Source organism: Spirosoma knui, assembly GCF_054780635.1.
In genome coordinates, this window is the sequence record NZ_BAAGVY010000014.1 from 115,344 (window position 1) to 173,014 (window position 57,671).

The 57,671-nt window shown below is 51.5% G+C and carries 34 protein-coding genes (2 of these 34 cut by a window edge); 10 read left to right on the plus strand and 24 right to left on the minus strand.

The window, feature by feature from the left end; genetic code table 11:
* The 3 genes from ACYVIY_RS24355 to ACYVIY_RS24365 form a co-directional block, all read right to left on the minus strand.
* Positions 1–75, minus strand: partial view of a hypothetical protein gene (locus tag ACYVIY_RS24355; protein WP_460979108.1) — the 5' end (the start) only. Its footprint begins 297 nt before the window's first position; 75 of the gene's 372 nt are visible here — the first part of the coding sequence; its start codon is at positions 73–75; its stop codon lies off the left edge, out of view.
* A gap of 243 nt (positions 76–318) precedes the next feature.
* On the minus strand, positions 319–660 hold the full coding sequence (locus tag ACYVIY_RS24360) for a hypothetical protein (protein WP_460979109.1): 342 nt from the start codon (positions 658–660) through the stop codon (positions 319–321).
* Positions 661–693: 33 nt separating this feature from the next.
* Positions 694–1,029, minus strand: a complete 336-nt coding sequence (locus tag ACYVIY_RS24365; protein WP_460979110.1) for a hypothetical protein — start codon at positions 1,027–1,029, stop codon at positions 694–696.
* A 102-nt stretch (positions 1,030–1,131) separates the two neighbouring features.
* Here ACYVIY_RS24365 and arfB point away from each other — a divergent pair, with 102 nt between their 5' ends.
* Together arfB and ACYVIY_RS24375 are read left to right on the plus strand one after the other, a co-directional pair.
* Positions 1,132–1,533: an alternative ribosome rescue aminoacyl-tRNA hydrolase ArfB gene (gene arfB / locus ACYVIY_RS24370; RefSeq protein ID WP_460979112.1), complete on the plus strand. Its 402-nt coding sequence runs from the start codon at positions 1,132–1,134 to the stop codon at positions 1,531–1,533.
* Between the two features lie 29 nt (positions 1,534–1,562).
* Positions 1,563–1,967, plus strand: coding sequence for a hypothetical protein (locus ACYVIY_RS24375; RefSeq protein ID WP_460979113.1), 405 nt, complete (start codon positions 1,563–1,565; stop codon positions 1,965–1,967).
* 177 nt (positions 1,968–2,144) lie between these two features.
* Here the strand turns inward: ACYVIY_RS24375 and ACYVIY_RS24380 are convergent, their stop codons facing one another.
* From ACYVIY_RS24380 to ACYVIY_RS24390, 3 genes are all read right to left on the minus strand, one after another.
* Positions 2,145–2,834 carry a 3-keto-disaccharide hydrolase gene (locus ACYVIY_RS24380; protein WP_460979114.1) on the minus strand — a complete coding sequence of 230 codons (690 nt, stop codon included), beginning with the start codon at positions 2,832–2,834 and terminating at the stop codon, positions 2,145–2,147.
* A gap of 114 nt (positions 2,835–2,948) precedes the next feature.
* Entirely contained in the window at positions 2,949–4,022 is a 1,074-nt protein-coding gene (locus ACYVIY_RS24385) for a hypothetical protein (RefSeq protein WP_460979115.1), read from the minus strand.
* Between the two features lie 82 nt (positions 4,023–4,104).
* The gene (locus tag ACYVIY_RS24390) at positions 4,105–7,215 is read right to left on the minus strand and encodes an FAD-binding and (Fe-S)-binding domain-containing protein (protein WP_460979116.1); all 3,111 of its coding nucleotides are present in this window, start codon (positions 7,213–7,215) and stop codon (positions 4,105–4,107) included.
* Positions 7,216–7,310: 95 nt separating this feature from the next.
* Here ACYVIY_RS24390 and ACYVIY_RS24395 point away from each other — a divergent pair, with 95 nt between their 5' ends.
* Positions 7,311–7,868: a biopolymer transporter ExbD gene (locus ACYVIY_RS24395; protein WP_460979117.1), complete on the plus strand. Its 558-nt coding sequence runs from the start codon at positions 7,311–7,313 to the stop codon at positions 7,866–7,868.
* 79 nt (positions 7,869–7,947) lie between these two features.
* Here the strand turns inward: ACYVIY_RS24395 and ACYVIY_RS24400 are convergent, their stop codons facing one another.
* The 3 genes from ACYVIY_RS24400 to ACYVIY_RS24410 all read right to left on the minus strand — a co-directional run bounded on the left by ACYVIY_RS24400 (position 7,948) and on the right by ACYVIY_RS24410 (position 12,119).
* Entirely contained in the window at positions 7,948–9,009 is a 1,062-nt protein-coding gene (locus ACYVIY_RS24400) for a DUF4097 family beta strand repeat-containing protein (protein WP_460979118.1), read from the minus strand.
* A 245-nt stretch (positions 9,010–9,254) separates the two neighbouring features.
* Positions 9,255–11,015 (minus strand): S41 family peptidase, encoded by a 1,761-nt coding sequence (locus ACYVIY_RS24405; RefSeq protein ID WP_460979119.1) that lies wholly within the window; start codon positions 11,013–11,015, stop codon positions 9,255–9,257.
* Positions 11,016–11,060: 45 nt separating this feature from the next.
* Complete coding sequence (locus tag ACYVIY_RS24410; RefSeq protein WP_460979120.1) at positions 11,061–12,119, minus strand: OmpA family protein; 1,059 nt, start codon at positions 12,117–12,119, stop codon at positions 11,061–11,063.
* Between the two features lie 443 nt (positions 12,120–12,562).
* Here ACYVIY_RS24410 and ACYVIY_RS24415 point away from each other — a divergent pair, with 443 nt between their 5' ends.
* On the plus strand, positions 12,563–13,633 hold the full coding sequence (locus ACYVIY_RS24415) for an acyltransferase family protein (protein WP_460979122.1): 1,071 nt from the start codon (positions 12,563–12,565) through the stop codon (positions 13,631–13,633).
* A 38-nt stretch (positions 13,634–13,671) separates the two neighbouring features.
* Here ACYVIY_RS24415 and ACYVIY_RS24420 read toward each other — a convergent pair whose 3' ends face one another.
* From ACYVIY_RS24420 to ACYVIY_RS24430, 3 genes are all read right to left on the minus strand, one after another.
* A complete protein-coding gene (locus ACYVIY_RS24420; protein WP_460979124.1) occupies positions 13,672–14,907 on the minus strand; it encodes a sensor histidine kinase in 1,236 nt (411 codons plus the stop codon).
* 221 nt (positions 14,908–15,128) lie between these two features.
* Positions 15,129–15,734 (minus strand): hypothetical protein, encoded by a 606-nt coding sequence (locus ACYVIY_RS24425; RefSeq protein ID WP_460979125.1) that lies wholly within the window; start codon positions 15,732–15,734, stop codon positions 15,129–15,131.
* A 185-nt stretch (positions 15,735–15,919) separates the two neighbouring features.
* Positions 15,920–19,855 (minus strand): lamin tail domain-containing protein, encoded by a 3,936-nt coding sequence (locus tag ACYVIY_RS24430; RefSeq protein WP_460979126.1) that lies wholly within the window; start codon positions 19,853–19,855, stop codon positions 15,920–15,922.
* A 454-nt stretch (positions 19,856–20,309) separates the two neighbouring features.
* Between ACYVIY_RS24430 and ACYVIY_RS24435 the strand changes: the two genes are divergently transcribed.
* Both ACYVIY_RS24435 and ACYVIY_RS24440 read left to right on the plus strand, forming a co-directional pair.
* Positions 20,310–22,463, plus strand: a complete 2,154-nt coding sequence (locus ACYVIY_RS24435) for a tetratricopeptide repeat-containing sensor histidine kinase (RefSeq protein ID WP_460979127.1) — start codon at positions 20,310–20,312, stop codon at positions 22,461–22,463.
* Positions 22,426–23,070, plus strand: a complete 645-nt coding sequence (locus ACYVIY_RS24440; protein ID WP_460979128.1) for a response regulator — start codon at positions 22,426–22,428, stop codon at positions 23,068–23,070. Before ACYVIY_RS24435 ends, ACYVIY_RS24440 begins: the two co-directional genes overlap by 38 nt.
* Positions 23,071–23,198: 128 nt before the next feature.
* Here ACYVIY_RS24440 and ACYVIY_RS24445 read toward each other — a convergent pair whose 3' ends face one another.
* Positions 23,199–23,783 carry a hypothetical protein gene (locus tag ACYVIY_RS24445; RefSeq protein WP_460979129.1) on the minus strand — a complete coding sequence of 195 codons (585 nt, stop codon included), beginning with the start codon at positions 23,781–23,783 and terminating at the stop codon, positions 23,199–23,201.
* 450 nt (positions 23,784–24,233) lie between these two features.
* Positions 24,234–28,574, minus strand: coding sequence for an NHL domain-containing protein (locus ACYVIY_RS24450; protein ID WP_460979130.1), 4,341 nt, complete (start codon positions 28,572–28,574; stop codon positions 24,234–24,236).
* 704 nt (positions 28,575–29,278) lie between these two features.
* Here ACYVIY_RS24450 and ACYVIY_RS24455 point away from each other — a divergent pair.
* Positions 29,279–33,355 (plus strand): hybrid sensor histidine kinase/response regulator transcription factor, encoded by a 4,077-nt coding sequence (locus tag ACYVIY_RS24455; RefSeq protein ID WP_460979131.1) that lies wholly within the window; start codon positions 29,279–29,281, stop codon positions 33,353–33,355.
* Positions 33,356–33,586: 231 nt separating this feature from the next.
* Here the strand turns inward: ACYVIY_RS24455 and ACYVIY_RS24460 are convergent, their stop codons facing one another.
* From ACYVIY_RS24460 to ACYVIY_RS24475, 4 genes are all read right to left on the minus strand, one after another.
* On the minus strand, positions 33,587–36,028 hold the full coding sequence (locus ACYVIY_RS24460) for an ABC transporter permease (RefSeq protein ID WP_460979132.1): 2,442 nt from the start codon (positions 36,026–36,028) through the stop codon (positions 33,587–33,589).
* Positions 36,029–36,058: 30 nt separating this feature from the next.
* Positions 36,059–38,506 carry an ABC transporter permease gene (locus ACYVIY_RS24465; protein WP_460979133.1) on the minus strand — a complete coding sequence of 816 codons (2,448 nt, stop codon included), beginning with the start codon at positions 38,504–38,506 and terminating at the stop codon, positions 36,059–36,061.
* Between the two features lie 115 nt (positions 38,507–38,621).
* Complete coding sequence (locus ACYVIY_RS24470; RefSeq protein ID WP_460979134.1) at positions 38,622–41,012, minus strand: ABC transporter permease; 2,391 nt, start codon at positions 41,010–41,012, stop codon at positions 38,622–38,624.
* Between the two features lie 128 nt (positions 41,013–41,140).
* Positions 41,141–43,555 carry an ABC transporter permease gene (locus ACYVIY_RS24475; RefSeq protein ID WP_460979135.1) on the minus strand — a complete coding sequence of 805 codons (2,415 nt, stop codon included), beginning with the start codon at positions 43,553–43,555 and terminating at the stop codon, positions 41,141–41,143.
* Between the two features lie 299 nt (positions 43,556–43,854).
* On the opposite strand from ACYVIY_RS24475, the gene ACYVIY_RS24480 reads away from it, so the two are divergent.
* A complete protein-coding gene (locus ACYVIY_RS24480) occupies positions 43,855–44,331 on the plus strand; it encodes a Uma2 family endonuclease (protein WP_460979136.1) in 477 nt (158 codons plus the stop codon).
* On the opposite strand, the gene ACYVIY_RS24485 is transcribed toward ACYVIY_RS24480, so the two are convergent.
* The 6 genes from ACYVIY_RS24485 to ACYVIY_RS24510 all read right to left on the minus strand — a co-directional run bounded on the left by ACYVIY_RS24485 (position 44,332) and on the right by ACYVIY_RS24510 (position 54,483).
* Positions 44,332–45,078, minus strand: a complete 747-nt coding sequence (locus tag ACYVIY_RS24485; protein WP_460979138.1) for a GIN domain-containing protein — start codon at positions 45,076–45,078, stop codon at positions 44,332–44,334. It lies immediately after the preceding gene.
* A gap of 35 nt (positions 45,079–45,113) precedes the next feature.
* The gene (locus ACYVIY_RS24490; protein ID WP_460979140.1) at positions 45,114–47,480 is read right to left on the minus strand and encodes an ABC transporter permease; all 2,367 of its coding nucleotides are present in this window, start codon (positions 47,478–47,480) and stop codon (positions 45,114–45,116) included.
* A gap of 93 nt (positions 47,481–47,573) precedes the next feature.
* Positions 47,574–49,952: an ABC transporter permease gene (locus tag ACYVIY_RS24495; RefSeq protein ID WP_460979141.1), complete on the minus strand. Its 2,379-nt coding sequence runs from the start codon at positions 49,950–49,952 to the stop codon at positions 47,574–47,576.
* 173 nt (positions 49,953–50,125) lie between these two features.
* Positions 50,126–50,590, minus strand: coding sequence for a nuclear transport factor 2 family protein (locus ACYVIY_RS24500; protein WP_460979142.1), 465 nt, complete (start codon positions 50,588–50,590; stop codon positions 50,126–50,128).
* A 31-nt stretch (positions 50,591–50,621) separates the two neighbouring features.
* Positions 50,622–52,034 carry a DUF4932 domain-containing protein gene (locus ACYVIY_RS24505; RefSeq protein WP_460979143.1) on the minus strand — a complete coding sequence of 471 codons (1,413 nt, stop codon included), beginning with the start codon at positions 52,032–52,034 and terminating at the stop codon, positions 50,622–50,624.
* A gap of 79 nt (positions 52,035–52,113) precedes the next feature.
* Entirely contained in the window at positions 52,114–54,483 is a 2,370-nt protein-coding gene (locus ACYVIY_RS24510; protein ID WP_460979144.1) for an ABC transporter permease, read from the minus strand.
* Positions 54,484–54,781: 298 nt separating this feature from the next.
* On the opposite strand from ACYVIY_RS24510, the gene ACYVIY_RS24515 reads away from it, so the two are divergent.
* Entirely contained in the window at positions 54,782–56,005 is a 1,224-nt protein-coding gene (locus ACYVIY_RS24515; RefSeq protein WP_460979145.1) for an ABC transporter permease, read from the plus strand.
* Positions 56,006–56,433: 428 nt separating this feature from the next.
* On the plus strand, positions 56,434–57,671 hold the 5' portion of the coding sequence (locus tag ACYVIY_RS24520) for a PhoPQ-activated protein PqaA family protein (RefSeq protein ID WP_460979150.1). It continues 88 nt past the right edge of the window; only the first 1,238 of its 1,326 coding nucleotides appear in the window; it begins with the start codon at positions 56,434–56,436; the stop codon falls past the right edge of the window.

Sequence of the window (57,671 nt, forward strand, 5' to 3'; positions counted from 1 at the left end):
ATCGTCGATAGCACCGTCGAATGTATTTACGGTCTGCTCAATTAATGAGGTTTGATTTGGGTCTTGTGAAATCATAATTTTATGGGAATTGACGTTGAGTACCATCAAGAAACCTTGTTCAGTTCTTGCTTGAATTCTATTAGAGTCGGTTGTCTTCGTCTGCATTAGAGAACCGCTGACGAGTCAGAAAATGATTGGGGCCAGTTCCATAAAACCAGCCCCAATCTTAACCCCGGCTGTTCGATAATGTTTGTGGGTATATAATGATTTTAGTAAACTATTGCCTTTAACCGATACCCACATAAAAGGAAGCAAAAATTACTTTGCCATGCCCTGAGCGAAATCTTTCAGCGCCGTCGACAAGTTCTGCAATTGGACTTTATACTCACCTTCGGCGGCATTGTTGGCCAGGTCAATGGTTGATCCCGACAGGTCGCGCATGACGCGCTCAACCTCTCGTATGTCGTTGTTATTTAAGGCGTCGCGCAGCTTCTCGAGGGGCTCGGCCACCCATTGTGTGCTGACGTTGGTGCGAACAATTGTAATCCAGTCTTCAATTAAGTTTACGCCCTGATCCGGCGTTGTTGAAGGAGCGCCACCCCCCAACGTAGCCAGGGTGTCGCCAATCATCGTTGTGATTTTCTGATCGTGATGTGCCATAATTTTGGTTTGTTTACGGGTTAATCCGATGCCTTACACACGTGCCAGATCCTGGGCAAATGACCGCAGTGAGTCGGCGAGTTGTTTTAGCGAATTGGCATACGTACTATCGGCGCTACGTGACAGATGCTCGGTTTGCTGAGCGACTTGGTTCAGCAAATTCCGGACGTTGTCTGCATTGGGTTCTAGGTTGTGCAGCTCGTCGTAAAGTGCCTGTAAACTCTGGGCGGCTGTCTCTGCACCTTCCGTATGCTTTAATACCGAGATCCAGTCTTTAATCAGATCAGCGCCTGTAGCCGGTTGCAGGTCGCGTTGTTGCAAAGTTTGCAGCGTACCTTCCAGCATCGTGGTTGGATGAGCATGTGCCATAACGTTGAATCAGTTAGTTTTGACGAAAAGAACTCTACGTACTGGCTATTGTTCGCGTACGAGGAGTGATTTAATATAAAATCTATTGACTGACTAGGTTATATGGATGCAACCCGCTTACTACCCGATGTTCACTACCAGTTTGCTCGTAGCGGGGGCGCAGGTGGGCAGAATGTGAATAAAGTGGCTACAAAGGCAGAACTGCGCTTCAATGTTCGGCAGTCAGCCTTGTTGACCGACGAGGAGCGTGCCGTGCTGGAAGACAAACTAGCGGCCAAACTCACTACCGACGGGGAGCTTGTGCTGACTCACCAGACTGAGCGAACCCAGTTGGCCAACAAAGAGAAGGTCACGAAGAAGTTTTTTCGGCTCATTGAAAAAGCATTTGAAAAGCCGAAGCCCCGCAAAGCCACCAAACCCTCAAAAGCTGCCGTTGCCGAACGTATCGCTGAGAAGAAGCGAAAAGGCGAGGTAAAGGAAAACCGCCGGAAGATTGACTATTGATACGTAAAAGAGAAAATAGAGTAGAACAGATGCCTGCGCGATTTCCGATTTTAGTCATCAGCGATGATCCCGACCTAGTACCAACTTTACAGGAGGCCGCAAAACAAGGCTTTCCGGAGGCTGAATTTACCAAGGCGGTTAAGGTTGAGGGAATCGACCGGAACGTAAATTACCTACAAACGTTCAGCCTGATTCTGCTTGATAGTGATGTGCGGCACAGTAAATCTGAATTGGCGTTCTTATCCTTTCTACGCCTACAGGGGGAGTTGTATCGTTTACCAGTCCTGATCGTAACGGTAGGTCAGCTTCCCTGCGACCTAGTGGCGGCTTATTCGGCGGAGGCAACCTCCTTTACCGCCCGGCCGTTCAGCGTGGCAGATTGGCAGACATATCTAGGCCTTGTACAACAGAATTATTGGCCGGGAGATCAATAGCGTCAGCTTTACCAAGATGCTACATTGTGGTTGAACCGGATTTGGTTCGCTATACTCCCTCACGGCAACGGCCGCCTGTTCCTAGCCGTGAGGGTATACCAACAAGGAAACCCGGCTCTTACTGGATCAGTAAGAGCGGGTTTCTGCTTATCAGGCTATTCTTTTATCAGGCTATTCTTACAGCTCCCGAATCTGCACGTTCCGGTACCAGACGCGCTCTTTAGGGCTGTGGTTTTGCAGGGCAATCTTGCCTTTTGCGTGCGGAGTGGCATACGGCCAGCTCGCGAATTTGCTTTTGGCAACTAACGCCTTCCAATCGTCGGAGCCGTATTCGTACTCGACTAATTTTTTACCGTTGAGGTAATGCTCAACGTGATTGTTGTTGACCATAATCCGGCCTTTGTTCCACTCACCAACCGGTTTTGCTACGTTCATGTCAGACGGCGGGATCATGTCGTAGTTGGCTCCGGTTAACTGGCTGTCTTTTAATTTATAAGGCTTTCCTTCACCGTCTACGTAGCCTTTATCATCGATAACCTGATACTCGGGCCCCGACATATAGGTTGACTTAATGTCCGGATTATCAATCACTTTGTAGACAACACCACTGTTACTACCCTTTGGAATCTTAAACTCGAACTCCAGCTCGAAGCTCTCGTATTCTTTGTCCGTAACCAGGTCACCGCCCGTACCGTCAGGCGTCATGGCACCATCTTCAACGTACCAGCCGACCACGCCAGACTTGTGGTAACTATGCCAGCCTTTAATCGTCTTACCGTCGAACAGCGAGGTCCATTTTGATTTCTTGGGAGGGGTGGCTAGCACCAGGGTGCTTAGCAGCAGACAGGGGAGCAGGAATTTTTTCATGGGATTGAATTTTTGGCTAAAGTAGCAAACACAAGGCGGTGACGGGCCGCGCTTTGGTTAACTGGTTACAGTTACAAAGCGCGGCCCGTCACCGCCTTACTCATTGTACTCCGCTCAACTGGCCATGTCACGGGCCGCTTGCGGATCGTTGTATTTCCGGTCAAGACCCTCCGTCGACTTCTGGTCGGAGCGGTCGGTATCCGAGATCATATCCTGTGCAGCAATGCTGCTTTCGTCCGCTAGTTCGCGCGGCAGCGACTGGGCTTCGCGACCTTCTTCGGGCCGCTCTCCTTTTTGATACGCGTCCGTATCTTTTGCGTTTGCGTCGTACGGACGGGCAGCGTTACCCGTGTCGGGATCGACTTCCATGCCTTCCTCTGGCCCTGCCGACATCCCCTCATACTGATTCCCCGGCACAGCCTCGCCCGGCTCGACATTGTCGTACGACATAAGACCAGGAGCGCCCGATGTATACGTAACATAGTTGTTACTACGCCCACCTGACCAGCTCACCGAATTGCCGTTAATTTCATGAGAACGATCCGGTTGATCAGGCTCCTGAATTTCCGGTTCCTTGGGTTGTGGAGTACCCGGCAGATCAGGAATCTCTGGCCCTGGTATGGGGTTATATGGCGGTGTTTCAGGAATGCCTGGCACGGGCTGTAACGGATCGGGGGTGCCTGGCGTTGGCGGAACCATGTCGTGAACCGGCAGGGTTGAATGAAGCATATAGCTGCCATTTGACACCTGCCACATCCCGAAGTGACTAGTTGGCGTAGCGTTGTTATCCTGCTGCGTCGTGTTCGTAGTTGGCGTGTCTTCCGACGGTAGCCCCGTATTTACATCAGAACCCGCATCGGGGTTACCCGTGATGTCACCCACCGCTATTGGGTCGTCGGGCATTACGTTCGGGTCGAACATAGTACCTGCCCGTAAGGCTGCGTCCGAATTTTCGTATTTCTTTTTATCGTCACCCTGTAGCGCACGCTCTTCATCGCTGCCCAGCCGAATGCGGGGCATATCTTCAGAAACGTCGCTGTCTGTATTACCGGTTGACACGAGCTTGCCATCCACCAGCTTCACCATGTTGGTTTCGGCCTGATCGGCACTGAACATAGTTTCCGCGTGTTCGCTGGAAACGGTGTCGGCTTGTCTGGCGCCATCGGAAAGGTTTGCGTTATTTTCCATAATCGTTGTGAATGTTTTTAGTCTATGGAAAACCACCGGGGGCGCAAAAGGTTTACCGGTCTCAAGTCGTACCGATATATTCTCAGTGCGGCTTGAGGGCGTCAAATAAAATCTCGGCGGGGTGCTGTGCTTTACGTCCCGTGCCATCTTTTATCTGGTGTCGGCACGAGGTTCCGGCTGCGGATATAATGACATCCTCCGTGGTCTGGCGTACGGCAGGAAAGAGTACTAACTCTCCAATCTGCATCGACAGATCATAGTGTTCCGCTTCGTAGCCGAACGACCCGGCCATGCCGCAGCAACCCGACGGAATAAGCTGTGCCGAATAATTTTTAGGTAGCGATAAGACTTTCTTCACCGGAACCATTGACGAAAGAGCCTTTTGGTGGCAGTGCCCATGGATCTTCACCTGACGAGCTTCCGTGGTGAATACGTCACGATTGATACGTCCGGCTTCGGCTTCCTGAGCGAGCCATTCCTCGAAGAGGAACGTATTCTGGGCGATACGTTGGGCATCGGCTTTCAACTCCACTGGCACTAAATCCGGATACTCGTCACGGAACGTCAGGATGGCCGAAGGTTCAAGACCAATCAACGGCGTTACGTCGGTAACGAGGTCTTTTAATAACGTTACGTTGCGAATGGCGATTTTTTGCGCATCATCGACCAAGCCCTTCGACAGGTACGTACGGCCGCTTTCAACGTGTTCGGGAATGCGTACGCTATACCCTAAACGTTCGAGCAATTGAATGGCTTTCTGCCCGACTTCTACGTCGTTGTAATTGGTGAACTCATCGCAAAAAAAGAGGAGCGAGGAGCGAGGAGTGAGAAGCGAGGAGAGGGGGCGAGAGTTATGCCTTACCCCACGCTCTCTACCCTTCGCCCAGCGCCTTAGCGTAGTACCAGCCAGTTCGGGCATGGTCCGCTCGGGATGGAAACCGACCGTGCGGTTGGCTAACCGACGTAGCGCCGGGGTATCGTAGATGGCGTTGTAGGCCCAAGGGGCCAGACTCGCCAGCGACATCAGGCGGGTGAAATTACCCACCAGCTTAGCTCGCATGGGAACACCTTTGTCACGGTACTGCTGCTGAATGAACTCGGCTTTCATACGCGTCATGTCCACGCTCGACGGACACTCGGCTTTACAGGCTTTGCAGGAAAGACACAGATCCAGTACGTCTTTAACCGCTTCGTATTCGTGGTCAGATGGGGTTGTACTGAGACTTCCCTGATTGGTGTAAAAATGCCGGAGCATGTTTGCCCGGGCGCGGGTAGTATCCCGCTCACGCCGGGTAGCCATATAGCTGGGACACATGGTTCCGCCCGAAATTGCCGTTTTGCGGCAGTCACCCGATCCCGAACATTTCTCGGCCAGCTCTAACAAACCACCGTCTTTCGAGAAGTCAAATACGGTTTTGGGTTGCGGTATAACTACGTCGGGCTCCGAACGCAGGAACTCGTTCATAGCCGGGGTGTTCACGACTTTGCCGGGGTTAAACGTGTTTTGCGGGTCCCAAAGCGCCTTTACGTCTTTGCAAAGCTGGTAATTTTCGGGGCCGAGCATAAACGCAATACACTCACCGCGTAGCCGACCGTCGCCATGCTCTCCGGATAGTGAACCCCCGTATGTTTTAACCAGTGCCGCCGTATCCATCAGCAAAGCCCGAAACTTGGCGCGTCCTTCCGATGATTTCAGGTTGATAAGCGGCAGGGCGTGAATTTCTCCGGCTCCGGCATGGGCGGAGTATTCCAGCTTCAAGCCGTGCTTCTCCCAGGCCATACGGTCAAGTTCATCGATGTAGTCGGGGAGGTCATGAACGTCCACGGCCGTATCTTCTACCACATTGGCCGGTTTATCGTCGCCGGGAATGTTGTACATAATACTCAACCCGGCCTTACGTAGCGCCCACGGCTTTTTCGTGTCTTCGTCGTACAAGGTTGGATAGGCGTAACCCAGTTCTTTCGCTTGTAACTCAGCTACAAAATTGGCGGCTTTCCGGGCAACGCCCTCTGGAGTGTCATCGAAGAACTCAATCATCAGAATCGCCTTCGGATCACCCTCGACAAACGTCCGGTTCTTCGCCTGTTCAATATTGGTTTTGGTCAGTTGCAGGATGTAGTCATCAACCAACTCAGACGCGGAACAACTATGCGCCAGTGCCACCAGATTCGCTTCGAGCGATTGCCGAATGGTCATGAAGTGAGCGCAAACCAGTGCCGTTTCCTTCGGCGGTAAGGGCAGCAAGTTCAGTTTAGCTTCGGTGATGAAGCAGAGCGTACCTTCCGAACCGGCAATCAGGCGAGCGAAGTTGAAACTTTCTTTACCCCCCCTAGCCCCCCCTACGAGGGGGGGAGTTTTTTCGAGAGGCTCTCCCGCACGGGATAGTTCACCTTCAAAGTTCCCTCCCTCGTAGGGGGGGGTAGGAGGAGTATGAGCAGTAAAAAAGTCTACCAACGCATCGAGCGCATAACCCGTGTTACGTCGGCTAACAGTAGGCTTGGGGTAGCCCTCGCGAATGTTCTGCTGAATAGTTGGATTGGTCAGCCAGTCGCGGAACTGAACGTAGAGCCGCTGTTCAAGCGGACTAACAACGTTTTCACCCCGGCACTTGGCATCGAACTGTTCCTGGTCGAGTGGCCCGAAGGTTACTTCTGCACCATCGCTCAGTATAGCTTTTACTTCAAGTAAGTGATCGCGGGTAGTGCCCCAAACGATGGAATGTAAGCCGCATGAATTATTACCGATCATGCCGCCAATCATGGCTCGGCTTGCGGTTGATGTTTCAGGACCGAACAGCAGACCCTGAGGTTTCAGATAAGCATTCAGGTCGTCGCGAATAACCCCCGGTTGAACGCGTACCCAACGTTGATCCGTGTTAACGTCAAGGATTTGCCCGAAATATTTCGAGATGTCGACGACGATACCGCTGCCGACAACCTGCCCCGCCAGCGAGGTGCCCGCGGCCCGGGGAATCAGCCCTAACTCATGCTGTTGCGCAAAACGCAGAAGCCGCTTAATGTCGGCTACAGATTTGGGTAAAGCCACTGCCACCGGCATTTCCTGATACACCGACGCATCGGTTGCGTAGAGCATACGCTGGGCGGTGTGCTCAGGCGATTCATCAAAATACAGGTCTCCCTCAAATGAAGGAAGTAAGCTGGCGAAAGGGGCTTTTTGCGGTAAGCGAAACATAACAATAGGGCATCAAACGTATTGTAAAGATACGAAACCTGGGTCGGTTTGTGGAAACCTTGTGGCAATCGCATCAATCAGCAAAACGGATAGCCATGAAAACATACCGCCGACGTCGGCCCATACCCCGTGTAGACATGACACCCTTCGTGTCTGTTGCTTTACTGCTGATCACATTCTTTGTGTGGTTGAAAATGCTGCAACGACCTAATGCGTTAGGCATTACAGATATAGGTAGGCCAGGGAAACATGACATTAATCGATACCCGAAGCATGTATGCATGATTTACCTTCAGGATGAGGGCCAAATCAGTTTCTTACAGTATCGCCATGGAAGTGAGCTAGCGGAGATTGTGGCAACCAGCTACGGTACATCTGGATTTCGTCGGCTACTAAATGAAACGCTCAAACAGGCTGGCTCTAAAGAAGAATTAGCCATTGTCGTAAAGCCAACCGATAAGGCCAACCTTCGTAACATTGTAAATGTGCTCAATGAGTTGAAAATTGCCGGTAACCTCTCGTATGTGTTCAATTATCCACTATTAGCCAATGAGAAGCGTATGTTAACAGACTATAATCGGTTCAGACAAACCAATAGCAAGACACCTATGTATGTCTCAGCTCAACTGACTGATCGGCTAATCGTTTATTGAAAACAATAAGAGCATAAACGAAGAGGCCCGCCAAGCAGTTGGGCGGGCCTCCGATTGATAAGTTAGCGTAAAACCCTCGTTACCGATTCAGGTAAACGGTACCGCTGCTGGCCGAGATGTTAACGGCAACACCTCCACCATTGACTTTACCGCGAACCCGGTCGCGCTCGTGGGAGCCGCTGAAGTTCGAGAGTGTCCCTACTTCAACCCGGTTTCCACTCAGATTCAGGTCTGCGCCTTTGTCGAGCGGCATGTTGGCGTGGATGCTGCCTGCGCTGGTATTCAGCCGGACGTAGTCACCCAGTTTCTTGATGGAGATATCAATACTGCCCGCGCTGGTGCTGGCGTCGATGCTGCCCGATACGTTCGCTAAACGTACCGATCCGCCCGACGTACCGGTTTTCAGTGAACCGTCGATGTCGCTGCCGCGCACGCTGCCACCGCTGGTTTGAGCATCGACATCACCTTTCAGGTCATTTAGCTCGATGCTGCCGCCGGAGGTATGCAGGCGCATTTTGCCTGACGACTCTTTCGCGTGGATTGAACCGCCCGAGGTTTGCAAATCCATATCCTGACGGCAACGGTCGAGGTGAATCGATCCTCCCGAAGTCTGGCCGTTGATGTCGCCTTCCACTTCGCTCAGGTGCAGGCTGCCACCGCTGGTGCGAAATCGCTGTTTCCCATTCAGACTCGCCAGCCGGATGCTACCGCCGGAAGTGCGTAAGTCGGTCGCTACGTTGCGTGGTGTGTAGAATTTGAAGCCGATGCTTAACGACCGCTTCCAGTCGTTGTCATTGCCCCGGCGCTTGGCGGTGGCCACAATCGTGCTGCCTTCCTGGCTTATTGTAATATCATAATCTTTAAGCCGTTCTTCGATTTCGTCTTTGCTCAGGTTGTTACGTCCATTCCAGTTGTTTGGTCGGACATACATCTCGACGCGTGCTTCCCGGCCAGCGCTGCCTTCCACGCTCAGGCTTCCGCCCGAGGTTTCGGCCCGAACGGCGCTGATATTTCCCGAAAATGTTTTCGTCTGGTAAGGCGTATCGTTGTCGTCGGCGATTGTCGACACTGGAGCGGTGAACGAGGTTAGGGCAAGCGTGCCCGCGCTCAAAAGGGTCAGAAGGAACTGTTGGCGTTTCATAGTTTTGCTCATTTGGTCTAAAGATGTAGTTCGTGTCCGGAAGGTTGCATGGGCTGCCAAGTTAGCGCTTACGTTCTGTTAGATTCAATGACAAATGGCGTACCGTTTTATAGACATCTTTGATTATAAGTGCATTAACTTATTTGCTTTGTGATAAAAATGTCCGGCTTCGAACAATTCGTGTTCAAAACCGGACATAAGACAGCTATCGTAAGGCTTACCCCTACGTATCACCAACGGAGTAGCTATTTCATCTTCTTTTTCTTCGTCTGAACCGCCGTTTCCTTAACTCCTAATTCGGCTAAAGCGGCTTCAAGTACCGTGTCCCGACCAGCCTGGAAGTCAGCAACCGTTGGTTTTATTAATAGGTCGGGTTGAATGCCTTTCCCAATCCAATCGGTGCCATCGGGATAGGCATCGCGTTTGGTGCATACGCGGGCCATGATACCACCCGGTAGCGAAAACACCAGGGGTTGACCAGTGCTGCCGCCGGTAGGTTCACCAAGGATCTTGCCACGGTTCATGGCGTCGAAGGCAACGCAGAAGTCTTCGGCCGCCGAAAAGGTCTGGCCACTCGTTAAAACAACAACCGGTTTCGTGTAAAGCTTTTTGCCGTTCGCTGACCATCGGCCCGACCCCGCCGATTCATAAACTATTGTTTCACCTCGCGCCCGACGTAACGGACTGTACTTGCGGGATGAATAGCTCCCGGTTGGGAATGATTTATCAGTGAGGTAACCCAGGATGTCCCAGCCATTGTTACTGTCGCCACCGCCGTTCTGACGAACATCCAGAATAAGGGCATTGGTGGTGGCAATTGAATCGAAAGCAGCGGCAAACCGTTTGGGAGCTCTATCGCTGTCGAACTCAAACAATTGTACGTAGGCAATATTGCCGGGTAAGATAGTCAGCGTGTACGATGGCAGGGGCGTTAATGCCGAATAACCACTACGGGGTAAGACGCGCTCGGTTACTTTTCCGCTGGCATCGGTAAGCGTTAGCCGAACCGGCCGATCTTTCGGACCCCGGAGCAGGCCATAGATATACGTTTGCACGTCGACGTTCTGCGGGGTGGAGCCGCTCTTGTAAGGCCGAACGTACTGATTAGCGTAGTCGATGACGGGCGTGCCGTCAATCTTTACAATTTCCATGCCCGGCACAATTCCCGAACGCAATAGACTATCGTGCCGGACCTGCCGAACGAACACGCGACCTTCAATGAGCTGCGCTACAAGTGGGGGACGGAACGCCGTGGAGTCGGCCAGCGGCCCGCTATTGGTCCAGACGTCCGTATGGCCATCGTGCAGTTGAGCGTAAAACTGCTGGAGCAACTGAAGGTAAGCGACGGTGCTCCGGGTGGCCTGCACTTTAGGAAGAAAAGCCAGATACACACTATCCCAGTCAACATCCGGGATTTTATCGAAATGGGCAAAATTGTACTTCGCTTCTGACCACAGTTTCGATAGGCCCGCTGCCTTTTCGGCCGGACTTAAATTAGGCTTATACGGCGTAGCCAGCGCTTTCGAGTTGAAAACCAGGTTCGCTGCATTCAGTTGCTTCAGGATCGGTTTGATCAGTGAATGCTGACGGACGGGAGCAAAAACGGCTTCTTTCTCAATGTAACGGGCATACGTACTGGCGAAATCACTTTTCAACGGCTCCTGTAACGATTGAGCCGCCTGATCTAACGCATTCAACTGGCATTGGACTGCCGACAAGTCGAACAGAATATCATACTTACGGAAGAACAGCGGGCGGTCATTTTTAGCTAATTCCTGCACCTCAGGTTTAGCATAATACGCCAGAGCGTTTTGCAAAATCTGTTCGGCCTTGCGCAAACTATCCGTTGGCGGGTTAGTCCCCGAACCGATGACTGCGTCGGCGCGTTTTCGTTCGCCCTGTAAATGCTCATACGCCTGATTGGCGGTCAACGCGGTCTGGGCTTTACCCGTGAAGGAGAAGAAACAGGACAGCGCAAAAGCCGCCCAGAAAAAGAACGTTGGCATACGAAGTTTAAGCGTTCAGGTAAGTTGTAAGAGGCAGTAAGTTAACTAGTTCACCGAAATTTCAACCCGTCTATTTTTTGCGCGGTCGCCTTCGGTTGCATTACTGGTTAATGGGCGCGATCCGCCGTACCCTTTGGCTTCCAACTGATTTTCCGGAACGCCATGCCGCGTGAGGTAACTGGCCACCACTTTTGCCCGGTTTTCTGACAAAGCCTGATTCAGACGCGCATCGCCAACGTTGTCGGTATGGCCCGCAATCAGGATCCGCCGGTTAGGTTGAGCCAGTAACGCTTTAACCAGTTTGTCTAACTCAGCGTACGATTCGGGCAGGAGCGTATAGGCGCTCTGCGCGAAGAAAACGTTACGTAGCACGACCGTTTCACCAGCCGCGAGGTTGACAAATGTTTCAGACAGCCTGGTCGAGGGATTATCCACCGCAAATCGTGCCGCTGGTGTTACGTTGGGAGCTACACGCCTGGCGTCAACGGGTTTAGCATCTACGCCAGGCCGGGGCTCAATCGCCATACGTATCGCTGGTTTAGCAACCCGTTTGGTCGCGATCGCCGTTGCTTTGGCCGGACGAGCGTTACGAGGAGAGAGGTAATGAGCCGGAATCATTTCCGGAAAACGAGAAGCACTATACCGTTCTGGCATGGGCGTTTTCCAGAATAAGTAAATGATGCTGCCTTTCCAGTCGTTGTAGTATTCGACTTTCAGGTCATAATACTGCTTGGCTTTCAGCACAATCTCGCCGATGAACTGGCTGTCGTCCTGTTTACGCCATTCGTCAATGACGTTTTTGCCATCGACCCAAACCCGTACGCCATCGTCGACGGTGGCGCTGAACTGGTATTTGCCCGATACCGGTGCGTAGAGTTTACCGGTCCAGCGTACCGAAAAATATTCGCGTTGTACACCCGGTGCGGGCCGTTGCCAGTTCCAGTCGAACGCAACCTGCGGGTCAATTCGGGTGAAAGCTTTCTGGTTGAAGTTAGGCCCATTAAAATACTCCCCTTTCAGGCCGGTCGCGACTGGTTGTTGAGCCAGGGCCAGGCTTTCCATGAGTGACAGGCCAATGATCCACGGTATCCGTAAGCGGTTCATGCAACAGGCTGATTTTGTTGATAAAAGGTACGAATTCTACAAAGCAATTCAGGTCCGCTAAATAGGTTGTAGGCAACTGCTGGTTTTTCTTTAATCCGATCAACTAACCATTGTCTAACGCCTGGAAAGTGCTAACGGAGTTGATGCCGATTCATTCGTGGGTAAGGAAGTGCTATTGTGTAGAAGCTTAGTATCGTATTTAAATAAGCTCGTTTTGAGATGCATTGGTTAGTTGAAGCGGTCTGTCGTTACGGGACGTAGCGTCAGCAACTCTTTATCTGTCAGTTAACTCATTAATGAACGATTCATAACAGTACCTATAACCAGTCGCAAACATGGTCTCAATAGGCTCTTGCTACGTATGGTTGTTAATTTTGTCATGTCAACTCAGGAAGTATGACCAAATTTGTGCTGTCTCTATTTGACGCTTCAACCCTATACGCATGGGAGAATTACATTCGGCTACCCTCAGCACAAAGCCCCACTTTGCCATTCTGGATGGCTTGCGCGGAGTAGCGGCACTTGCCATCGTCCTTTTTCACTTCATGGAGTGGGTGTATCCCGATGCTAGCCAGAATTTCATCGCCCACGGGTTTTTAGCCGTTGATTTTTTCTTTTGCTTATCGGGCTTTGTCATTGGTTACGCCTATGACGACCGAATCCGTCGGTTGGGGCTGGCCGCGTTTTTCAAACTTCGCTTGATCCGCTTGCACCCGCTGGTCATTTTAGGGTCGGTACTAGGCCTGCTGGCGTATCTCTTCGATCCGTTTGCCGCAGAGCCCAGTCTAGCTGAGCGGGCAAACCTGTGGCTGACCTTTCTTTGTTCTGTATTTCTTATTCCGCTGCCCGTTATGAAAGAGCGCGCATTCAACCTGTTCGGGTTCAATGCACCCGCTTGGTCACTATTTTGGGAGTACGTAGCTAATATTGTCTATGCCCTTGTCCTATACCGCGTCAGCCGTCGTTATCTGTCTCTGTTAATTATACTGGCCGCAGTTGTCCTCTGTCTGGTTAGCTACCGGGCGGGCAATCTGTTGGGCGGTTGGTCTGGGGCTACGTTCTGGGATGGCGGTGCCCGGATCATGTATTCGTTTCTGGTTGGTCTCCTTATCTACCGGGCAGACTGGATTCTTAAGAACAACCTTGGCTTTCTGGGTATGGCGGTACTGCTCATGCTAGCCTTTCTGATGCCCTTTAGTCAATGGAACTGGCTGACCGAGCTGCTCATTGTGCTGCTCTATTTCCCAATCTTGATTGCGGCTGGAGCGGGAGCTACTCTATCGCCCGGACTTCACAAGCTGTGTGTGTTCCTGGGCAAACTGTCCTATCCGCTTTATATGACCCACTATGGGGTTATGTGGATATTCGGGGGATACCTGGCCAGTCATAAACCGGATGCCCTATCACTGTCGCTGATTGTGGTTGGCGGGACGATTGTTCTTACTACGTTCGCCTATCTGGTGCTGCTCCTGTATGATGAGCCTATTCGGCGGTATCTGGCCAGTCGGCGGTAGCAGAGAGCCTGCCTGCTTCGATGCCCGTATCTGACCTGCTAGATTGGCAGGATAATCGATATCATTGTGCCTTTGCCAAGCTCCGATTGAGCTTTAATAAGCCCATCGTGATTCTGGATAATTTTGCGGCATAAAGCCAGGCCGATGCCTGCGCCTTCCTTGTTGTTAGGCAAGCGTGAGAAAATGGTGAAAATCTTTTCGAGCTGAGCCTGCTCAATTCCGATTCCGTTATCGATGATCTGAATCTCGACAAAGCCTGACTCGTGCTCTTCCAGGCCGTAGGTAGTTATCTGATCTGGCGTCAGTTCCCTGCATAAAATGTCGATAACAAGCGCCGTTTCTTTTCTCGAGAATTTGATGGCATTAGAGATGAGCTGATAAAATAGCTGCTCCAATTGTAGGGGGATAGCTCGTACCGAAGGTAGCTCGGCAATATGAACCGTTGCCCGTTTACTATCAAGCAGAGGGCTTAACTGATCGCATACGTTCGTGGCAAGCGAGGATAAGTTAACAATCTGGAAAACAGAATCTTCGTCCGATAAGGTAGAAAAGATCGACAAGTCTTTGATCATCATGGAAAACTGCTGAGCGCTGCTGTTCACCTTTTTCGCCAGGTCCTTTACTTTATTTACATCGTTTTGCTCGGTAGCATCCAGGAGCATACCGCTAAAAAGTCTGATTTTGCGAAGTGGCTCCTGTAGGCTATGGTTAGACAGGTGGCGATACTGGCGGTTTTCGTTGATGGTATCGGTCAGTTGCCGGTTCAGAATTTGCAAAGCGGTCTGACTGCGCTCAATTAGTTCTACATTTTGCAAATGAAAGCCAATCAACTCGGCGAATACGCTGAACATATCAATCACCTTCGGATTGTTGAGGTTGGCCGGTTCGGGGTCAATGGCGCAGAGAGTCCCGAAGAACTCGCCATTTTTTAAGATGATGGGAAACGAGATATAGCTTTGAAACCCGTACTGCAAAGGCGTGTGGTGATTGCAAAATTGTTCGCTAGCAGCTACGTGATCAATAATAACGGGTTCATGACTGTCGCGGATTTCATGACAGATCGTCGTTTCTATCTTTAGCTCGTCGCCGGGGGTAAGCCCAAATTGAATATCGTCGCGCACACTGCACGCAATCCATCGCTCTTCAGTCACGCGCGCAACAGCCGCAAACCCCATCCCTGTTGTCTGGCATATTACGTCAAGAATACTGGGAACAATGGAGAGCTGCTTTACCCGATCAATATCTTTAGACAAGTCAACGTCTGTATAAATCATCCTGTTTACACGTATGATCTATCAAAGATACTGATTTTTAGAAAGGTGTAGTACGTTGGGAAGAGGGGAAACGCTACGTCTATAGGCTATTGATTCCGTCTGGATCAATTCAAACCTAAACAGAGCGTCTGCCGCACGACCGAACCTTTACATTGCTGTTCTATACGATGCAATTCACGTAGCGTGATTATACAGTAAATCGGCTACGTACAAAAAAGGAATTATTTGACGACAACCGTATTGGGTTCGCCTTGCCGGACTGAGAATGCAGACTGAATTTGAAGAACACCGTTCTGATAATACACGAGCCGATAGTTCCCCGGTTGTAGTTTAAGCGCATACGGGAAAAAGCGTTTGTCGGCATTGATCTGAGTGTCTTTTTCCAGCGAATAATCTTTTGAATCGCTGGTAATAATCAGCCTGATTTTGCCCGTGCATGACTCGCAACGGAACGTAACGGCTTCCTGATCAGCAAACGGTACGTCGCTATCGGGCGGGACAGGCGGCTGAGGGGGACGTACCATTGCACCGCCCGATGGCATGGGCGGGCCGGGTGCGGTGAATGGTGGGGGTGGGGCAGATGGCTGTCCGATGCCAAGTGAGTCCAGTACCCGATTCTTTAAGGCCGTCTGTTCCGAATGGCTCAGGCCAGCGGTATTGAACGTCCGATTATAATGAATGGCCTGACTGTTCCGTACACCGTCTACCTGGATCGACAGCGTTTTTCCATCTTCGTTAATGGACGTAGTAAGTGATGAGCCAGACGGCTGTTGGGCTGTGGCAGCCAGGCTTAAGCCTAAAAGAGCCAGTGTTAGAACTGAATGCATAGAAGTTGTCGGTCGAGATACTGAACTTGGTGGCTCAACTGCCGTGCCACCAGCAAAAAAGCCGTTTCTACTATAGAAACGGCTTTTTTGTTATACAGCTCTGTCCGAAACTGGACAGACTGCGTCCGATTGTGTACCGAATTCAACCAGTCCGAAATCTGGCCAGCGGCTTAGCCAATCCGGTATTACGGTTTCACTACTTTATAGATTACCTGCTGCTGATCTGTGTATGCCTGTAGAATATAAAGCCCCGACGGATGGGTACTCAGATTCCAATCAATACGCTGCTGATCGGTAGCTTGCTGCTGGTAGATAGCGTGCCCACGTGTATCCATAAGCTGAACCTGTACGGCTTTCCCGGCGGCTCCGCTGATCGTCGCTTTCAACTGGCCATCAACCAACGGATTGCCCAGAATGGTTATCGTTAAACCCGGCTCCGCTGTAATGTTCTCAACGGCCAACTCACGGCCCCGGCAACTCGCATCCACCGTCAACCGGAACGGCCCGTAGATGGTAACGGCACCCGACTGATCGGTGACCTTCAAATAGAAGTTACCCTGCGTGTTGCTCTGGGCGTTGATCAGCGTCAGACTCGACGTGGCCGTACCCCGGAAGAGCTGGGGCGTCTCCATCAGCTTAGGGCTGGTGAGTGTATTCTTGTACCATTCGTATTTCACCGGTTTCCCTGCAACCACCACATTGATTGTCGCCGACGCACTGCGGCAGGCGGTTGGGCTATTGCCGCCGGTAACAGTGGTCGAGGCCGTGGCTGTACAGCCATTGGCGTCCTGGGCCGTTACCGAATAAACGCCCGTGGTCGTAACCGTTGCCGTCGCGCCACTGACTCCGCCCTGCTGAGCGGCTCCCGTACTGAAGGTATACGAACTGCCCCCGCTGGCGGTGAGGGTAACGGTAGCGTTGGTAAACGATAGAGGCCCTGTGTTACTCAGGCTGACCGTTGGTGTCAGCGTACTGCTGGCGACCGTTGTGGTTGCCGTAGCAAGGCATCCGTTCGCGTTGCTGATCGTTGCCGTATACGTTCCCGCTGTACTGATCACAAACTGGCCGGTCTGGCTGGTTTGGCCGTTACTCAACGTATAGGCGGTGCCACCCGTCGCGCTGGCGATCAACGTAACGCTCGTTGCCGCGCAGGTTAACGTACCGCTGGTCAGGCTGGCGTTGGTTGGTAATGCGTTCAGCGCTACGTTACCGCTGGTGGCGGTTGCGCTGGTGTTGGCTGAAGTCACTACCGTAATAGTATACGAACCGGTTACCGTAGGCACAAGGCTGGCCTGCGTAGCACTTGCCGAAACACCCGACGCGCTGGTGCTGTTCGTCCCGTTGCTGATCGTATAGCTGTACGTATCGCCGGTTGACAGACCGCTTACCGATACTGAGAAATCGACCGGGCTGCCTGCGCATACGGCCGAGGTGCTGGCCACCAATGTCGCGGTGAGCGGAGCGGCAATCTTACTCAGATCAAAGCGGGCAAACACCGGACGGTGATCGGAGGTCGTGTTCGTGAAATTGCCGCTGATGGCCGAAAACGAGGTTTGAATCCCCACCGAACCGGGAACGTAAGCGTCAAACAGTTCATTGGAAATAATGATCTGATCCAGGAAACTCGATCCCGCATTCCCGAAGAACGTATTGCAACCCTGCTCATCTTCGAGCGGAAGGGTTAAGCCTGCAAAATTCGCCTTATCATCCACGAACGGTTTGTAGGTCGAATTCTGACCCGTGGCAATGGAGCCCGTCAGGTTGTCGTTGAAGTCACCGGCAATGATGATGTTGGCCTTCGTAAATTGCCCGCCCAGCGGACCCGGCTGCGTCGAACTGTTGGTCAGTAGATTATACAGATCCAGAATATCCTGCTTACGGCGGTTGTAGTCGCCCGTAGCGGAGCCCGACTTCGCGTGAATGCCAATGATGTTCAGTCGGCGAGTCACCCCATTGATCGTCGCATCGGCCACAAACAGATACGGTAACCGACCCGACGACCAGTTATTCGGCGCGGAACCCGCCGGAGTTGTAGTCGGGAACCCGTAATAGTCAGATAGTAGCGCCGAGGCCGATACGGACGTAACGGTGCTGGTTTTGTAGGCAACGCATACTTTCTGAGCCAGGCTCGACGGTCCGAACACGTAACCCTGATTGTCGGGCGTCTGCATACAATCGTCCTGGAAGTAGTACGAGAATCGGTCCGAACAGCTTAAGGCGTAACCAGCGGGCAGGTTGTTGCGCAGCAGGTTTTCATCGCTCACTTCTTCCAGTACAAACACATCGGCATTGATGGCGCTTAGAACCTTGTTCACGTTCTGCGCCTGCAACGTCTCATTGGCTGGCCCCTGATTCTGGTAGCGCAGGGTTCCATTGGTACAGACGATTGTACCGGCGGGCGCGCCAAAAAACTCGGTATTGAACGTAGCGAAATCAAACGTCTGATCCTGGGTCAGGCTTCCTGAAACTGGCGAACTGCCACAGAACTGATCGGTAGGGGCCGCCGGTGGCGTTGCTCCCTGCACGTCCGACAACTGGCGAGGCAGCAGCTGAATATTGTCGGTACCAGTGGTTGGGGCGTTGGCCAGGAAGCGGTCGGCAATACCCGTTACACTGAACGGAGCTGTCGGTTGTCCGGCACCTACCAAACCCGAATTAGCGCTGATCCGCAACGTAGCGGTGGCTGAATTTACGTTGGTGCTTATCGTTACGTTGCCGCTGCTGAACGTAGTGCTGGCCGGCGATACGCTGGCTCCGGTAATACTCACCAACTGGCCCTGGTAATTGCCAATCTGATCGAGTGTAATGGGCGTGGGCGTCGGAGCCGGGTTACCGGTTGATACCAGCGTGAAGGCCTGAACGCCGTTTACTTCAATGCCTCCCTGATACAACTCAATTTTTCCCTGCAACTTCACTACGTCGCCGATCTGGGTCTGCGTGGTATAGTCGGTGCCGGAGCCGCTGTAGACCAGGACCCCGCCCGTATTGTCCTGAACGTAAAGTTGTTTGGCACCAAGCTGGCCTGATGCGGTTACCGTTCCCTGGATAGTTACGGTCTGGTTAATCAGCGTCCGGGCCGTTCCAATTGGCGTAATACCGTCCACGGGAGGAGCCGTAACGGTACCGCTCACGGGAACCACGGCCGTAGCACCCCCGCCCTCGAAGGTAATCGTGCCGCTGTAGGGGCCACTCGCAGCGGTCAGTCCAGCCGCCAACTGCACCGTAAACGTGCTGGCCGACAGCGCGGATCCAGAAAACGTCGCCGTTGTGGGCGATACAGTGAAGGCCGTTGACGACGAACTCGCCGTGATTGTGCCGGTTGCTGCGTTTAGGGAAGAACCCGTCACCGAAAGCGTGGCCGATGCGGGACCACTTCCTTCGACGTAAGCCAGTCCGTTGATGCCCGTGCGCGACGAGGGAGTGACTACGAGAGATGGGCTGGCCGGGCCACCGCACAGATTGACGGGCGAAGCCGAATTTCGCGGGTTAGGCGTCCCGGTTGTAAAATCTTCATTGTTATTATTGGTATCGGTACAGCCATTGGAATTGCGGATAGCCGCTGTCGTGTTCGAAAGCGTGGGAACAGCAGCTGTGCCCTCGAAAAAGTTAGCGATACCAAAGCCGACCAGATCTTCAATCTTAGCTAAATTGGCCGGGTCACAGGCGGCTGACCCGCCGTTGCAGGGAAGCCCTGTTGCTACGTTGACCAGCACCACTTTCCCCGCTGTGCCACTCAGATTGATCGTGCCCGAAGCATCCGTTCCTGATAGAGGTGAACCATTGGTACCACCCGACGCTAATTGGACCAGGTAATACCCGCCAGGCTGAATTGTACCTGATAGCACAACAGTACCGTTGGATGAAAAGTTACCGGTTCCGGTAGCGCTGGCATACTGGATCGACCAGCCTGTCAAATCTACAGCAGTTGTACTCCTATTAAACAGCTCAACAAAGTCGTTCTTATAGGCAGCTCCTGAATTTCCACCACCGCCATACACCTGGCTAATAACCACTCTGCTGGATGCCTGCGCCCAGGCGTCGGCACAAGTCATGAAGTTGAGTAGTACCCCTACAAACAGCAACAGCCACGGATATGGCTGTGTTCGTATACGTTGTTTCATAAAGTTTGATGAATGATTTTTAACATACAAAAATACTAGAGCCTAGTGGTTTTATATGTTAATAAATCGTGATATTTAATCATTTAAATAATAACATATAACGTAGTAAGGGGAAGCACACAGATTGGTTTAACGAAAAACCCGTTCGGCTAGCAACTGGCATATGTTTTCTGCCAGTTGCTAGCCGAACGGGTGGCCAAGCGCTTGAAAAATGATACGTGCCGGGTAAGTCGTAGGGATAGGATAGAGAAGGGTTGCTACGTATCTAACCCGGCTTACGAAAAATTAAATAGAAGGGAAAGTCAAACGGTATGGTTAAACATGATGTGGATAGCGCTTGGATGTAGCAAAGGTCCCCTGTTATTCCGGACAACGCCATACCCCTTTCGGGGTATTTTTTGAACTGAGTAAATCTGTTTTTTTTGTTGCCATTCGTTTTGGCCACCCATCTGCAATGAGTTTGGTGAAGCATTTACTTCTGGTCGGGTTTCTGTTTTTTCGGCTCTGGGAAACCCAGGCGCAGTCGTTGCCGGTATTTTCTTCGGATCGACGGACGGACAAAGCTTACATGGACAGTCTATCCCAACTGGTCAAACAGCGCTACCAAACGCTGACCGCTCAACCCCGAACCGCCCGAACCGATACCCTGCGTTTTAAGGCGTTACACTACCTGGGGGACTTGTACCGACGATGGCCGGATCGCCGGGATAGCTCGCTGCATTTCGGGATTGAACTCAGCCGCCAGGCCCGGCTGAGTGGCAATCGTTTCTACGAGGTGATCGGTAAACTACTCACGGAAGAATACTACCGGGGCATTGACTACAACACCCCCCAGGCCCTGAAAATCAACATTGAGCTGCTGGCAAGATTACCGAAAACAAATCAGTACAATAGTCTCCGGTATCATGTTTATCGGAACCTGGCAGGTTTATACGGGGTCTCGAAGGAGTACACCACGGCACTCCGCTATCTGACCGCTGCGCAAAGCCTGCTGAGCAGCGTACCGGCAGCGGATCGGGCTGCGAACCTTAGCCTGCGAATCGACGTGGAGCAGCGGATCGGGGCTATCTACAACCAACAAAACCTGTTTACGGAAAGCGAAAATCATTATAAAGCGGCCGAAGCCTTACTGTCTCAAAGCCGCTCGCAGACTGAACATGGCTACGTTTATGACGATTTAGCCGAATTGTACCTCAAAAACAAGCGGTATGAGCAGGCGCTTTACTATGCCAGGAAAGCCGAACACATCTGGAAGAAAATACGGCCACAGGGTGAATCGAACAGTTGGGGCACACTAGCGTGTATATATATCAGTCTGGAACAGGACGAACTGGCCTTTCAGTACGCTCAGAAAGTGCTACAGATACGTAATCCCAGCCGATTTGTTCGTGAGCAGGCCTATATGGCGCTCTATACCTTGTACGAGCGCCGTCAGGACTGGAAAAACATGGCGCTGTATTATAAAAAATACATTGCTATGCGCGACTCGATAGCTGATGGACAGCGCAGCCTTGAATTGATCTCGATTCAGAAGCAAACCGAGTTCGATCGCCTGAAGCTGGAAAACCAGCAGGCGCAGCAACTACAGGCCCAGCGCTTGCTGACTATGCAGAAACAGGCTGAAGTTGACCGGTTACGGGCCAGCGCCCGGACCGAGGCTCTGGCCCGCCAGGCCAGGGTGAGTGAACAGCAGCGCCTGCTGGACAACGAGCGGGCGGAAATAACGCTGCAGCGCCAGCAAACGGCTCAACGGTTGCAGCAACAAGGGTTTGAACGGCAGGCGCTGGAAGAAAGAAACCGGGCTCAGCAAAACTGGATTCTGTTTATCAGCAGTTTGTCGGTACTGCTGCTGGGAGGGCTGACCTTGCTGCTATACCTGCTGCAACTGCGAAAGCGAAAAGCCGAAGCTGACCTGCGCCTGGCCGAAGAGCGTAAGTCGACCGACGTACGTATTATTCAGAATCAGGAAGAAGAGCGCCAGCGGATAGCCGCCGATTTGCACGATGACCTCGGCGGAACGCTGGCTACGCTCAGTCGCCGACTCAACGATATTCGCCAGCACATCCACGAGCCCGAAATGATTCAGGCGTTCAACGCCGTTCAGCCACTCATCAAAAAAAGCAGCGATGATCTCCGACGTATTGCACATAATTTAATGCCGCCCGAGTTCGGACGCATTGGCCTGCGGAATGCGCTGGAGCAGCTCGTTCAGAGCCAGCCGTCGCAACCAACGTATTTTACTTTTATTACGTCGGGGCAGGAGCGCAAACTACCTCTGGAGGTGGAACTTAACGCCTACCGCATCGTGTCTGAAGCCATTCAGAATATCGGAAAACATGCCCAGGCCAGACGGGCAGCCGTGCAATTGATTTACCACGACGACTACGTAACGATAACCGTTGAGGATGACGGTTTAGGCAGCCGGGCCGCGGCATCAACTCATGAGCAGATGGGGATTGGGTTGAAAAATAGTAATTTGCGCGCCGAATATATTGGAGCGAAATTGTGGCGGGATGTGAATGAAGCAGGCACATTAATCGTTCTGGATATTCCGTATTCAACGTCGGTTTATGCAGCCCGAAGTGCCCACTCGAATTCTCCTGATTGATGATCACCGTCTTTTCAACGATGGGCTGAAAAGCCTGCTGAATGAACAACCCGATCTGACCGTCTGCGGCCAGGTGTTTCTGGCGAGCGACGCCTTGCCGGTTATTCAACGTACCGATCCGCATCTGATTCTGCTGGACATCAATCTACAGGGCATTAATGGCATCGATCTGGGTAAAACCATTGTTGCCCATTATCCGGCTATTCGGGTGGTCATGCTAACCATGTATAATCAGGCAAAACTGCTCGATGAAGTGCAGCGGGCTGGTATGCATGGGTACCTGCTCAAAGAGGCAACCACGGCCGATCTGCTGCGCGGAGTCCGGGTGGTGCTGGCGGGCGGCTACTACTTCGATCCTGCCGTGGCGAGTCCGGCCCAAGTGGTTGAGGACCCCTTCGGCGATGTGTTTGCCCGACGCCTGAATCTGACTTTTCGCGAAGTGGAAGTGATTCGCCTGGTTCGCGAAGGGCTAACCAACGAACAGATCGCCGAGCGTATGCACGTGAGCGTTGAAACCGTAAAAACGCACCGCAAAAACATTCATTTTAAGCTGGGCATCAACAAAGCGACCGATCTGGTACGTTTCGCCATTGAGCATGGGTTGTAGCATTCATCGCTTTCTCAGAAGCCGGAAAATTGGGTAAAAAAGCAAAACCCTCCCATCGAAACGACGAGAGGGTTGCCTACTTTCCCTACATGAGAAAAGGTAATGAACTATGAATTGTGGAAGAATGCTTATTGATTCGCCGTGGTGATACCAAAGCTGCGTTCAGTGTCTTTGATGATGGCTTGCTTTTCGCGTTCGGTTTTACCCACTACGTTCGCCGTCCGTTCGATGACCAGCTCCTCGCCGTCTTTCTTAAAGATGTACTGCATCCACAGCCGACCGTTGGTTTTGTCTTCCCGGAACAACACCGAAGCTGGCGTTACATCGCTAAGTGATAAGGTCGGATCGGTACTTGCCTGAAGCGCCTGATCGGCAGCCTGTGCGTCGCTATTGACCACAACGGCAGCTGTTGCGTCGTCGCAAGACGTTTTCTTGATCCTCGGTTCGCGTTTCCGAACGGCCACCCGTTGGTAAGACCCCGAAAAAGCCTGGTCTAGTGAATCGAGAATGCTGCTTTCCAGCGCTTTTACGGCACTGGCGTCCAGATCTGTTACATCGAATGACCGGTTGTAGTGAAGTGAGTTGCCTGATTGCTCCATATCAACCCGAATACGAAGCTGTCGACCATCGGTCGTAACGATTTTGCTAGACGACCGTTGGGCTACTGCGCTGAATCCAACCGCAAGTAGTACCAGAGTAAATAGCATTTTCATAGATTAGAAAAGAGTTGCGTGCGGTTCGATTAGACAGGTAGTGTTTCTACAGGAAGCGAGTATCGTGCCAGGATAAAAGGCTTCTGATTATCAACGGTATATTATAGTGATAGATGCGTAAAATGTCCGATAGCGGACAAAAATCGTACGGCAACGGACACGTAATTTTACTTATACGAGTCGGTTCGTAGACTTTTGAGAATAGCTGCATAATTCTTAGAACTTCATTGGAATAGATTGAAACAGCTCCTTACTATAATCAATTGATAGTCAGCAAAGGATTGTGCTTAATCTTGCAACTACTTCAAATACCTCTTCTAAATTTCCTGAAAATTAGGAACAGAACTTACGTGGTAAAGTCCCCGCTTAAACACCTGTTGCTACTCATTCACACAACAAGCCCGGAGTTACCAGCACCGGGCTTGTTGTGTGTTCGTCAATAAGAAAGCTCTAAGGCTTGATCACCTTAACATTCTGCCGTTGTACTGGTAACCCCTTGCCTGCTTCGCTAACCACCTGTAGGATGTACACTCCATTGACTTGTCCCTGCATATCCCATTCAATGAGCTGTTGCTTGTCTGCCTGCTTCCAGTGCTGCTGATGAATGGGCTTACCGCTCAGATCAATCAGGTCAACTTGTAAGGAACGGCCTTCGGCGCCACGTACCATGGCCCGGAGCCGGTCCTGCTGGATAGGGTTCGGCGCTAGCTCCACCTGCAAGGACGTTTCCAGCTCAGCTATTTCCCGAGCCCGGCAACTGGCATCAACCGTTAAGCGATAGGGGCCGTAGAGGGTGATGGTGCCTGAGCGATCAGTCACTTTGAGATAGAAATCACCCTGGGTGTTGGTTTGGGCGTTGATGATGGTCAGACTCGACGTAGCGGTGCCTCTGAAGAGCTGGGGCGTCTCCATGATCTTGGGCGTAGTCAGGCTGTTTTTGTACCACTCATACTTAACCGGATCTCCCTCCACCACTACGTTGATTACCGCCGTTCCTCCTCGACAGACCGTTGGGTTGTTGCCGCCCCTCACGGTGGTGGAAGCCGTTGCTGAGCAGCCTTCAGTGGTTGTAATCGTTACTGAATAGACACCAGCTGTCGTTACTCGGGCCGTGTTGGGTTGGCTCAGTTGGGTTGCTCCCTGGCTGAAGCTATAGCTGTAGCCTTGCCCGACTGTGGCCGCCAATATCACACTGGCGTTGGTAAGAGAGAGGGGACCGGAGTTGGTCAGGCTGGCCACTGGCGTGATATTGACGGTCAGGTTGGTGGTGGCTATGGATTGCTGGCCATTGCGCTCGACGGTGAGCGTAAAGGTTTGCACGCCCGATCCCGTAGCCGTTAGATTCTGACTAAAAGCCGTCGTGTTGGCCATACCGCTGAGCGAGGCACTGCCATTGCTTAAGGTATAATTGTAAGAACCCGTTACGCTGCCCACTGTAGCGGTGAAAGTGGCTACACTGCCTAAGCAAACCGTTCCCGGATTGGCTCCCAGACCGGCGATGGTCGGCACAGGATATGATACGTTCACACTAACAGTTGCCGTCTGGATGCAATTGGACCCATTGTCTACTACTACCGTGAAGGTCTGTACGCCCACCTGGGTCAGCGTGGCTGACACCACACTACTGGTAGCTGGAAGGCTTATGCTAGCACCGGCCGGAGCTGTCCAACTGTAGGCGTTGGCGGCTCCTGCGCTGAGAGTCACCACACTGCCTACCGTTGCGGTAGTAGAACTGGAGTAGGCTGTGACGACATCGCTGCCCTGACCACTGGCACAGAAGGCACTGAAAGCTACAGCACTACCCCCACCAGGCAAGCCTGGGTTACCTGTAAATGATTTACTAGGTACCCCACAGAGGGCTGACAAGGAGGCTGGCCAACAGCCACTTAGCTGGTTGTTGTTTAAATAAAGCTGTTTCAGACTGGTTAGGACACTCAAACTCGAGGGGATGCTGCCAGTCAGCAGATTATTTTGCAGATAAAGGTATTGCAAACTAGTTAGAGCGCCCAAACTGGCAGGTATATTCCCACTCAACCGGTTGCCAGTTAGAGAAAGCAGTTGCAGATTGGAAAGCGCACCCAGACTCAGGGGGATGCTACCAGTCAACCTGTTGCTAGATAGATCAAGCTCTTGTAGGTTGGTCAGCGCACCCAGATCTGGGGGAATACTTCCACTCAACAGGTTGCTAGCCAGAGAAAGCTCCTGCAAATCCGAGAGCGCACCTAAGTTCGAAGGGATACTTCCACTCAATGCGTTGCTGCCTAGACGAAGCACCTGCAAATCGGTGAGCGCACTCAGACTGGCAGGTATATATCCACTCAACTGGTTGCTGGCCAGAGAAAGCCGTTGCAGACTCGATAGCGCGCTCATACTCGAGGGGATGGTGCCGCTCAACTGGTTGTTGAACAGATTAAGCCCTGTCACCCGTCCACTTTCACAAGTAACCCCATACCAAGCATTACCTCCGTTACTTGTGCAGGGATCGCAGCCTTGCAGCCATCCTGACTTTTCGCGCCAGTCTGGTCCGTTGGTAGCATTGTAGAGGTCGACCAGAGGCTGATAGTCAGGATGGCTTCCTACTGTCAGGTTGACGCTGGTGCTGGCTAGCTGGCCATTACTCTCCACCGTCAGTGTATAGTTCTGAGAGCCTGAACCAGCGGCCACCACACTCTGGCTAAAAGCCGATGAGGTGGCCGTGCCACTAAGTGAGGCACTGCTGTTGCTTAAGGTATAGCTATAGTTGCCCGTTACGTTGCCCACCGTAGCGGTGAAGGTGGCCACAGTGCCCACACAGACTGTCTCCGGACTAGTCGCCAAGCCAGCCAGGGTTGGCGTGGGATCGTTTACCGTCAGCACATAGGCCTCGCTCACCGCCGAACAGCCGGTGGCATCGGAGACCTTGGCCGTTAGGGTGAAGGTGCCCGCTTGGGTAAGCGTACCCGATAACAGCCCCGTATTATCCAGATCCAGACCTGGGGGTCGACTGTCGTTGGCCAGGCTGTAATTGTAGGGGCTGGTCCCCCCCGAAGCGGTGAAGGATTGGCTAAAAGGTTTGCCCACCATGCCTTCAGCGGTAGCCGGATTGCTGATGGAGATCACAGCGGTGCGGCTCTCAATCGTCGTGCTGGCTACCGCTGAACATCCATTGGCATGCGCTACTGTCACCGAATAAGGACCTGCGACGTCAACCACTGCCATATTACCCGAACCTACTGGGGTCGCGCCTGCACTGAAGGAATAAGAACTTCCGCCCCCGGCCGTCAGAGTAAGGCTGGTCGTTGCGCAACTTAGTGTGCCGCTGGAGGGGGTAAGCGTCGCTACTACTGGGGCATCAGCTATCACCGTAGCTATTGCCGTAGCCGAACAGCCGTTAGAAGTCACCGTCACAGAGTACGTTCCGGCTGTGGCCGAAATGGCCTCTGTGTTGTCTCCTGTATTCCATAGGTAAGTTGTCCCCCCAGAGGCTGTCAGTGTCGTACTTTGACCCGTACATACCGTCAGATTGCCACTAATCGTGGCTGGTAAGTCTGGGCAACGAGTGGTGATGGTAAAGATTTGGGAGACGGACAGGCTGCCTGGATCCGTGGCCACCACGGTGACGCTGCTTACCTCCGTTTCAATAGGTGTACCCGAAATAACGTTCGTTGTCGGCGAGTAAACTAACCCGTTGGCCGGATTGAGGATGACTGAATAGGTTAGCGAGTTGGGTGTTTGGGCGTCGGTAAAGGCATTGGCAGGTAGGGTATAGGAAAACACCTCTCCCAGCGTAGCCGTTTGGGCCGGTATGACCGAGGCCACACTGGGGGAAGTGTTTACAGTCCCTACCCTGCGAATGCGGCTGTTACCATCGCAGAAGTAGAGGTTAGCCGCCCCATCCACCGCCACGCCAGTAGGATCACTTATCTGGGCCGCAGTGGCGGGTCCCCCATCCCCAGAATAGCCAGCGGTGCCAGTGCCTGCTACGGTACTGATAATACCTGTGCTGGCCGTGACCTTGCGGATACGTTGGTTAAAGTAATCGGAGATGTAGAGGTTAGCCGCCCCATCCACCGCCACCCCAGCGGCAAAGTTCAGTTGAGCCGACGTAGCCGCGCCCTCATCTCCAGCGAAACCCTGTTCTCCATTGCCTGCTACGGTACTAATAACCCCCGTGCTGGCCGTAACCTTGCGGATACGGTAGTAATCCGCGATGTAAATATTCCCCGCCCCATCCACGGCCACGCCATTGGGATAAAACAGTTGAGCCGACGTAGCTAATCCCCCATCTCCAGCGGCCCCCGCTCTACCCCCAGTGCCCGCTACGGTACTGATAACGCCCGTGGCGACTGTAACTTTGCGAATGCAGCTGTTCTCAGAATCGGCGATGTAAATATTCCCCACCCCATCTACGGCTACTCCAAAAGGCAAGTTCAGTCGGGCCGACGTAGCTGCGGACCCATCCCCGGCGAACCCCGCTAGCCCATTGCCTGCCACGGTGCTGATAACCCCGGTGCTGGCCGTAACTTTGCGAATGCGGTGGTTATTCACTTCGGCGATGTAAATATTTCCCGCCCCATCCACGGCTACCCCCCTGGGTGTGTTCAGTAGAGCCGCAGTGGCGGGTCCCCCATCCCCGGCAAATCCCTGTGTACCATTTCCTGCCACAGTGGTGGCAACCCCGGTGCTGGCCGTAACCTTGCGAATGCGGTGGTTATTCATATCGGCGATGTAAATATTCCCCGCCCCGTCCACCGCCACCCCAAAGGGGAAGTTCAAGCCGGTTGCTACAGTACTAATGGATTGAGCATACATTTGACACTTTGGTATGACCCATAGGGCCATCAGTAGTAATGACATGCTGAGCCACCCGGTATGCGCTGTCTGGACATACTGGACGACTAAGGGAGGTCCTGAGGAATGCGCCGAGCGTGTGTGAGAAGGGTAGTTTTGCTTCATGAAAGTTGTGTTAATTACTGCTATTGATTGTAAAGAATTCTGATTGACTAATTATTGGTAATAGGCTGGATTGAATACGTAGTTCGTTTACTAATCCCGTGAAGGACAGCAGTAGCTGGTTGAGCGGATTGGTTTCCTAAACAAGCGCGATTGAAAGAGAAAAAAGCGGACGGTTCGGCGGTATTGTTGCCGTCTTGTTCCTCAACATCGTGGAAGATGAGAAAAAGGGGTTTTTAGCCCCGAACGTATTTGCAAGTTTAGCCGGAGGCCCGTAAACCTATGTGCATATTTTGCCCAAATAGATGCACATTTGTTGCACAAAGGCTAAATCGTAGAAAAAATAGGGAAAATAATCCTATTGAATAGGGTGAAAGAGAAAGCTCACTAGTTAAACTACCCTGGTAGCTAATTAAAAGCGATCTGTAGACTCGGAGTAGATCCCTAATCCAGTATGAGGTATAAGATTAACAAAAGGATCTACACCTAGTTTACTCATTCTTATAAAGTGTTGTTTACGTTCAACACTCCATTCTCATAATCTGGCTTTAAACAATTTTAAGTTGAAAGTAATCAGCCTGGTTCTGACTATCCTCTTCGGTTTTTGCTCATTAGCCAGCGGACAACACTTTGGAGCCTCCGTTCAACGATATGGCCCGGAGACTGGGCTGGCGCACCGCGAAGTGAATGCCATTTTCCAGGATCGTCGGGACTTTATGTGGTTTGGTACCAAGTTTGGCCTCAACCGCTTTGACGGCGCTACGTTCACGACTTATACCAGGGAAAAAAACGGGCTTGACTTTGATGACATTCAATCCATCGCTCAGGATGCCGATGGGCTGCTGTGGCTTATGGGACCCGAGGGTAAATCGTCCATTACACTCTTTAACCCGCTAACCGGCGTAGCAACCTCCTTCGAGAAACGCTTCAACCAGCCCCGACGCAACCATCCTCCGGTATTGCCGCAGATGCTGCTACTAAATGGCTCTGATGGAACAATCTTTTTCGTGGATCAACAGCCCGTCAAGCTAAACATGTATCACCCCCGGTCGGGTCTGAAGACGGTGCCACTACCGCAATACACGACACTGATGCTTGCGGCCGTAACCCCACGGAATACCCTTTGGGCCATTGCGAACCAGAAACAAGTAGTGGAACTAGCGCCAGATGGGCGCGTGCTACGTACCTACGACCACCCCGGACCAATCCGTACCTGTTTAGGCCAGCGCCACGCCGGTACAGAATTCTTCTACTGGGTTGAACTGGACAAGCTGAACGCGGGGCAACTGTATAGAATTGATGAGTTGGGCCATCATCAGGAGCAATCTCCTGATCTGATCAAACCAGATAAGCTGCAACGGCGGGTCGCTTATTTCTTTGACCGGAGCGGATTGGTTTGGAATGGCTATCAGTTGCGTGATCCGGCCGGTCGGGTCGTCCTCGATATAAGCGGTCAACTGGCCAGCGGCCAGATTGATAATCGAAGCTTTTTTCGGGACAAAAACGGGAGCTTCTGGCTAGGGACCAGCTTTGGGCTCTACCAGGTCCGAATTAGCGAGAACTATTTTCAGCGCTTGTTCTATCAAGCCGGAACCGGAAAACAGCCCGCTGTCCGCGGCATTACCGCCGTGGGCGATACGCTCTACACGAATCTGGAAAACGGTATAGGTTTTGTCGCCAGCCGTCGTTCGGGGGCGTCGCCCCGCCTGCTGCTGGATAGGCAGCGGTCGTTGATTAGTTTAAGTGGTAACCTGGATGGTAAGCTATACCTGTGCGAGGAAAATACGCTGATCGCCTATGACTACCGAACGACGAAACGTACTGTGATGCCCATACCTGGTCCGGGAGCTATCTGGACCATTCATCCCTTTTCGGCTAATCCCCGACGATTACTGGCCGGTGGCGAACCCGGGTTGTGGTTGGTTGATCCGATTACAAACCACGTTACCTCTTTTCGGAGCTACAATCAGTTTCCTGAGTTAGCTCAGGCCCATGTACTTTACATTGGTACCGACCGACAAGGCACCATCTGGCTTTGTGCCACGACGGGGTTCTACACGATTGATCCTCAAAAGGGCGTTACGGCCCGCTACTGGCGGGGCGGTAAGGGTGCATTTAGGCTACCTGCCGATAGTTACCAACATTTTTACCAGGACTCCCATGGGGTATTCTGGCTGGCCACGGCCAATGCCGGGCTGGTGCGCTGGGATCGAAAGCAGGGCCACTATCACCAGTTCAGGCGAGCCGATGGGTTGAATAATGACAACATTTACGCTGTATATGCTGATTGGCGGGGTCACCTCTGGCTCAGTAGTGATAACGGCATCATGCAGTTTGACCCAATTCGGCTTACCACCCGTACCTATACGGTGCAGGATGGCATTACTCACAACGAGTTTAACCGAATCGCTCACTACCAGGATGCGCAGGGACGGCTGTATTTCGGGGGGCTGAACGGGATAACGGCCTTTGACCCGCACGATTTCGAAGCGGAGCCGCCTTTGCCCTCTCTGCCCCTGCGCGTGGTTTCTTTTCGCCAGTATGATGCCGATCACGACACACTGGTCGACAAAACGGAGGAGCTGATTAAAACGAACCAAATCACGCTGCAGCCCAATGACCGGAGCAGTACCCTCGACTTTGCGCTGCTCAACTACACTGATGCCCAGAAAAACAAGTATGCATACCAGTTCAAAGGGCTGGATGACATCTGGCACGATCAGGCCGAACCGTACCTGCGGCTGGGTAACCTGCCCTACGGCGACTATCAGTTATTGATTCGGGGGCAGGCCGCCGACGGGCGAATGTCGTCGACTACGTTATCGATTGGGGTACACGTACTGCGGCCTTTTTATCTGCGCGGCTGGTTTCTCTTTTCGCTGGCGTTTCTGGTGCTGGGAGCCGTGTGGGGTTGGGGCCGGTGGCGGACCTGGCAACACCAGAAGGCACAAGTCCGACTGCAAACCCAGATCAACGAGGCCACCCGAACTATTGCCCGGCAGGCCCAGGATCTACGGCAGCTCGACGAGACTAAATCCCGCTTTTTTGCCAACATATCTCATGAGTTCCGCACACCCTTGACAGTGATTCTGGGCATGGCTGACAATCTCCGCCAGCGGGCAGATCCCCAGCTACGGCAGTCGGCCAACCTGATTGAACGTAACGGCCGTAATCTGCTACGGCTTGTCAATCAGATTCTGGACCTCTCCAAACTGGAAGCCGGAGCAATGTATCTGCGACCCGTCCGGGCCGATCTGGTCAGTTTCACGCGTTACGTGGCCGAGTCGTTCCACACCATGGCTACCGTCAAAGGCATTCACCTGCATTTTCAGACTGATCAGGAGCGAATTGACACCGATTTCGACAAGGATAAGCTGGGCGATATTCTTACCAATCTGCTCAGCAACGCCCTCAAATTTACCCCCGCCGGTGGACATATTTCGTTTCAACTGACGACCCAGGAGAAATGGCAGCCGTTGGTGAATGGGTACTATGAAGCGGTGAGCCCGATGCTGCACCGCGATGATCCCTGGTTTTCGATTCGTGTCAGTAATACAGGTCCTGGTATCGCCACTCATGACCTATCGCATATTTTCGACCGATTCTACCAGCGTTCCCCGTCGGCGGAACCTACGCAGCCAGTTCCCGAAACGGGCGGAACGGGCATTGGGCTCTCGCTGGTGCGGGAATTGGTGGTGCTGATGAACGGTGGGCTAGCCGTGCGGAGCCAGCCAGGCGAGGGGGCCGAATTCGTTGTCCGGTTGCGCCAGACCCAGCAGGCTCCGGTACCAACGACGCCTGTTAGCGAGCCGGTTACCCCGTATTCCGAGACGCTCGAAGAGGTTGAACCTAAACCTGATGCTGGGGAAGATAAGCCGGTACTGCTGCTGGTAGAAGATAATGACGATGTAGCCCATTATATTGTTTCGTGTCTTCAGACGGATTACCATATCCTCCGGGCTGAAAACGGGCAAGTGGGAATCGATCTGGCTTTCGAGAAAATACCGGATCTGATTGTAAGCGACGTAATGATGCCGATCAAAGACGGATTAGAACTCTGCGACACCCTGAAGAGCGACGAACGCACCAGCCACATTCCGATTGTTTTGCTTACGGCCCGGGCCGCTGCGGACGACCGGATTACGGGTCTACGGCGGGGGGGAGATGCGTACCTGGTTAAGCCGTTTCAGCAGGATGAGTTACTTATTGTGCTGCGTAATCTGTTACAGACCAGACGGCTGCTACAGCATTATTACAGTCAGCGGGCGCTGGGCAACGGGCTGCCTACTGTAGCCCCCGCGGACAGGGCCGATGCGCGGGAAGACCAGTTTGTGGCGAAACTACGCAGCACCCTTGAACTTCATCTGGACAACGTAGCGCTTGATAATGACATGATCTGCCAGCTAATGGGCATGAGCCGGAACTCGTTGTACCGAAAGACAATGGCGTTGACCGGGATGTCGGTAATTCCTTATTTAAGGGCGCTTCGCCTGCAAAAAGCGGAAGAGCTGCTGAAACATTCCGCGTTGAGCATTGCCGAAGTTGCCTATGCGGTTGGTTTTGACAATCCCCGGTACTTCAGTCGGGTTTTTTCGGAAGAAAAAGGAGTTTCCCCCAGTAGTTTTAGAGGCCTGGTGTGACCAATTCGTTCTTCTGTCCGCGTGAACAGTTCTGCTTTTTCGAGACATCATCCCGTCTCTTCCTGCACGTCAACCTGTGGACTACTGTAGTCTACGAAAAAAGGCCAATACGTATCTCGAAAGGTATACGTAATACAGAAACGGCGGGAAAGTTGATAGGTTCAACTTTCCCGCCGTTTCTGCTTCTAATATAACTGTGAAAAACCTGGTGTTAATAGGTTACCACGTCGGCTATTCGGTTCTAAGACTTTTGACGGGATTCAGGAGGGCCGCCCGGATACTCTGAAAACTAACCGTTACAAGGGCAATGCCAACCGCCAGTACACCCGTTAGGGCAAATATCCACCACTCGATAGCAATTTTGTATTCAAAATCCTTCAGCCATTGGGTCATTACGTACCAGGCGATCGGAGAGGCAATGACAAGGGCAATGCCAACCAGTCTGACAAACTCCAGCGAGAATATGCTGAAGATATGGGTTGTTGACGCACCAAGCGCTTTCCGAATGCCGATTTCTTTGGTTCTCGATTCGACCATAAACGCCACAACGCCGTATAAACCTAAGCAACCGATAAAAATAGCGATGCCAGCCAACAAGCGGAATAAAGAGAACAAACGCTCTTCGCTCTTGTAAAAATCATCCAGCGTCTTGTCGAGGAAATCGTACTTGAAAACAAAGTCAGGAAATGCAGCTTCCCAGGATTTCCTGACCGTATTGATTAACTGGCCAACCGATTCGGGGCTACCTTCGCGTGCCGACAATTTAATACCTAACGTATTGTAAGCGTCCCGGCTGGAGGAGATAATACAGGGTGCGGTTTTGCGGTGTAATGAATACGTATTGAAGTCTTTGACGACGCCGACGATTGGTTTCTTTACGGAGTTCGGCCCACCCAGTGCGATCATTTTGCCGATAATCTGCTGCGGTTGCCTGAAGCCGAGCCGCTGCATGAGCGATTCGTTGATCACAAACTCCCGCATGGTGTCGGCGGGTAAGTACATACGACCTGCTATCAACTTCAGACCGTATGTCCGGATGTACGACGTATCGGCAGGACGCATGACCACGCCGTAATCTTCTTCTTTATCGGCGTTCTCGAAGCGGAAGCTGGTCGTCCAGTTGCCATTGGACGACGGAGCCGATATGCCGTAGCTAAGGGACTGAATGGCCGGTAAGCCGACAAGTTTTGCCCGTAGATTTTCGATTTGTCCGGGTTTACGCTCAGGAATTGGTATCGTCAGTACGGCTTCTTTAATGTAGCCTATATCGGCCGAGCGGAAATGCTTCATCTGGCTGTAGGCGATGATCGTGCCGATGATCAGCATTTGCGAAATGGCAAACTGAACCACAATCAGGCTTCGGCGCAGGGTTAGGTGCTTGTTGCCAACAACGCGAAGCTTGCCTTTCAGCGCCAGCACTGGCTGATAGCCTGATAACACGAGAGAGGGATAAAAACCCGCTAAGATGGTAGTCACAAAGGCGAGCACTAGCAGGAAGCCGATGACTGTTGGGTTGATAAGGGATAAGGCGTCGGGCTGGATGTTTAAGAGTTCGGCTATATAAGGCAGGGCCATGTAAGCAACGCCCAATGCCAGCACAATGGCGATGGTGGTAAGTAAGCCCGTCTCACCCAGAAACTGACGCACTAATTGAGTTCGTGAACTGCCCAGCACCTTGCGAACGCCTACTTCCTTTGCCCGACGTATCGCCTGTGCCGTGGCCAGATTTATGAAATTGACACAGGCCGTAATTAAAATAAACAGACCGATCAGGGCCATTGCCCAGATAGTTGTTCGACTGATCGAACGATTCGCATAGTTGCCGGTTCGGGTATGAAAATGAATGTCGGTGAGGGGTTGCAGTTCATAATGCAGATTCTTTATATCCTCCGGCCGAAGATGCTTTTTGGCGAAACCGGCCAGTTTCTGCTCCATCTGAGCGGCTACGGCCGCCTGACCAACGGATGACTTGGGTAAGGTCATGTATAACTGGGCTCCGCTGTAGGTCGACTGCCAGTCGTCCCAGCCGGTGAACGCGCCATATTGCTTCAACGAGGCAAACGAAAGTAAGACTTCAAACGGCATAACCGTCGTAGCGGGCGGGTTCTGCACAACCCCCGTTACCGTAAAATCCATCTTATTTTCGACCCGTATCGTTTTGCCAACGGGATCCGCATTGCCGAAGTACTTCTGCGCCATGCGTTCGGAGAGCACCACGGTATTCAGATTTTTAAGCGATGACGTAGCATTACCCCCCTTCCAGTTGTAATCGAACAGCCTGAAATACTCCGGCTCGACGAAGGCCACCAGACCCCGGCCTTCTTTGAACTTGTTAGCCGCTGAGCCCCCGGCCCGTATCACTACGTCGGCGATTTCGTGCGTGAGCGTAAGGTCATGTTTTAAGTCCGGGAAATCTGTACGCAGGCCAGCCAGCGCGGGTAATGGTGTTCCCATGTCGTATCCACCCGTCGTACCGTTCTCATAGTGAGCCACCAGTCGATAGGTGCGGTCGGCGTTGGCGTGATGGCGGTCGTAGCTAAGCTCGTACCGAATGGCCAGAAAGATCAGCAGACAACAGGCTAATCCGAAGGTCAGGCCAACGACATTAATGACGGTATAATTCCAGTTTCGCTTGAGGGCGCGTAGTGCAGTGGTGAGATAACTTTTGATCATTGATTTGTTGGTGTTTATAACGGAAGGCAACTATTCGGTACGTAAGCTTTTGATAGGGTTCATCAGGGCGGCCTTAATGCTTTGAAACGACACAGTAACGAAGGCAATCAGAATGGCGAGTCCTCCCGCTGCCAGGAACACCCAGAGCGGAATATCGATCTTATACGCGAAACCTTGTAACCATTTATTCATCGCGTACCAGGCAATTGGCGACGCAATTAGAATCGCAATCAACACGAGCTTCAGGAAATCTTTGGCGAGTAGCCCAACAATGTTGGTCACCGATGCACCCAGCACTTTGCGCACGCCAATTTCCTTCGTGCGTTGCTGAGCCGCGAAAGCGGCCAGACCAAACAATCCCAGACAGGAAATCAGGATGGAGATGATCGTGAACGTAGTGACGATGCGCGAGGTTCGGGCTTCGGCCTGGTAATTCTTCTGAAAATCTTCGTTCAGAAAGGTGTATTCAAACGGCTCGTCGGGACGTAGCGTTTTCCATTTCTGTTCAAGGAAACCCAGGACATTGGCTATGTTAGCCGTGTTCACGTGGACGATGATGTAGTTGAAGTTCGGACGGTTATTCAGCATAAAGGCATACGGCTCAATCGTCTGGTGCAGGCCCTCGAAGTGAAAGTCCTTCACTACGCCCACAATCTCATACGGATATGTTTGGCCACCCCAGTCGAAATTGAGCCGCTGGCCGACGGCCTTGTTTTCGGCAATCTGTAGTTTACGTAACGTCGCTTCGTTAACGATCAGCCGGTTATTGGTATCGCCCGGAAATTGGCGGGAGAACGAACGCCCCTGCTTGATTGTAAAGCCCATTGTTGGAAGAAGGTCGTAGTCCACGCGGTTAATGCGAACGTCCTGCCCCTGGTCAACCGTTTGCTCAGGTTTGTGAAAGACCATGTCGCTGAAGTTGGCAATACCCGGATAAAATTGCGTACCCGCAGCGCCCGCAACCTGATTATTGCGTAGAATCTCAGTTCGAAGCGTATTGTAAGCAGCCCGTGCCTCACTGCTCCGTAAGGGTATAGCTACCTGCTGGTCCTGCGCAAATCCGAGCGGTTGCTCCCGCATGAACCGCATCTGTTCCTGAATGATAAACGTTGCCAGCACCAGCCCAACGGATACGACAAACTGAAACACGACTAGCCCGCGACGTAGCCCCACGGCCGACATAGAGTTGATAAACTTGCCTTTCAATACCATTGCCGGATTAAACAACGACAGGTAGAACGCAGGGTAACTACCCGCAACGAGCCCGGTCAGCAAAGCCAGTAAAAGGAACGACCCCGCAATTTGCGGTTCAAACAACTCAAAGACGGACAGCGATTTATTGGTAAGCTGGTTGAATAGAGTTAGGAATACGGCCACCAGGATCACCGCAATGGCCAACGCCAGGAAGGTTAATACCATCGACTCGCCCAGAAACTGCCTGACCAGCGCGCTTTGCTCGGCGCCCATCACCTTCCTGACGCCCACTTCAGCGGCTCGTCTGGCCGATCGAGCCGTCGATAAATTCATGAAGTTGATGCAGGCAATGAGCAGGGTAAAAATGGCGATGGACCCCAGAATATAAAGATACGTAACGCTGTTGGTAGGCGTAACAACGGACTGGAAGTTGTTATACAGGTGCAGGTCGGGCACCTGAACCAGAAACATATCTTTATCAAAGCCCACCGCTTTCAGATCATTCCGGGCGTATTTCTCAATGAAAGCCGGAAACTTCTTCTCCAGTTGCTCAGGATTGGTACCCGGTTTTAAACGAAGGTACGTAATGAACATATTGTTGTTGGCGAAGTCCAGCGGTCCTTCCCGTAAAAAGCCACCAATGCCACCGGCGTAAACAGGCAGCAACAACCGGGCGTCGATATGCGATTGGGCACTGGCATCGCGATAGACACCAGTAACTTTAAAATCTTCACCGGCACCGGCTTCTCCACCAATGCGAATGAGTTTGTTAAGGGCGCTCGCGCTACCGAACAGCTTCTGAGCGACCTCTTCCGATAAGACCACCGAATGCAGATCGGTAAGCACCTGGTTGGGGCTGCCTTCGATGAACTCGTAGGAGAACAAGTCAAAAAAAGTGGAGTCAACCTGATAGGCCTTCGTCTCGTAAAAAGACGTAACGGGTTTACCCGGTTCGCGGACCTGCAACAAGACCTTCTCATTTAGAGGGAACAGGCGGGTCATCTGCGCCACTTCAGCGTATTCGGCTTTTAGCGCCGGTCCATACGGCGCTGAGGCCGAAGGCCATTCTCTGCCCGCATTCTGACCAATTTTTGCTTTGGCCCCTACCAGGTACAGATTATCGGCGTGCTCGTGGTGTTTATCGAACGACAATTCACTACGTATGTACAACAGCAGGAGCATGCAACAGGTCATGCCGATGGACAAACCCAAGATGTTGATGGCCGAGAACGACTTGCTGCGAAGCAGGTTCCGAACGGCAATTTTGAGGTAGTTGCGGAGCATACGGGTATGGGAGAAGAGAGGGAGTAAAGGGTGGAGAGGGCGTGAAGGGAGGGAAAGGTGTACAATCAAATTCATTCCCTTTGTCCCTTTACTCCCCTTCTTCCCCTTACTCCCTCTATTCCGTCCTAAGTGATTTTATTGGATTTGCCAGAGCTGCTTTGATACTTTGAAAACTGACGGTCAGCAGTGCAACGGAGGTGGCCAACACACCCGCCAGCACAAATACCCACCACTCGATGTCAATCTTGTAGGCAAAGTCTTGCAGCCACTGATGCATGGCGTACCACGCAATGGGTGTAGCAACGACAATGGCGACCAAAACCAATTTCAGAAAATCTTTGGCTAAAAGACGCACGATACCGACGACCGTTGCACCGAGTACTTTGCGAACGCCAATTTCTTTGGTACGTTGTTCGGCAGTGAACGCAGCCAGACCGAATAGACCCAGACAGGCGATGAAAATGGCCATGCCCGAAAAGCCCAGAAAGAGCTTTCCTTTGCGTTCGTCGGTGCGGTACTGTTGGGCAAACGTTTGGTCTAAAAAGGAATAATCAAACGGCTGATTTGGATTGACCGCTTCGTAAACCTCTTTTACGTACGCCAAAGCCGCCGGTACGTTCTGGGGCGATACGCGGATCAGGAGGTTGTCGCCCCGATCCTGATGCAGCACCAGGATAAGTGGCTCAATTTTGTTGTGCAGAGAACGCAGGTGAAAGTCCTGGATAACCCCGGCAATCTGAATTTTCTTCGTGTCGAATTCAATTAAGCCAACGGTCCGGTTTTTCCAGCCCAGACGTTTCAGCATCGCTTCGTTCACGAGTACCGCGCCCACCGAATCACTGGCCATGTCGGGCGAAAAATTACGGCCCTCTTTTACTTTGATCTGTAATACGTCCAGGAAGTCGTGATCAACCGAAAAGTATTCGGCGCTGACGGGCTGCTCACTTCCTCCTTTGTAAAAACTGAACGTTGTTTTGTCGTTCAGTTCGCCACCAATTGAACCGTTGGTTAAGCTGGCTCCTTTAATGATGGTGTTTTGCACTAATCGGTTTTTAAGGGCGATAGCCGACTGCTGAACCGAGGGCGCTTTGAGCGGAATCGTAATGACCTGCTCCTGATTGAACCCCAGTTCCGTATGCCGCATGTACTGCAACTGTCGGTACACAACAATCGTCCCCACCATCATGATGATCGAGATAGTGAACTGCAATACCACCAACGACTTCCGCAGCAACGCACCTTTTCGGCTGACCGTAAAGGCCCCTTTCAGCACCGCAACGGGTTTAAAGCGGGACAGAATGAACGCCGGATAAAGGCCACTGACTAACCCAATCAGCGCTGCGAAACCGATCAGTAACAGAAGCGTTTGTGTGTGCCACAAGTCGATCGTTAACGATTTTTCGGCAACTGCATTAAAGAATGGAATGAATGCATACAGCAAAAGCAAACTGACGATCAAGGCCAAAAAGGCCAGGAGCAGCGATTCAGTCAGAAACTGCCCAATCAACTGGAACCGTAGCGAACCGATGGCTTTGCGAACGCCAATTTCCCGGGCTCGCCCGGCCGAGCGGGCCGTTGCTAGATTGATGTAGTTGACAATGGCAATCAGGAGAATAAATAAACCGATGGCGGAAAACGTATAGACGTAGGCCATATTACTGCCGTTCTCTTCGCCCATCAGGTGTGTAGAACGCAGGTGCATATCCGTCAGCGGCTGAAAGAAGATATCAAATTTGACTTTTTGCTCACCTTCGTCGCCGATTGCCTTCGCTATGTATTTCCGGTAAAAAGCTGGCATTTTTTGCGCCAGCTTCTGCTGATCGGTAGCCTGGTTCAACAGGACATAGACCATCGAGTTGAAGTTATCCCATTTGCTCAGGTTAATCCCACTCACCTCTGTATTAGAATACGGAAGAATAGCCTCGAACGTCAGGTGGTGATTATCCGGCGGGTCTTTGATTACGCCAGTAACAGTAAAGGGTATATTCTCTTTGACGGTCACCACTTTCCCAAGTATGCCGTCTGTTCTGCCAAACAGGCTTAGCGCGAGCTTTTGCGTCAGAATCAGGCTGTTCGAACCCGTAAACCCTGTTTGCGGACTTCCCTGCAGGAAAGCATAGTCGAAGAAATTGAACAGCGTTGAATCGGCATAAATGATATTCTTGGTATACAGCGCTTTGGTACCAACTCTGAGCAGGGCTTCGTTGCTGGTTTTTACCCGTAGTACGTTCCGAACTTCCGGATATTCCTGTTGCATGGCCGGTCCCATTGGCGCCGACGCAATACCGAGTTTGTATTCATTGTCGGCCCACCGGATGCGGAGATTAAGACGGAATATCCGATCTGCGTTCGCATGGTACCGGTCGTAGGTAAGCTCATCGTTCACATAGAGTCCCAGCAGAATAGCACACGCCATGCCACTGGCCAACCCCAGCAACGTAAGTAAACTATACGTCTTGCTGCGGACCAGGTTCCGAACGGCAATTTTGAGGTAGTTGCGGAGCATACGGGTATGGGGGAAGAGAGGGAGTAAAGGGAGGAGGGGGAAGAAGGGAAGTAAAAGGAGGGCAAGAATGGAGATAAAAGTTCTTTATTCCCCTCCTCCCTTTATTCCCTCTCTTCCCCTTACTCCTTTCACTCCGTCCTAAGTGATTTTATCGGATTTGCCAGAGCCGCTTTTACGGATTGGAACGAGACGGTTAGCAGAGCAATGAAGACGGTTAAGCCGCCCGCCAGCAGGAATACCCACCAGTGAATATCGGTTCGGTAAGCGAATCCGTTCAGCCAGTTGTGCATGGCGTACCACGCTACGGGGGAGGCAATGACAAGGGCAATAACTACCAGTCGCATAAAATCTTTCGAGAACAGCGTCACCAGACTGATCTCCGACGCGCCTAATACCTTTCGGATACCGATCTCTTTGGTCCGTTGCTCGGCCATGAACATCGACAAGCCAAACAGACCCAGGCAGGAAATCAGAATGGCAACTCCAGCAAAGATGCTGAACAAGGTCTGCTGCGTACGTTCGCGAGCATAGAGCCGGTCGAAGCGTTCGTCGAGAAATTGATAGTCGAACGGCCGTTCCGGAAAGTATTTTTTCCAGATCGATTCGATGTGCTTTAATCCCGCTTCCACGCGTTGCCCACCGCCCCCGATGTGCATGGACAGCCAGTTGAGCCGTTCGGGGGCCATCACCATGGCAATCGCCGACATATTCTGATGCAGCGATTCGAAGTGGTAATCTTTCGTTACGCCGATAATCTGACCGTCGCGACGGCCGTATCGGAAGCGTTTACCAATGGCTTGCTGCGGTGTCCAGCCTAACAGTTTCACCGCCGTCTCATTCAAAATAATCATGGACGTATCGGTAGAGAATGAGCGCGAGAAATTGCGGCCGGCCGCCATACTGATCTGATACGTCGGAATAAAGTCTTCGTCAATTTGCAGCCCTCGCAGATTGACGCTAACCGGAGCCATACTGTCGCCTTTCATGGCCGACGCATCCCACGAGTCTAACAGCCGTCCGGACGGAACCCGTGACGACCGACCTACTTCCCGAATAACTCCGGTGGATTTTAGCTCCTGCTTCAGAGTTTCGTAGTTGGTGGTTGAATCACCCACGTCGGATAACAGAACAATCTGATCTTTCTGATAACCCAGGCGGTAGTTCTGAATGTAGCTCATCTGGTTGTACACAACCGCCGTGGCGATGATGAGCGCAATGGCAATGGCGAACTGAGTAACGACCAGCACCTGCCGTAAGTTACCGTTCCGCATGGCCGAAGCAACCTGCCCTTTCAGGACACCGATGGGCCGGAACGAGGTCAGGAAAAAGGCCGGATAACTACCCGCGACTAATCCGGTCAGTAACGTAATGACAACCAGGATAACAAGAAAGATGGGATCGAGAAGCTGCTGGAAGGAGAGTTGTTTCTGCGTAAACTCATTCAGGTAGGGCAGGCCGATGAGAAGGAGCATCATGGCAATCACCACGGCAAAAAGCACCAGTAAAATAGACTCACTTAAAAACTGACCAATGAGTTGAGTGCGCAAGGCCCCTACAACCTTGCGCATCCCAACCTCCTTGGCCCGGCCCGCCGAACGGGCCGTTGCCAGATTCATGTAATTGATGCAGGCAATCAGCAGAATGAATAAGCCGATGGCCGAAAATAAATAGACGTACCGGATGTCGCCACTGGGTTCGATTTCTGAGTCGGTATGCGAGTGCAGGTGGATGTCGGTTACGTTCTGGAGGTTCAGCACCGACCATTTGGATGCCTTTGTACCACCTTCGCTGGGCACATGCTTGTCCTGAAAAGCAGGGAACGCCTTTTCTATACGTTGGGGATCGCTTCCTTTGGCCAATAGCACGTACGTATTGAACGAATTGTTGCTCCAGTTGGTCCGTAACCCCTCGGCCCCATAAGCCCTTGGATCGTTCAACGTAGAAAAGGATACCAAAAACTGAGGGTGAAAATGAGCTTGTGCCGGCAACGATTCATAAACACCCGTAACGGTCATATCGAATTGATTATCATACCGAATCGTTTTGCCGACGGGATTTTCTTTGCCAAAATATTTCTCCGCCATTGGCCGGGAAAACATAATTGAAAACGGGTTTTCCAGCGCTTTATCCGGGTTGCCGCTCACCAACTCAAAACTCAAGGTTTTGAACAGGTTGGCTTCCGCAAAATATACATCCTGCTCATCGAACCGGTTTTCGCCGTAGCGAATCAGGCCATTTGTTTCCAGGGTTCGGACGACTTGTTCAGCCTCCGGAAAGTCTTGCTTAATTAAGGGGCCAAATGGCGGAGCAGCCTGCGCCAGCCGTAACGATGGCGCTCCGTCCGACGACAGGAAGGTGCGGGTTACGCGGTAAACGCGGTCAGCATTGGCATTATACCGGTCATAGCTAAGCTCATCTCTGACGTACAGCGCAATCAATAAAAAGCAGGCTAACCCAACGGCAACTCCAACAATGTTGATGATACTGAACGCTTTGTGTTTCCGAAGATTACGTAGGGCGATGAGTAGGTAGTTGCGTAACATGAGTCAACCGGGTCAGGATGGTACGTTGGCATTGTATCCCAAACGCTGTACCAGAAAGGTAAGTGGTTGATAGTCAATTATGGTTGCGAGTGCCCATTAAGAAAATGTCCGCAAACGGACGAGATACGTACATTTGCGGACAGGTAATTTGAAACAGATGAGGTTTGCTAAATCTCTGTTTATCCAGATGACAGTTATCATAAATACGCTATCAATCGATAACGATTATGATAGGTGAACTGACCTTAAGGTGTAGTTTTGGTTGTAATTAAATTATATTCCTGCAAACTGGTCGTGTTATGGACGCAGCCGTTGAACAGTTATCTGATTACGAACGCGAGCGCGGTAAACCAAGACCTACTCTTACCCACGGTGCCATTCAGGCTAACCTAATCACTGAACTATCGGCTCACCTCAACCCGAAGTACCGCGTTGTCAGTGAAGTAACACTCGACACACAACCGCAAGGTTCAACGCCTGATGTGTTAGCTTATCCGCGTGTTCCGTTGGAGTTGATCCACGAGCCAGCTAAGCGATCGGATGCTCCATTATTTACGGTTGAGATACAATCTCCTTCTCAAAGTATGGATGAAATGGTTGAGAAAACCGAGCGCTATTTCGCCTTTGGGGTTAAATCCTGTTGGATCGTCGTGCCAAGCATTCAAGCTATAATGGTTTATGATCAGCCAGGCCATTATACGTTTTTTCATAACGATGATATGCTAGCTGACCCTAACGTGGGTATCGAACTTCCAGTGTCAAGCCTATTTTCCTAACTACTTTGATTTATGAATGCGAACGTCGCCGAGCACGAGTCCTTTCTGTAAATAAGCACCGCCGGTGTAGCTCACATTCGATTCGCCGAAAGCCGTTACGCCAAGGCGGTTTGACGCATACAGTCGTAGCTGACTGTCGCCGTACAGGCTGGTCGCTACGTTCTTGCCAACCAGATTCTCGGCGTCGATCTGGCTTTCGCCGTACACCCGGTACAACTGCTCATCGGCGTTGCCCGACTGAATAGTTACTTTGTTTTCGCCGTAGATGTGCGCTCTTAAATCGTTCACGTGCAGCGAAGCCAGGGTTACGGTAGCCTGACCATACACCCGAAGCTTGAATACATCGCCACTGATGTCGCTTTGGCAGACAGCCTCTTCTTCCCCGCGTACCTCCAGCTCGTTCAACTGACGGTAGGTGATATAGGCCGTTACCTTCACATCTTTCCCGTAGATCGGACGTTTAGACGAATTGTCGCCGTCGTGCACCCGTTCCTGTTTGACAACAATCTTGGCGTCGTCCAGATAAAGGCGTAGGGTGTTATCGCGCACAAAGCAGTTCACTTTCTCGGGTGCGACGTTTTCATACTCTAACCGGACATTCTCCTGGGTACCGGCTACAAGAACAATTTTGATAAGCGGGCTGACAACAACTTTGTCGAAAGACGACAGCGTCTTAGTTGTCGATTGCGCATAGGTCAGTGAGACCGTAAGGCTAATGAGACAAACGATGGTTAGTAAAGACTTCATAAGAAAATAGACTTTGAGTGTGATTGATCCGAACCTTACTCCGTCCGCAGACTGTCGGCTGGGTTAGCCAGCGCAGCCCGGTACGTCCTGATTCCGATGGTTAAGACACCCAACAGGAGCAATACCCCTACGCAGAGTCCTAATGTTTCGATGCCAATGGAAACGTGATAGGCGAAAGAAAACAGAAAGGCGTAACCAGCTATATATCCCAGCGGTAGCGCGATGGCAGCCGCGATGAGTAGTAACTTCACAAAATCGCGGGATAGCAGCCAGATGATCTGTTGCACCTCGGCACCCATCACCTTTCGGACACCGACTTCCTTCACGCGAGTTTGGGTGTTATAGGTGACCATGCCTAACAAGCCTAAACAAGCAATGGAAAAGGCCAGCGCAATCAATAAACTCATAAAATCAGTATCCGTCGTGTGCGAATGGCGCTGCTGCAAAAAGTCGTCGTACCACTGTCCTTCAAATGGAGCATACGGAGAAAGCCGCTTCCAGATACGTTTGACATCCGCCAGTACGGCGGCTTCGGCTCCGGCGGCTACACTGACAGTCAGATAGCGAAACTGGTTGGGTTGGTTACTCAATACCAATGGTTTGATGGCCCAGGCAAATGAAGTAAACCGAAAATCTTTTACGACCCCAGCAATCGATACTTCGGTACTGTCATTGAGCCAGACCGATTGGCCAACGGCTTCCTGGGGTGTGCCTAGCCGAAACGCTTTTACGGCTTCTTCGTTAATCAGTACCAATCCGGCAGATGTATCCGTTGTGCTGACGGGTAGGTTCTGCCCAGCCACTACCGTCAGATTCATCGTTGGAACAAATTGGCGGTTAACTGACCAAACGAACGCCATGAATGAATTGGGGCCAGATCGTTCTGGTTTTATCAGTTGAGTGTTGCCGTGTGAGCCGAACAGTTCCGACGTTGCCGATACGCGTTCAACGCCCGCTAACTGGTTTAGCTCATTGGTGAAGCGCTGGGTCGGGACATCGTTGAGCGGGAGAGTAAGGATGCGTTCGCGTCGGAAACCATAATCGCCCGTGGCCATGTAATCCATCTGACGAACCATGGTGCGCAGGGCAATCATAGCAACGAGTGAAATTGCAAATTGAACCACAATCAGTGCTTTTCGCAAAGAGACTCCTCGAACAATACGTAATCCGGTTTGACTACGTAATACCTGAGCGGGGTCAAAGCTGGATAAAACTCTGGCTGGCACAAGACCTGCCAATGACCCGGCTACGAGGCTGAACGAAATAAAGGCAACCCAGATTTTCCAGTCCCAGCGAACGCCACCGATGAGCCATTGCTGCACAAAGGGCATGGGTTTAATCAGTTCCAGCATACCGTAAGCCAGTCCCAGCGCCAGTATGGATAAGACAATCGACTCCGCCATAAACTGACCGATCAACTGCCAGCGTACAGCCCCGGAAACTTTTCGAATGCCTACCTCCCGCGCACGACTCAAGGAGCGGGCCAGGGTGAGGTTGATGTAATTGAATACCGCCAGTAGCAGTGTCACTAAGCCCACGCCAATCTCCACGAGTAAACCAGAAACCTGAGGTTCATACGTACTCCGCATGAGTTCTTCGCGGGCGGGCGATAACTGGTCGAATCGCTGTGTACGAAAGCTGTAACCTTTTACGTCCTTGAAGCGTAAATTATGAGTAACCCGGCTAAGTACAGTAGGAAGTACAGTATCGAGAGCATCGGCGGCTGTGCCGGGTTTTACGACAACATACGTATATCCTGTCTGGAACTGAGTCCAGTCTTCAAAAGCCGAGCGGTGTTCGGGTTTGAACGTCGTTCCCAGCGAGTAGAGCATGTCGAATACCAGATGCGATTTTGCGGGCTGCTCAGCAAGTACGCCCGTAACAGTGAATGGGCCTAAATCGCTATTTGTCAAAGTCTGACCGATTGGATTTGCCGTACCAAAGAATTTAGTAGCTGTCTCCTGCGTAAGCACAACCGTATTTGGTTCGGTAGCTGGTCGGCCTTTTGCCAGTTTGAAGTTGAAGATTCGGAAAAAGCCCGGATCAACGGCGAACGACATGGTGCTAAGCCGTTTGTGATTACTCGAAAACTCGCCGTACGTTCTGACCACCCGAGTGGCTTCTTCTATAAATCCATACTGCTGCTTAAGCAACGTACCCAACGGCATGGGCGACGTAGCAAAGGGCGTTACGTCATTATCTAAGCCGACCACATCGGTGATAATGCGGTACGTCCGGTCGCGGTTTGGATGGAAATTATCGTAGTCGAAAGCTCCCTTGATATGCGCAATAGCCAGGAAACAAACCGTTAGGCCAGAAGCCAACCCAAAGACGTTGATAAACGAAAACAGCCTGTGTTTCCACAGATTCCGGATGGCGATTTTAACGTAGTTTTTGAACATAATAAGTTAGGGGAAGTAAGGAGAGGAGGGGGACGAGGGAGTAAGGAAAGAGCAGAAAAGCTCCTTCGTCCTCTTCCCTTTACTCCCTTTCTTTCATTCCATTCGTAAACTTTTTACCGGATTCATCAGCGCGGCTTTTATGCTCTGAACGCTGACCGTAAACAACGCGACGGTGGCAGCAAGTAGACCGGCTACGGCAAACACCGGCCATTCGATATCAATCTTGTACGTATATTCCTGTAAGAATACCTTCATTGCGTAGTAGGCGATCGGTGCGGCAATGACGAACGCGATCATAACCAGTTTAAGGAAATCTTTCGACAGGAGCGACACAATGCTGACGATGGTTGCGCCAAGTACTTTCCGAACGCCAATCTCTTTCGTTCGTTGGGTGACCACGAAGGAAACCAAACCAAACAGGCCGAGACAGCCAATGAAGATGCCGACAATAGCGAAGAGGGTCAGAAAGTTGGACAGCTTACGCTCGTCTTCGTAAAAGATTCGTAGTTCGTCGTCCAGAAACCTCGGTTCATAATAATAGTTCGGAAACAGTGCTTTCCAGTGCTGGCCAATGTGTTGAAGCGCGGCTGTTTTCTGACTTGGATCGATGCGGATGCTGGCTTCCTGAAAATTCCATCCGGCATACAAAAACACGTGGGGGACGATGTCTGATCTAAGACTTTGCGAATGATAGTCTTTCACTACGCCCATAATGGTGAAGGGCTTATCAACATACAACGTAATACGCTCGCCTATTGCCTTTTCTGGGGTTTTGAAGCCTAGCTCGCGAGCGGCCCGTTCGTTGATGATGGCGACCGTGTTGGTATCCGCCTGGGCCCACGACCGACCGGCCAGCAGGGGAATCTTGAAGAAGTGGAAATAATTAGTGTCAACGTACTGGAACCGGAAGGTACGTTCGCCTTTGGGTAGGTTATGGTGACGAACGTTCTCCCACCACCAGTTGCGGTTGCTCGATGGTGTCGTCAGGGCAAACGCTACGTCTTTAATTTCCGGATGCTGCTGTAACTGCTGCCGAAAACGCTCGCGCAGAACGGCATTGCCTTTGTCGGGCATCTTCACCGTCACGACCGCTTCTTTGTTGAAGCCCAAGTCGGTTTCGTAGAAATATCGTATCTGTTTAACGCCGATCAGCGTACAGATCACCAGGACCTGGGCAATCACAAACTGCGTAACGACCAAGACCTGCCGCAGCGAAATGCCGCTTCGTTTGGCAATAAACAAACGGCTACGTAACGCGCGGATCGGTTGAAAGCCAGCTAACACCAATGCCGGATAACTACCCGCTAAGCCGGTGACGATACCCCCCAGCACGACCAGAAAGAGAATGGTATCAGCCCGCCAGACCTCTGCCTGTGTTACCTGAGTGGTCAACAACTGATCGGCGTACTGAATGAGTTGCGTAGCCAGCAGACTGCCTAGTCCAATAGACAGAAAGACCAGCAAAGCCGTTTCGCCAAAGAACTGCGTGATGAGTTGCGTCCGACTACTCCCCAAAATTTTACGGACGGCTATTTCCCGACCACGTTGGGAGGCTTGTACCGTTGCCAGATTAATGAAATTGATGCATGCAATGACAACCAGGAACAGACCAATACCCATCAAGGTGTACAGCATCCACTGCGGAATAACATAGTTGTACGGATCGGCGTCGCTCTGCGTGTCGCGGTGCACATCGACAAGTGGCAGCAGTTCAAAACCTTTGTACCAAGTGCTGTTGTTTTGATGAGCAAGTTTGGTTAATGCTGCTTCGATCGCCCGGACAGATGCGCCCGGTTTTAGCAGCACGTAGCCATGATGCATGGAATCACCACCATTCCAATACGTCTCATTCGTGTATTCCTGTTGAATTCGTTTCAGGGTTTCGCGGGAGGCCAGCACCTGTATCTGAAACTCCGAGTTGATCGGCATCTTTCGAATAATGCCTGACACGGTTAGGTCAACGTCGTTTCGGATGCGAATCTTCTTCCCGAGCGCATCCCCGTTTTTGAAGAAACGTCTGGCGGTTGGTTCGTCTAAAACAACCTGATAGGGTTGACTAAGCGATTGCTGAGGTGAGCCGCTAAGCCATTCCACATCAATCATGTTCAGAAACGAAGGCGGGGCAAAATAGATGTGCTTAACGTTAAACACCGTCTGCCCAACTTTTAACCCATCTGCATCGATGGCATACGTATTAACGGCTCGCTCAACGCCCGGAATCTGGTTGTTCAGTGCCTGAATAACGCCCTGCGGCACGTGCGACCCTTTTTCGCTATTCTGATTTATGTTGATCAGCCGGTAGAGCCGGTCGGCGTTTTTGTGATACTGGTCGAAACTGTACTCGAACCGCACGATCCAGAACAGCACAATGGCGACACCCAGACCCAGCGTCAGGCCGGTCAGGTTAATCAGCGCATACCCCCGGTTGCGAATCATACTACGCCAGGTGGTTTTAATGAAGTTAAGCAGCATAAGGTGTCAGATTTTCGGTTGGTTCCGTGCGCAGGCGACTACAAAGACAGACCCGCGTTTCATTCTCAGTTTAAGTATTTCTATATCCCTCTTTGTACTGCAAAGCAGAGGGTTAGATATACAAAAGGGAGCTCTTACGTGTCTTACATTCAGCGCGGACCAGCTCTCTTACGCTATTTCATTGCCTGCAAGAACTTTGGCGGAGATTGCCACAGTACGTTGACGATCATCCAGCGACCGTTGTCTTTGATAAGGTGAATATAGTCGATCCCCCACACGGCCGTTACCTTGGCTGACGCGGTTTTGTCGGCCACCTCAAATACGTCGACTGTTCTCGGCGAATTGGCATCAACGCGGTTACCCGCTTTGTTCCAGGTCTTGGCCAACCGGATTAGGGCTGGAAAAGGCATTTCCAACTGCTTCGAGTAGGCGTTAGTGTTGTTGTCGAATAAAAACCCCCGCTTTTGCAAAGTAGGATGAATACTCTGATACGCTAGTGTTGTATCGACTTTGTAGAACGTATCGATATAGTTGAAGCAAGCCTGCCGTACACCGGCCAGGTCTTCTTGTGGGCTACCCTGCGCAAACGCGGTGGCAATTGATAAAGTTAGGAGCGTTGATAGAATTACTTTTTTCATGATACGATGCTGTCTGGGTGATTGTATTGGATTAATTGCTTGTCTTAAAGGCTACTTCGTGTTCCACAAGTGGATAGCCCTCGGGCGTCTGGAAGCCTCTATCAGTCAGCCAAAAGGAATAATCCCAATTTGGCTTTAGCGCTACCTTTAACCGAATCGATCGGTTGTTGTCGCTAAAACCTATGACATCTCGCAATGGAAAGTGTTCTTTTCCTTTGGTACCCAGGTTTATGGATATCTTCTTTGGGTTCATCGGCTTATCAAATCGAACCACTAACTCGGTTAAGGTCGGATCAATGACCTGAGTTTGACCAGTCAGTGGTTCAACCGCTACTACGTGGGCTCGCTTCTGATCGTAAGCTTGCTGGAGTGCAGGCAAGTCAGTCGCTGTCTTGCCGAAAAACTCAACAACACGGGGCATAAAGCTCGATAAGGTGGGGTACTGGCTCCGGTTGTTTTCATAGTCGTTCAGCAGGTCAACCAATCCTTGGGTCCAGATAAACCCCCGCGCTTCTTCATCGCGTAGCTGCCGATTAGCCGTTGAGCCCTCCTGGTTGTGACTGGCCATGTATCGTACGACGGATGCGCGGACCAGCGATTCATAAAACATCGTTTTCCAGTTGGTGTATGCCTGCCGACGCATTTGCTCGGCAACGTTCGGAAATATAGCTTTCCCCGCGGCTTCTAATTCGTCTTCGTGCTTATCGATCAGTGCGTTGACGAACGAGTGATTAAACTCGTGAATAATGGTCGGTAAGACGGCCCCTTCGCTGTAAACCGGATTCTGCGTACTGTCAACGGCCCAGGTGCCCATAATGGCGTAGATCTCTTCCTGTTCGTTCGGAAGAATCGCTTTTGGCCCATAATTACCTCCGCCATTTCCGATACCGATCACTACGTTGAACTTGCCGGCTGGGAGCGTGCCGTAGTATTGCTTATACCAGTTCTTGTCTATTTTATCTAACACCTGGCTGAACCGGTTGATAGCCGTTTGGTACATAGCTTCATGTTGATCGAAGAATTGCTGGCAGTGCGCGTCCTGGTAGAATTTCTGTAACAGGGTAGCGAATTTTTCAGCGTTGGTCGCGCCCCAGCGTTTGTCGAGATGCGCGTTTGTGAATGCTACGATCGGTGTCAACGATGGCGGTTGCTCCAGGTGAATGGCCATCGACATGACCGCATCAAAACTGACTCCGTTAGCCTGCGCTACTTGCTTAGCCATCACTACCGCCGGATGTGTTTTGTAGGCATCAAAATGCTGGTGAATGTCCCGTACATAAGCCGCGAAGTCGTCTCCATTGTATTCATTATTTCCCGCTAATCGAAACACGATACTTAGTAATTCAATACGTCGATCGACCTGTGGTTTCAACGATACCGACTGAGCCAGCAGCGTAGAGGGCAGGGCAAAGAGTAGGGCGATAAGGCTAATAAATCGTAACATGTGTTATAGAGGAATGAACGTAAGATGTGGGATGGACGACCTAGATCCTGCTTTTTAATGCCAGGCCGTACGTTCGTAGCTAATCGGTTTTTAAGGATTTAACTGGATTCATCAGGGCGGCTTTGATGCTCTGGAAACTGACGGTTAACAAAGCGATGCCTATCGCCAGCGAGCCTGCCAGGGCGAACATCCACCAGCCGATGGTAATTCGATACTCATAATTCTGTAACCATTTCTGCATGACGTACCCAGCCACGGGCGAGGCAATCAGGATGGCGATAACCACCAGCTTAAGGAAATCTTTAGACAAGAGCGCTACGATGCTGGCGATTGATGCACCCAATACCTTACGCACGCCGATCTCTTTCGTACGTTGCTCAGCGGTGAAAGCCGCCAGGCCAAATAAGCCCAGGCAGGCAATGAATATGGCCAGACCCGCAAAAACCGTAGTTAACGTACCGACAACGGTTTCGCTTCGGTAGAGCGTCTCGTATTCCGAATCGACAAAGAAGTACGAGAAGGGAAGCCTGGGATTCATGTCCCGGTACAGGGCTTCAATACTGGCCAGGGCCTGCTTGGTCTGACCGGGTCGTGGGCGAATCAGAATATTATCGTTGTTCCAATGTTCGGTCAGGCGAATGATGAGCGGCCGAATCGGAACGTGGAGCGAATTAAAGTGGAAGTCTTTAACCAATCCCACAATCTTACCCGGCCTTCTGCCGAACGAGAGTGGCTGGCCGACCGGGTCTTTATAGCCGAGCCGTTTGGCCGCCGACTCGTTGATCAGGTAATTCGTTGAATCGGTACCAAAGCTGGGTGAAAAGTCACGTCCACGTACCAGCTTCAATTTCATGGTGCTGACAAAATCGTAGCCCACGCCTGTATTGTTGAACTGAATTGCCACCGCCGGGTTTTTTCCAACCCAATCTATCCCGTCGGTTGTGTTGCCATTATACAAGGGACTCGTTTGCATATGCGTAACGGATTGGATACTGGGCATACGTAACAACTCTTGCTTAAAGGTTTGATAATTTTGCGCCAGCGCTCCTTCGCTTTTTACCTGGATTAAGTTCTCACGGTCGAAGCCCAGGTTTTTGGTTTGTATGTATTGAATTTGCCGGTAAACCACCACCGTTCCCACAATCATCAGCATTGACAATACAAACTGAAAGACGACCAGCCCTTTCCGGAGCAATTGTGCCCCTGCGCCAAACCGGACTGTGCCTTTCAGGATGCGCACCGGTTGAAGTGAAGACAGATACAGAGATGGGTAACTGCCCGCCAGTCCACCGGTTACTATGAGCAGCGCGAGCAACAGTAACCAGAAAAATGGCTGATTGAGCGGTAAGGTAAGTTGCTTGCTGGTTAGCTGATTGAAAATGGGTAACAGCAAATTCGCCAACATCACGGCTACTACCAACGCCAGCGTGGTCAGGAGAAAAGCCTCCCCCATGAATTGCCCAATTAGCGATGATCGTTCGGCTCCGACTACTTTCCGAACGCCCACCTCCCGCGCTCGCTTCGCCGACCGGGCCGTAGCTAAGTTCATAAAGTTGATGCTGGCGATCAGCAATAAAAACGCGGCCACGATGCTGAATAAGCGAACGTACTCAATACGTCCGCCATCGCGCTGGCCGTTTTTGAAATTGGAGTAGAGATAAGCCTCGGTTTCGGGTTGTAAAAACAGCTCAATAGTAAAGTTAGCGCCAATGTCTTTGTTACGTCCTTTGAGGAACGTTTTCAGTTTAGCGTTGACCTTAGCGGGATCGGCATCTGGCCAGAGTTGGAGCCGGGTTCCAGGACCGGCGTTACTCCAATCGGTAAGCCAGGGCTCTCGCTTCAGGTAATCGGTCCAGTTGAGCAGAAAGTCGTATTTGTCTGGGGCATTTGTGGGTAGATTCTCGAATACCGCTGATATCTGATAATCAGTTTCATTGTCGATCCGGATGGCTTTTCCAAGAGCTGCTTGCGGGTCATTAAAATAGGTTTCGGCTACGTTCCGGGAGATGGCAATCGTGCGGGGAGTACTGATGGCGGTAGCGGGTGTTCCGGCAAGTATTGGTAAGCCATACATGCTGAACCAGTCCGCTCCGACGTAATGGCCAAATTGCCGGGCAACCTTATCCCCAACGCTGAGCACGTGCTGCTCGACCGACGAAAATCCGGCGGCATATATGACCTCAGGAAGTTGCCGTTTCAATTCATCGGCTATTATACCGGGCGTGTCTTCGTCCGTGACAATCCGTCCATCGGCAATCTCGTGCTCCATCACCCGGTACAGATAAGGCGCGTTGGCATATTGCGTTCCGATGCTCAGCTCATCCTGTATCCAGAGTAGGATCAACAAACTGGACGCCATACCCAGCGCTAAGCCAAGAATGTTTATGGCTGAGAATGTCTGGTTCCGAATGAGATTACGCAACGCGATTTTTACGTAATTGCGAAACATGAGCATCTGGGTTGAAAGGGTTCTGGACCGTCAATTATAAACTCCCCAAATGCCATACCACAAATATTATTTCTGATTTACAGTCAGTTAACTTTGAGTGTCCTATAGCTATGTCCGTAAACGGACGCTAAACGGACAGTTGCGGACAGGAAAGAAAGGCTGCTGAGCTAAGACTGCGGCAACCCTATAGCCCTGTATAAAACCCGAATTAGCCGTTTGTCATATTGGCATTGCTTAAACTTAAGATAGCGCCCTATCTTGTGTTGCGGTCTGCGAACAAGGGCTGCCCTCTTTCCTGATGAAAAAGATCTTTTTTTCGTTTGCAACCGCCCTGCAAAACATCCGCACCCGCTTCTTTCACACCGTGCTGTCAATACTCGGTATTGTGATTGGCGTTGCTGCTTTGGTAGCAATCCTGTCGCTGATCGACGGAATGGAACAGTATGCACGAGAGCAAATCACGAAAACTACAACGCTGAAATCCATAGTCGTGCAGCCGAATCTGTATAAATCGGTGAACGAAGTGCAGGTTCGTAAAAATGACTTCGCTTATTTCCAGCATGATACGTTTCGGAACATGCGGTCGTCGCTCACCAAACCAGCAACCGCTTATCTCTACTCGCGACAAAACGATGAGATTTCCGAAAAGGCAACCAACCGTAAAATAGGTACGATCGTTACGGGAGCAAGTTTGCCGCTCCACCCGGATCTTGAACTGATTCACGGCCGGGCTTTCAACGAGTCGGAACTAAACGAACAACGGCCGGTGGCTTTTATCAACCAGCGATTAGCCAAACAACTGGTTGGTAACAAGCCAGAGAAAAACGCGATCGGACAGCAGATCGTGTACAAAGGTAAGGTGGTGACAGTGATCGGGATTTCGGCGGATAAAGATGCTAAAGCGGGACAGCTATTGTTACCTTTAACCGTACTGCCGGATAGCGCTTTAAAAGCGACTCCACCATTATGCGTAATCGAAGCTGAGAGCGTTGAGGATGTCCCTGCCCTGAAAACAGAAGTTGAGAACTGGCTGAAGGCGAACATGAAAAACGGGCTCACGGATTTCTCAATTGCTACCAATGAGCAGCGGGTCGATCAGGCAGCCAAGGGGTTCATGTTGTTCCGGCTTATCATGGGGTTGATCGTCGGAATTTCGGTACTTGTCGGCGGCATTGGCGTAATGAACGTACTGCTGATTTCAGTGACTGAACGTACTGTGGAGATTGGCGTTCGCAAGGCACTTGGTGCCAAAAAACGGGATATCTTATGGCAGTTTCTGTCCGAGTCGATCACGATTTCAACCTTCGGCAGCTTACTGGGGTTGGCACTAGGCCTGCTTAGTACGCTGGCATTTATTCCCATTGTAAAAGCGATTACGGACGTACCGTTTCAGGTTGCCTATACCTGGAACACGTTCTTCGTAATCATGGTCATCGCCATGCTGATTGGGGTGATATTTGGTACCTACCCGGCCATGCGTGCCGCCCGACTCGACCCCGTTGAAGCGATCCGACGCGAGTAGGCAGTTCTGGAGAATTCTATATCATTGGGTGCAATTACAAAAAGTACAACGATTGTCACGACTTACTTGCGGCTGTTCCATGCCATTCTGATTACGTATAACTAATTGCAAGATAGATACTCATCTAGGAGAGAACTTGCTACGGATCACGCGCCAGGGACTTGTCATTTGCGGGGCAAATCTGTATCTCACACACTCGACTCCCATTGAAATAGATGAGATATAGATTTGGCAAGATCACAGTCTACGACACCACTTAATTTTAATGGGTAAGTATAGAGAACATCTAGCAATCCTCGTTCAAAATGGACGTTTTAGGGGACACTTGTAACAACCAACCTGTCTGCTAATTTTATCAATGGTTAGGAAAGAGAGGACTTAGCGCGTCATGCTGTAATTAGATGGGAATTCGCTTCAGTGTGTTTATTATGTTGAGCATCAACTGGTGTTGTGCTTTTGCTCAGCCCTCGAGTTCACCGGCCTCATTCGTTGGAGATCAGCACTCATGGGCGGTTTTGCCCAACTATGTAAATGCCCCTGATTCGACCTTCACTTGGCGCCTGACTCAGCAAGTAGATTCCCCTCAAGGTACCTTTCTTGCTCTTTTATTTCAATCGCAGACTTGGCGAAGCATTCCCTGGAAACACCGGTTGTATGTCTTCTTTCCCCATTCTAAGTCAACCCAAACTGGATTTCTCACTTTACAAATGGATTTTGATGTCAGTCAGGCGCAAACCGCTCTCAGCCAGCTTGCTCAAGCCACCGGCGTGCCCTGTGCCATTTTGTGCGACATCCCTAACCAACCTCTGTTTGATGGTAAAGAAGAGGAAGAACTACTCAACTTTACGTTTGAACAATTTTTGGCCACCAAAGACACCACCTGGCCTCTGCTGTTGCCTATGGTGAAAGCAACGGTTCGGGCCATGGATGTGCTGCAAGCGGCCAGCCAACGTCATCATCTGCCATTGCTTAACCGGTTTGTGGTCGCAGGCCATTCAAAAAGAGGGCATACCGCCTGGTTAACGGCTGCTGTTGACCGACGCGTAGCCGGGCTGATTGCTCAAGGGTTCAATACCTTACATTCAGCGCTTCAAATCCCCCACTATTATGCTACTTATAGCGCTTTGGATCAGTCGGCTTTAGCGGCTAAACGAATCATTGAACAAATCAATAGCCCTACAGGTCGACAACTGCTGGATATTGTGGACGCATATACCTATCGTCAGCATCTAACCATGCCTAAGCTGGTTATCGTCGGGACGAACGATGATTATACGCCTGTCGACGCATTGAACCTCTATTGGCCCGATTTACCTGGCAGCAAGTCCGTACTCTCCTTACCAAATACGGGGCATGTAGGAGCCAATTATGATTCCCGGCTTTATCCAACGGCCTATGCGTTTATTCAGCGGGTTGCTCAGGGAAAATCCATGCCGACAGTCGAAAGCACTTTCCAGTCAACCGCACAGGAGTCCCGGTTGGTAATAGTCACGAAAGACTCTGCGGTATCGGCGCGCGTTTGGACCGCTACGTCACCTACGCTTGATTTTCGGGAGGCCCAGTGGAAAAAGAAATCAATACCATTGACGAGGTCTGCAATTTCCCCCAAAGACGATCCTGTTCACCGGTCTTATCAGATAAACTTAAAAAGACCTTCGTCGGGTAA

Bases quoted from the DNA above. Each gene is read 5' to 3' on its own strand.
- ACYVIY_RS24485 (WP_460979138.1), bottom strand. From the start codon at position 45,078: ATGAAGTCTTTACTAACCATCGTTTGTCTCATTAGCCTTACGGTCTCA.
- ACYVIY_RS24510 (WP_460979144.1), bottom strand. From the start codon at position 54,483: ATGTTTCGCAATTACGTAAAAATCGCGTTGCGTAATCTCATTCGGAAC.
- ACYVIY_RS24440 (WP_460979128.1), top strand. From the start codon at position 22,426: ATGCAGCCCGAAGTGCCCACTCGAATTCTCCTGATTGATGATCACCGT.
- ACYVIY_RS24400 (WP_460979118.1), bottom strand. From the start codon at position 9,009: ATGAAACGCCAACAGTTCCTTCTGACCCTTTTGAGCGCGGGCACGCTT.
- arfB (WP_460979112.1), top strand. From the start codon at position 1,132: ATGGATGCAACCCGCTTACTACCCGATGTTCACTACCAGTTTGCTCGT.
- ACYVIY_RS24375 (WP_460979113.1), top strand. From the start codon at position 1,563: ATGCCTGCGCGATTTCCGATTTTAGTCATCAGCGATGATCCCGACCTA.
- ACYVIY_RS24395 (WP_460979117.1), top strand. From the start codon at position 7,311: ATGAAAACATACCGCCGACGTCGGCCCATACCCCGTGTAGACATGACA.
- ACYVIY_RS24425 (WP_460979125.1), bottom strand. From the start codon at position 15,734: ATGCATTCAGTTCTAACACTGGCTCTTTTAGGCTTAAGCCTGGCTGCC.
- ACYVIY_RS24390 (WP_460979116.1), bottom strand. From the start codon at position 7,215: ATGTTTCGCTTACCGCAAAAAGCCCCTTTCGCCAGCTTACTTCCTTCA.
- ACYVIY_RS24445 (WP_460979129.1), bottom strand. From the start codon at position 23,783: ATGAAAATGCTATTTACTCTGGTACTACTTGCGGTTGGATTCAGCGCA.
- ACYVIY_RS24480 (WP_460979136.1), top strand. From the start codon at position 43,855: ATGGACGCAGCCGTTGAACAGTTATCTGATTACGAACGCGAGCGCGGT.
- ACYVIY_RS24415 (WP_460979122.1), top strand. From the start codon at position 12,563: ATGGGAGAATTACATTCGGCTACCCTCAGCACAAAGCCCCACTTTGCC.
- ACYVIY_RS24470 (WP_460979134.1), bottom strand. From the start codon at position 41,012: ATGCTCCGCAACTACCTCAAAATTGCCGTTCGGAACCTGGTCCGCAGC.
- ACYVIY_RS24495 (WP_460979141.1), bottom strand. From the start codon at position 49,952: ATGCTGCTTAACTTCATTAAAACCACCTGGCGTAGTATGATTCGCAAC.
- ACYVIY_RS24385 (WP_460979115.1), bottom strand. From the start codon at position 4,022: ATGGAAAATAACGCAAACCTTTCCGATGGCGCCAGACAAGCCGACACC.
- ACYVIY_RS24500 (WP_460979142.1), bottom strand. From the start codon at position 50,590: ATGAAAAAAGTAATTCTATCAACGCTCCTAACTTTATCAATTGCCACC.
- ACYVIY_RS24430 (WP_460979126.1), bottom strand. From the start codon at position 19,855: ATGAAACAACGTATACGAACACAGCCATATCCGTGGCTGTTGCTGTTT.
- ACYVIY_RS24460 (WP_460979132.1), bottom strand. From the start codon at position 36,028: ATGATCAAAAGTTATCTCACCACTGCACTACGCGCCCTCAAGCGAAAC.
- ACYVIY_RS24420 (WP_460979124.1), bottom strand. From the start codon at position 14,907: ATGATTTATACAGACGTTGACTTGTCTAAAGATATTGATCGGGTAAAG.
- ACYVIY_RS24515 (WP_460979145.1), top strand. From the start codon at position 54,782: ATGAAAAAGATCTTTTTTTCGTTTGCAACCGCCCTGCAAAACATCCGC.
- ACYVIY_RS24475 (WP_460979135.1), bottom strand. From the start codon at position 43,555: ATGTTACGCAACTACCTACTCATCGCCCTACGTAATCTTCGGAAACAC.
- ACYVIY_RS24380 (WP_460979114.1), bottom strand. From the start codon at position 2,834: ATGAAAAAATTCCTGCTCCCCTGTCTGCTGCTAAGCACCCTGGTGCTA.
- ACYVIY_RS24465 (WP_460979133.1), bottom strand. From the start codon at position 38,506: ATGCTCCGCAACTACCTCAAAATTGCCGTTCGGAACCTGCTTCGCAGC.
- ACYVIY_RS24450 (WP_460979130.1), bottom strand. From the start codon at position 28,574: ATGTATGCTCAATCCATTAGTACTGTAGCAACCGGCTTGAACTTCCCC.
- ACYVIY_RS24405 (WP_460979119.1), bottom strand. From the start codon at position 11,015: ATGCCAACGTTCTTTTTCTGGGCGGCTTTTGCGCTGTCCTGTTTCTTC.
- ACYVIY_RS24365 (WP_460979110.1), bottom strand. From the start codon at position 1,029: ATGGCACATGCTCATCCAACCACGATGCTGGAAGGTACGCTGCAAACT.
- ACYVIY_RS24410 (WP_460979120.1), bottom strand. From the start codon at position 12,119: ATGAACCGCTTACGGATACCGTGGATCATTGGCCTGTCACTCATGGAA.
- ACYVIY_RS24505 (WP_460979143.1), bottom strand. From the start codon at position 52,034: ATGTTACGATTTATTAGCCTTATCGCCCTACTCTTTGCCCTGCCCTCT.
- ACYVIY_RS24360 (WP_460979109.1), bottom strand. From the start codon at position 660: ATGGCACATCACGATCAGAAAATCACAACGATGATTGGCGACACCCTG.
- ACYVIY_RS24490 (WP_460979140.1), bottom strand. From the start codon at position 47,480: ATGTTCAAAAACTACGTTAAAATCGCCATCCGGAATCTGTGGAAACAC.
- ACYVIY_RS24435 (WP_460979127.1), top strand. From the start codon at position 20,310: ATGAGTTTGGTGAAGCATTTACTTCTGGTCGGGTTTCTGTTTTTTCGG.